Origin of the sequence: Fulvivirga sp. M361 (assembly GCF_007097395.1) — a bacterium.
In the GTDB taxonomy this organism is placed as follows: domain Bacteria; phylum Bacteroidota; class Bacteroidia; order Cytophagales; family Cyclobacteriaceae; genus Fulvivirga.
The window spans coordinates 1-57,671 of sequence record NZ_VKDC01000026.1 but is presented as its reverse complement, the minus strand read 5'-3'; the positions used below and the strand labels follow the sequence as shown (position 1 = coordinate 57,671).

Sequence of the window (57,671 nt, the reverse complement as noted above, 5' to 3'; positions counted from 1 at the left end):
TACACTGTAGGCCCTGGTCATTTCCAACAAGGAGATAGAAGGAGTACCTAACGCAACCGAAGGTACCTCCGGTATAGTTGATGTAATGCCTGACTCACGGGCCAGTGAAATGGTTTCACTGAGTCCTGTTTCTTCCATAATTTTGACTGTCACGGTATTGACAGATTGTGCCAGGGCGCCTTTGAATGAATATTTCAGTGTATTTTCTTTACGATCTGCATTGTCAGGTGTCCAGTCTTTCATATTGGTATACACCGTACGGGCTGCGGATACATGTTTGCAAGGGTCTGATCCGTTTTCCAGTGCCGCGGCATAGACAAAGGGTTTGAAGGTAGAACCTACCTGTCGTTTGGTCCTCTCATCAGCATGATCATACTGAAAATAGTCGAAATCGATACCTCCTACCCAGGCCAGAACATCACCATTTTTTGGGTCCATTGCTACTACACCTGCATGAAGCAAATTCAGGTAATGTTTGATAGAATCCAGCGAAGAGAGTTCCTTCTCAGTGATATTTTTCCATGAAAATAAAGACGTTGGATGCTTCTTGTCCAGCTCTTTCATGATCTCCTTTTGTGATAGTCCGGCCCCCTTCATTTTCTGATAGCCTGGATGTTTATTCAATGCACTTTGTAATATGGCCGGATCATCGTCCCACGGGTTTCGGTTTTTCCAATGGGTTTCAAAAGCCGATTGTAGTGACGTCATGTGTTCGCGTACTGCTTGCTCTGCATGGCTCTGCAGGCGTGAGTCCAGTGTAGTATGTACTTTAAGCCCGTCCGTATATATATTATAGCGACTGCCATCCGGTTTAGGGTTTACTTTTATCCATGCTTCCAGTTCCTTTCGTACCTTTTGTCTGAAATAAGCTGCCAACTGTCTTCTTGACTTTTTCTTTTGATAATCAATGATGAGCGGCCTTTGTTGGGTTTGTTGCAGTGCCTTATCGTCAATGAACAGGTATTTGTGCATCTGGGCCAGCACAACATTTCTTCTTGCCAACGATTTTTCCGGGAATAGTCTGGGATTGTAAGTATAATTGGCTTTGAGCATTCCGATTAAAACAGCTGCCTCTTCCAACGTTAATTTTTTCGCGGATTTATTGAAAAACCTCTTAGCGGCTGTTTCAATACCGTATATATTCTCACCAAAAGGCACTGTATTAAGGTAAAGTGTCAGGATATCTTTCTTGGCATATACGTTTTCCAGCCGGTGGGCGAGCAATGATTCTTTGACCTTGATCACCGGTATGGTCCAGATGCTGTTTTGCTCACGTGGGAAAATATTTTTTACCAATTGTTGGCTGATGGTGCTGCCACCGCCACCGCTACGGTCCTGAAGTATTACCGTTTTTATAAGTACACGTACCAGGCTTCTGTAGTCGATACCATGATGGCTATAGAAACGCGTGTCTTCCGTAGCTACAAGAGCATCGATGGCATGTTTTGATATGTCCTCAAAGTCAACACTGGTTCGTTCCTGAATGTGGAACTTGCCAATGATCTTACCGTCTGCGCTGTAAATTTCTGTAGATAAATTGTTTTGTATGTTTTTAAGTTGTTCTTCACTTGGCAGTTCACCAAACAATCCTCCGGCTACCAGAAGTATGAAAGCTACACCCATGGCTGCCAGTATTACTACAAGTTTGAGCAAAAGTTTAAATGCCTTTCCAAGTACGCCTTTCATCTGATTTACTTCACTTATTTTGAGTTCATTACTTGCTAAGTAACGTCAAAAAAAGCTGGAGAAAGATAAGCCTCATTAATTTTTTTGAGTGTTATGAACAGATTTTTCCGTTTGATTTTGTTCTATATTACAACGGGCTGGATTAAGGAAATAAAACGGGTTCAATACCATTGAATTGTACTTTTTTAGATAACATTGATCCAAAGAAAAAAGTAATTATCAGTATCCTTGTCCTATGAGTGTAAATGTAAGTTTATTAAAGAAAATATGTGAGGCCGCCGGAGTGCCTGGTTATGAATCTGAGGTCCGGAATCTTATTATACAGGAGGTGGAACCTTTGGTGGACAGCTTAGAGATAGACAACATGGGAAACGTGATCACCATGAAAAAAGGGCAGAGTAGCGAAAAGAAAGCCATGGTAGGTGCACATATGGATGAGATAGGGTTTATCGTTACACATGTGGACGATAAAGGCTTTGTACGTTTCACCACGTTGGGAGGTTTTGATCCTAAAACACTTACAGCGCAACGTGTGGTTATTCACGGTAAAAAAGATGTATTGGGGGTGATGGGTACCAAACCCATTCATGTGATGACCGCAGAAGAACGTACCAAAATGCCCAAAGTGAAAGATTTTTATATTGACCTGGGTATGTCCAAAGAGCAGGTAGATGACATAGTAAGTGTTGGTGATCCTATCACCCGGGACAGAGAATTGGTAGAAATGGGAGAGTGTGTGAATTGCAAGTCCATTGATAACCGTGTTTCTGTTTTTATTCTCATAGAAACATTGCGAGAGTTGCAAACAGTGCCCTATGATGTTTATGGTGTTTTTACCGTTCAGGAGGAAGTAGGTATCCGCGGGGCAAATGTTGCAGCTCATACCATCAACCCTGATTTCGGTTTTGGACTGGATACTACTATTGCCTATGACCTTCCGGGGGCTCAGCCGCATGAAAAAGTAACCTCACTGGGTGAAGGCACAGCTATTAAGATCATGGATGCTATGACAATATGTGATTATCGAATGGTCGATTACATGAAAAAGATAGCTGACGATAATACGATTAAGTGGCAACCCGAATTACTGGTAGCAGGAGGAACAGATACAGCCGGTATCCAGCGTATGGGTAAGAATGGATCTATTTCAGGAGCAGTTTCTATTCCTACCCGTCACTTACACCAGGTAATTGAAATGGCACATAAAGAGGATATTGAAAACAGTATCCGGTTATTGAAAATGTGTCTGGAAGGCCTGGACACGTATGATTGGTCACATAAATAATGCACTAATGGAAGCGTTGAGGTATTTGATATTAATGGTTCTGATAATGACATTCGCAGTAAATACCTTGCATGCTCAGCAACGTATTAATACTGTACGGATAACAGGTGCTGTGGTAGATTCTGATGATTTTAAAGAGATGCCTTATGTCAATATCCAAATTAAAAACAGCCGTCATGGCACGTCAAGTGATAACAATGGCTATTTCTCTCTATTCATAGCTCCCGGAGATACGTTAGTGTTTACCTCTATTGGATATCATGAAGGTGTTTTTATTATGCCTTATGATGTGAAAGGTACTGAATATTCGTTGGTTCAATTGATGGCAAAAGAGGCTATATGGTTAAAAGAGGTAGTGGTTTTCCCCTGGCCAACACTGGACAATTTTAAAAAGGCTTTCTTTGACATAGAGCCAAAACGCAACATGGACGACCTGATTTTTGAAGTACAGCGTGAAACGAAAAAAAGCGTGGATGATAATCGGATGAATGATTATTACTACGAACAAATGCGCTACAACCACCTGTATCAATTGAACCGGGAGGTGCCACCCAACAACTTTTTAAACCCGATGAGGTGGTCAAACTTTATTAAAGACCTTCGGTCAGGGACTTTTAAAGAGAAATAATTGACCGGGTCGTTTTCGGATTATTGGCCATTCATTAACTCAGCTCTCCTTCTTATGAAATAAGGGCGTAATAAAGCTCTATCCAATAGCAGCAAGGTAACGATCATTATAGAGAATAAACTTCCCTGTGTAATAAAGCTTAGTGGTATACTTTGGAAGTCATGAGATATGGTGCTAGATAAGTAGGTTTTGGATAGATCCAAAAACCAGTTAAAGTCAAGTTGTACCATGAAATCAGAATTATAATACGACCCAACGATTATGCCAATGGCAGCTAAAAGCACTAAAAAGATACGCTTGAAATTATAAGCGGGTACGTGTTCGGTATTGGCTTGCAACTTATTCCACACCTCATCTGTAAAAGATGCTGCCGTTTCTTCGATTGTTTCAAACACCAGACTATCGGCAATTTGCAAATCTTTAAGGCGCTTTTTTAATTCCGGGTCAGCCTTACAGGCTTTTTCTATTTGGACGGTCTGTTCAGGAGCTAGTTCTCCATCCAGATAGTCCATCAGCATTTCATCCGTAATATTATCTGCTTCCATCACTATAAAATTAAAGCTTCTTCTTGTAAAATCAGTTTCATATATTTTGCTAATTTCTTCCTGGCTCTGTGAAGTTTTACTTTTACCAGATTTCCCTTTATACCGGTTACTTCAGCAATTTCTTCCAGTGACAGTTCTTTCAGGTAAAACAGTGAGATTACAGACCGGTCCTGCTCATTTAACAAAGCCAATGCTCGTCTTATAAACTTTTTACGATCTGCCAACTCTAATTCGGATACAGGAACTTCCCCAATTCCTGCTATCCTGTCAATGTCTTCCTTTTTAACCTTTTGCTTCCGGCAGTAAGTAATAGCGGTATTTGTGACAATTTTATAAAGCCATGTGGAGAACTTTGCCTTCCGATTAAATTTGGGTAAATGTCGGAAGGCTTTTACAAAACTATCTTGTGCTGCTTCCTCAGCTTCCTCTCTATGATTTAAGATATTATAAGCGAGCGTGAAAGCGTAATCCTTATACTTATTAATAAGGATTTTGTATTGGCTATTGTCCCCCGCCAATATTTTATCAAGAATGATGTCATCATTGATGTGATCCACACGCCTTGGACGATGATAGTTTCACATAAGTTACACTGTTAAATAAGAAAGTTTGATATTGTTGTCAACAAAAAGAATTTTGCAATCTCACACAAAGCATAGCTGAAATTTTCTAACGGGACTGTAACCTGTTGTCAAAAGGAGAGGTCTAATCCGAAAATGATGTTCAAAAACTAAAATAAATACAAAGATGGAAGTAGAAATAATAGGAGTTTTTATTCCGATAGTAGCGATCATAGGTTTGATCATAATGGTGATCAACCTCAGAAAATATGAGAATGAAGAAAGAATGAACATGATAGATAAAGGGATGAATCCCATGGACTTGAAGAAGATACCCAATAATACGAATTGGTCATTACGATTCTCACTACTTCTAATAGGTTTGGGGTCAGGGTTGTTGGTAGGGTATTTTCTGGATTCATTCACTCGAATGGAAGAGGTGGCCTATTTCTCCATGATCCTCATATTTGGAGGGATAGGATTAGTAGTTTCATACCTGGTAGAAGAAAAGAAAGCAAAAAACGAAAGAAACCGGTCTTAAATAATCAGAACTTGTTTTAAGTGTTAGGAAGTAACTGAATTGATCAATCGAAGTATTTGACAGGGCATAAGCTTGATGTGTGTCAATTTGGCATTTTTTTACAGTGAAAATTTCAAAAAAAAGACATTATGTCTTCTTTTGAAGATAGAAAAGATGATGGAACGTCGTTTGTTATTCTATAGATAAATAAGAAAATTTTAAAGTTTCATCATTTAAACAGTAATTATCATGACGTTAGTAAGGACACATCGTAACGAATTTCCGTCATACAGCAGTTTGTTTGACGATTTCTTTAACACGGAATTAGGAGATTGGAGGCGAAATAATTTTTCCAGAAGTAATACGACATTGCCCAAAGTGAACATCCTGGAAGATAATGATAGGTTTATTGTGCAGATGGCAGCCCCGGGAATGAATAAAAAGGATTTCGATCTGAACCTGGACCAGAATATTTTGACTATCTCATCGGATAAGAATGAGGAGGCAAGAGATGAAAACCTAACATATTCTAAAAAAGAATTTGATTACCAGGCATTCCAGAGGTCATTTACTTTGCCCGATAGCGCAGATGGCGAAAAGATAAATGCGAAGTATGAAAATGGTATTTTGGCGATCTCTATTCCCAAAAAAGAGGAGGCAAAACCAAAGCCGCCTAAAACAATAAAAATTTCATAGGTAGAGCACAAGGGGTAATAAACAGGGCAGGTAATTCATTTTGCCTGCCTGTTGCTTTGAGTAATAGGTGACTTTCCCAAATATAAAGCGTGAGAGATCAGGCTTCTGGTGGATAATCGTAATGAGACTTTCAATATTTTGGGAGTCGGGCTTAAAGATATTGATGAAAAGACAGTAAAAGGCTGGAAATAACAGGTAGGTGTGAAGAATTGCAGACAGGCAGGCTAAACAGGTATAAAGAAGTACAGGAAGATTTCATATAACGAAAATAGATAATGACGATACTGGAAAAAGTTGACCCGCAAAGAACCGTAAAAAATAAGCAAGGTAATGTGCGTATCGAAGGAATCTATGAACATCTACCGGACACTAAATTTTATATGTTGGGTTTTTAATAACCCGATGTCAAAACTTCTTGAAAGGGCTTTATGCCCGCTTTTTTGTCATATTTTGAAATGTTAGAGGGTGACAGGCCTTAATTCTCTGTCATTTTTTCAGCCTTAAAACAGAAATATGGTATTTACTTGTATTGGCATAAGGATTGTTCTTAAGAAGTGAGTCGCGACTCACTCTGTTTATAAGAGTTAAGTTTTGATAGTCTCGATGCTTCATGCGTTGGGATTACAGTTTAGTCAAATTGTTTAACTGTTAAAATTTAGTAAAATGAACATTGTAAAAAGAAGTAATTTTTCTCCTTCAACATCATTCTTTGATGATTTTTTGACAAGAGACCTATTCGGTTGGTCCGGATGGACGAATGAAGGCACTATAATGCCAAGATCCAATATTTTAGAAACTAACAATGACTTTCGTGTGGAAGTAGCAGCACCTGGCTTGAGTAAAAAGGATTTTCAGGTGAGTCTTGACAATGATATGTTGACGGTGCAAACTCAAATCTCTGAAAACGCACAGCAGACAGAAGACCAAAATTATACACGGAAGGAATTTAGCTATCAATCTTTTAAAAGGTCTTTTTACCTTCCCAATACCGTAGAAGTTGAAAACATTGAAGCAACTTATAAGGACGGTATTCTTCGACTTGTCATTCCTAAGAAGGAGGAAGCAAGGAAAAAGCCTGTAAGGACCATTTCAATCTCTTAGTGAGTATTCCTCCATGGTTGAATTTTAGTTTAGAAAGTAGTGGGGCGTAGATATTCGCCCCATCTGCGTCTAATGATTTAGACCTGTCAATAGCAGGATATAGTGACACATTTTGAAATTGTAGACTAGGTTGAATTAAAACCGGTAACCCAAAGATGAAAGTTACCAGATATACATTAAGGTAAATTTTTAAGCAAAAGCATAATTAACTTAAGTGTGATATGTATTTGGCGTAACAGTCATCCGGATTCGCCCGCATCATAATGTTAACTTTAATTGAAATTGACCCTATGAACAAAACATCATTTCTGGATTACTATAAAACGATTTTAGAAAAGGTAAGCTTTGATGATTTATTGTTAGCCAAAGAATACCAAAAGGCGAAAAGTATCATTGATCAATCCCAACATTATCATCTCGATGATTGGATGTATAGGACCGGGCTAATCAATAAACTGAGAACATAAAAGAACTGGTAATTAAGTAGTGGTCATCAAAAGTGACCACTTTTTTTGAGTAACAAACTCAGAAGAAAATATTCAGATATTAAGGTTCTACAAGGAGCCTACATAATATGAACCTTAGTCATCAGAAAGTACGTGTAAGCTTCCCCTAGTTAAGAATATTAAAATTTCCTTCATTTTAAGATTGTGAATGGTACGAATAAAAATCACTTGATCTGTAATCTTACATTTCCATTTAATGGTCTTGCACCTTTGTGAGGTAATGAAGAAGGCTTATTAGAGATTTACTGGTAGATGATAAAAATATTAACCGCTGAAATCATCTGATTAATTATTGAAAGAGATGACGATTGGTCATTTCTATGTAAGAATTACCCTTTATGGGCTTACCGGCCATTTCTCCTTCTACCCGACACATCCCCTCCCAATAGCGTAATTTATGAATGGGAGTGAACTTAAGGGTCAGTTCCTGGTCCGGAACTACGGCCTCTATGTCTACCGAAAGGTCCAGTTTGGGGATATTTAATTGCCATTTAATCGGGTAGCGTATTTTTGACTTATTACTCACCCAGTAGTTTTTCTCTCTTAAAAAGATTTCTTCAGGTTCTATATGGATAATTTCACCATCGCTTTTTATATAAGACCCACCGTATATTGTATCTTTTTGAACTGTATTGTATAGTTTGTAGATCATTAATTCAGAAGAAGGGCCTTCGAACTGCACGGACACCCAGTCCCAAGCCAACTCTCTTTGCCATACATCAATACAGTTCCACTGGCGATCATACCATAACTTGCCACTGACATGTAATGTATCTTCATTAAGCATAATTTGACCCCGGGCATCCAGGTCTGGATAACTGTAGTAGCCTGCTTTAGCATATTTACCATAAACTTCATAACCGGAAGAATCATGAAAAACCGGTGCAGATGTTGTAGACGTGTTTAATGCAATAGCTACATCATGCTTTCGCATTTTTCCGGATAAGGTATAGTTACCTTTCATTCCTTCCAATGAATAACTTCCCTTACCTTTATTTAATTCAAATTTGAAAGGAAGTTCAGGCTCGAGTACTGTTTTCAAAGGTGTAATGTGGTAATCATAGTAAAATGCCTTGTTTCCCTCATCTGTCAGTGCAAAGTTGACCATCATATAGTCTTTTTTGTTTCTGGGGTTGAAGTGGAAAAAGACGTATTCCAATCCGTAGTTTTTACCTGTTTTTTCATCTCTTAAATGGCCGGTGTAGTACCACCATTCCAAAGAGTTTTTGTAGTGAACAGCTTCATCCCTGTCCAATGTAGCCTGCTTATTATATACGTCATTTCCACTGTAAGGTACAAACTTACATGCCGAGCAAAGACTGAAACTCAGCCAAAGGTAATATCTGCTTTTCATGCACTTAAAACGAATGAACGGACATTATGTTCACGAGAAAAACGGCAGTTAAAATGATAGTTAAACCATTGACTTCTTGCAATAATTCTTTTTCTCAAACTCCTGAATATTCATAGAAATAACAGGTACTAAAGGAAAAATTGATTTCAACTGTGATACTACTTTTGTAGACAGGTCTTTCTGTTGGACGTCAGTTCTACCCTCCATGATGTAGCCAAATACATGTATGAAGCTATCAGGTTTGCCCGCAACAATAAAATGCGCATATGGCCTGATCCTGACTTTTATATCGCCGGGCGAAAAAAGTCCTGTAGCCTCAGCTGTGGAATATACAGCTTGCATAAGGTCGTCGGGTGATTGTTTTTGTAATATGTCTTCAGAACAGTCTATAATGAAGTGTGGCATAGTTGAATGAGATAGTTGTAAAGTAACGTGGCCTTGTTTAAAAAAAGTTCTTGATAATATCATTCATAACGCAACGCTTTTACAGGGTTTTCCCTGGAAGCTTTAATCGTATGATAGCCTATGGTAACAAGTGCAATGACTAACGCTAGTATGGCGCCTAAAAGAAATGTTAATGGACTGATGCTTACCTTAAATGCGAAATTGGTCAGCCAGGATTCCAATATGAAATAGGTGACCGGGCTTACCAAAACAAAGGCCAGCATGATAAGAAGTGTGAAGTTTCTTGACAAAAGATAAGTGATCTGAAACCCGGATGCTCCAAGTACTTTTCTGATGCCGATTTCTTTTATTTTACGTTTCGTAGTTATGGAAGCCAGCCCAAACAGACCCATGCAGGCTATGATGATAGCCAGTACTGCCATGATAGTTACTACGGCACTCATCTGCTCGTCCGATTTATATAAATTGTCAAAGTGCTCGTCTAAAAAAGTATATTCAAAAGGCCAGGTATCAATTTGAGCCTCCCAGATGTTTTTTACTTCTGCAATTGCCGCAGGTATATCTTCTCCCTTTACCTTTACTGACATTTCATCATAGCCCCAGGCTGAATGTACTACCATAGCTAATGTATTTACCTTATGATGCAGCGAATTAAAATTAAAATCTTCTGTCACACCAATGATAGAACCAAGTGAGTCGTCAGGGTACCAGCTATGTGCGGCTGCCGTGCCTACAGGGTCTTTAAGCCCCAATTCTTCGGCCAATGATTCATTAATGATATAAGCCAGGCCATCATCTGTGCTATGTGCTTTTGAAAAGCTGCGCCCATCCTTTAACCTGATCCCGTAAACATCCAGGTAGTCAAAATCAACGGCCACATTAGAAGGCGACATTTCGTACAGCCCTGTATCTGTTTTGACTTTAAAACCCCATTGATGAAAATTATTTCCTATACGCTGGCCTGATGCGGTTACACCTTCTACATACTTACTTTTCAACAGCTCAGTTTTCAAGGTTTCAAATTTGTCGTTAGCTTCTCCACTCATTTCGATCAGCATCATTTGGTTTGTTACGAAACCGACATCTTTATTCCTCATGTAGCTTAGCTGTTTTACCACTACAAGTGTACTGACGATCATGCCCAATGCCAGCCCGAATTGAATAACCACCAAAGCACTTCTATAAATGGATTTTCCACTACTGCCTGCGCTACCCTTAAGTGCTTTTATAGACTTTACCGCAGTCATATAGAGTGAAGGATACAGGCCGGCAAGTACACCTAGTAGCAGAGAAGTTAATGCAATAACACCTATGGCTATTGGGTTCTCCAATAAAGAAAGTAATGATAATTGACGCCCTATCACTACGTTTAGCCAGGGTATGAATACAAGGTTAAGTACAATGGACAGAAATAACGCAAATATGGCCATTAGAATAGATTCGAGAATAAACTGATAGAATAACTGTTGTTTGAGGGCTCCAATAGCTTTTCGAACGCCTATTTCTTTCCATCGATGGGATGCCCTTGCTGTGGTCAGGTTCATAAAATTAACACTGGCAATGATGAGGATAAAGAGACCGACCAATGTAAAAATGTCCAGATAGTCACCATTGAACTTACGGTAGTTATTATAATCATGCTCTATATCCATTGACCCGAGGTGTACCTCCGATAACGGTTGAAGAAACAATGAATAGTAGTTAATAACTTCTTCACTTTCCATGTGCCGGATCATGAAATCATCAAACTTAGATTCCAGGTGTGCCAGATCTGATCCTGGCTCGATGATCAGGTAAGTATTCAGAAAGTTAGACCCCCATTGGTCATTGAATTCCGGTTCTTCCCTGGTAATGTCTGTCATGGATAAAAGTGCATTGTATTGCAAGTGCGAGGTTTCAGGTACATCTTCCAGCACGGCGGTAATTTTCAGTAGTTGATCGCCCATAGAAAGCGTATTACCCAGTGCTTCCTGTGGGGTATTAAAAAACTTAAGCGCTGTTTCTTTGGTAAGAAGCAGAGAGTTGGGCTCATCCAAAGCACTTTCACGGTTTCCGGCTGCTAACTTAAAGTCAAATATTTCAAGAAAAGTACTGTCCACCATTACCGTATGTTCTACAGTGAGTTGTGTCGTTTCTTTTGTGAATAGTCGTGTCCCTCTGTCCCAGTAGCGTGTGAAATTGGTTACTTCAGGAAAGTCGTTTAACATGGAAGGCCCCATTCCTGGCATGGATAAAGCTACTTTCTGCTCTTCGGTACCGGTGAAATTCTGTACTTCATCCAGTCGGTATATGTGCTCTTTCTTGGAATGGGTGCTGTCAAAATTTACTTCATCGTTAATAAAAAGATAGATAACAATACAGGCAGCTATGCCAATGGCCAGGCTGAAAACATTAATGAAAGAATACAGCGGACTTTTAGTAAGATTGCGAAAGGCGGTAAGCAGGTAATTTCTAAGCATAGCAATGGGTTTTGAACAGTTAGTAATTGTATTGACGTTCAATGAGCCTATAGGATGGACTTATCTCCGTGACTTGTAGTAAAGTATTTCTCACTAAACGAAGCAATACTAGTAGAGTTACTGAGTACCTTTAAAAAGGTTACTAAAATTGCAGATTAGTAGTCATTTTAGTGTTTAAGTATTAATGAATGAAATTTCAAGTACCAAAATATAACGGCCTGTACTTTCGATAATTTACCTGTATCAAAAACATATTATGTCGGAAACAAAAGAATTGGAACTCATCAAAAGAATTAAAGCATTGGCGGATATTGGACTTGTTTATACAGAAAATAACTATGACCGAGAGCGCTATGAGGAATTAGCTTCTATTAGCCTTCAGCTGTTGAGCACAGTTTCAGGGAAACCGCTTACTACACTGGAAAGTTTTTTTATGCCCGGTAAAGACTATCAGACACCGAAGGTGGATGTCCGGGGGTTGGTGATAAATGAAAAGAAGGAAGTGCTATTGGCCAAGGAGAAAGTAGATGGAAAGTGGTCCATTCCAGGTGGTTGGGGAGATATCGGTTATTCTCCTTCAGAGGTAGTGGTGAAAGAGATCGAAGAAGAAACCGGCTTAGTGTCAAAGGTATCCAGATTACTGGCTGTTTATGATAAAAAGTGTCACCCGCATCCTCCTGAACCGTTTTATGTTTATAAGCTGATTTTTTTGTGCGAGGTGATAGGAGGTGCAATTACACCAGGGTTTGATATAGAAGATGCACGTTACTTTAGCATAGAAGGATTACCTGAACTATCTGAAAACAGGATATTGAAATCTCAAATAGAACAACTATATAGCAGCGCTTTGAACGGTAATGGTAGCGTACATTTTGATTAACAATAAGTTGCATTTTTAACCGGTCTCGGCAAATCCCTGGTCTGTTACCCTGTCTTTCAAGATACACTTTTTGGACTCATTCAAATAATAAGAACAAAAAACTTCTTATTTTGAATAAATTAGTTCAATTAACTCACGGATCAGGTTTTGGGATTTAATAGATTTTCAGCGGTTTTTAACCACCTTTTCTCTGAAAAGCGACTATCATTTGAAGATAATCGCATCTATCTCATATTCAATATAGCCGTTTTAATGGCCATCTTAGTGGTGGCGGGAATAGCCATCTTTTTGTTGAGTATTGAGGCCATTTCATCTTTCTGGATTTGTGTGGGGGAAATCATCGTATTTTTCGTACTCCTCTTTATGCATATGAGGGGGCATTATACAGTTTCCAGGTATGTTTTCTTTGTTTTAGCCATTTTAATGCAGTGTTATGGGAGCTTGTATCATGGCGAGGATGGCGGGTTTGATTTCTTATTTTTGGCTACTGCTCTTTTACCGGTGTTGTTTTTTCAAAAGAAAGCGTATTACTTTTCACTATTCGTTTTTAGTATATCATGTTATATAGCTATAAAAACATTATATGATTCCATAGCACCGATAATGCCCCTTGAAAGGCAGGCAATACCCTATTATTCAAATATTTTCATAAGCAGTTTACTGGTTTACTTTGGCTACGGCCTTTTCAAATCCGCACATTTGAATTATGAACGTAAACTAAAAGCGCAAAAAAAGTCGATAAAGCAACAGAAACAAGCTTTATTGGGAGTAAAAGATCAACTGGAAGAACTATTGGAAGTTAAAGCCAGAACCATAAAAGAGCAAAATCAGAACATGATCAAGTATGCCTATTTAAACTCTCATAAAGTAAGAAGTCCTCTTGCACGTATCCTTGGACTAGTGAACCTTACTAAGTTTGAAGATCTCAATGATGAAGATAAACGCAAATATTATTTTGATGAATTAAAAGCCAATGCCAAGGACCTGGATAATGTCCTGGCAGAAATAAACCAGACGCTAAGCAGTAATATAGGCCAATAACTTTTCAACTTTTTCCTATTCCATAAATCTGTAAATTTTACCGGATTGTCTGACTATCTGGCCTAATTCAACAATGAAATCAGTACATGACATAATCACCTTAAGACAAGCAACCATACAAGACTTGGACCTTCTATCCTATTGGGATGAACAGCCCCACGTGATTGCCTCAGACCCTGATGATGACTGGGATTGGGATGTTGAACTGAGGCGTTACCCGAGTTGGCGTGAGCAGTTAGTGGCTGAATTAGAGAGGCGGCCAATAGGTTTTATACAGATCATTGATCCCGCCTTGGAAGACACTCACTATTGGGGTAAGGTGCCTCCAAATCTACGAGCCATAGACATCTGGATAGGGCTTGAACAAGATCTGGGCAAAGGCTATGGCACTCAAATGATGTGTTTGGCGCTGGATCGCTGTTTCGCGACTTTAGAAGTTACTTCAGTATGGATAGATCCACTTGCTACGAATATCAAAGCGATTAGATTTTATGAAAGGATTGGGTTTAAGTTTGTTGAGCCCAGGCGATTTGGTATGCAGGATTGCATGATTTATCGATTTGATCGTGAAGATTGGGAACAGAACAAGTAATACGCTAGCAGCCAATATCCTTTCCATCTTTCCAGTATTGTACTGCCCGTTCCAGGAATTCATCGATACGTGTTTTTTTTATGGATAGAGACTTTTTGAAACGGATACAGCCTTTGCCTGTGTCCAGGCCGTTGAGTAAACTTCTGTCAGGGTCAATTTTGTTTGCATCACCTACGTACAAGCTTACATAATTTTTTTGAGCGTTAAGGTGGAATGCAACCCCTTGTTCATTGCCATAACTTAGCATTTTGTAATTTATAGCTTCTGTGAAGTCAGGAGCTTTTAGCTTGATGAGTGACCTTAAAGTTTCAAGCTTTTCTTTTCTCCAATCAGGCTCTAGCATTGCCATGTACTCCCTGGGTGTTTTTGCTTCGTATTGCATGAGATTTAATGTATTAATATAAAACTACCTATTAATCTCTTGTCAAAAGACCAGCGGTACCAGTACCTTACCTATTATTACCAGTATGATGATGCCCAATACATTAAGGATCGCTCCCGCTCTTACCATATCTTTAATTTTGATATGACCGCTGGCAAAAACAATGGCATTGGGTGGAGTGGAAATGGGCATCATAAAGGCGCAACTTGAGGCAATCGTTGCAGGGATCACAAGGTAGAGCGGGTTTATGTCCAATCCGTTTGCCACGCCTATAATAACCGGTATAAAAATGGTGACTAATGCCACATTACTCATTAACTCAGTCATAAACAGTACCAGTGCAGTTACAATAGCGATAAGGCTTAACAAACCCAGGTCACTGTTATCAGCGACGTATTGTCCTATTAATTGTATTACACCCGACTTTTCCATGCCTTTTGCCAGACACATCCCACCTCCAAATAATATCAAAATACCCCACGGTAGTTTGATTGTATCTTCCCATTTCATGAGAAACTGGTTTTTCTTGAAATTTACCGGTGTAACAAACATCAATATTCCGCCCGCCATGGCAGTAGTAGCATCGGAGAGGACAGGTGCCCCAAACGCTGCATTGATGTTTTGTTTGAAGATCCAACATAAAGCCGTCAGTAGAAATACCATGGTCACTAACTTTTCTTCTTTCGAAAAGCTTCCTAATGAGGTCAGTTTTTCCCTGATTAACTGATCTGAACCTTCTATTTCTCTGATCCCATTGGCAAAAAGCACTTTAGTGATTAGAAAATAGGTACATGTCAGAATAATGGTTCCGGCAGGAATGCCAATAATAAGCCACTCTGCAAAAGCCATTTCAAAGTCTGCAAATTCTTTCAGGTAGCCGGTCATGACTACGTTAGGAGGTGTTCCGATGATGGTCATAGTTCCACCGATATTGGCTGAATAAGCTATGCTAAGCATAAGGCCCAATGCAAATCGCTTATTTGACTTATTCATCTCCTGATCGCCCAGGAGCAGTTGTATTACAGAGGTAGCAATAGGTAACATCATAACCGCTGTGGCAGTATTGCTGATCCACATGCTTAACAATGCCGTGGCCAGCATGAACCCTAAAATAATGCCATTGCCGGACGTGCCGGTAAAGCGTATGAGGTTCAACGCAATGCGTTGATGCAGATTGTGTTTTTCAAGTCCAAGAGCTATCATAAAACCACCCATAAACAGGAATATGATGGGGCTGGCATAGGGTGCGGTAGATTCACCTACAGAAAATATACCCAGGTAGGGGAGAAGGACAAGCGGGAGCAAAGCAGTAACCGGGATGGGGGCAGCATCTGTAACCCACCAGGTGACCATCCAAAGGGCTAAGGCCATTACTTTCCAGATGTTTTCATTAGGAGGCTCACCTATTAATAGTAGAAGGCCAAATAAAGCCGGACCCAAAAAGAAACCAATCACTTTAGTAGATGATATGCTTTTACTCATAGTATTAAGACGGTAATGCCAGGAAAAACCCTGCCAACGAAATATAACCGATAATAAGTAAAATATAATGGAGTAGCCGGGTATTGTTCCAGTAGGCCGCTGCCAGAGACAGTATTACTCCTGCCCCCCGGATCAGGTTTTGCATGAATACATTTCCTACATCGGTGTAAACAAAGGAACTGATGATAGTGGTTATGAAATAAGAGGCTAAAAGAGTAAAGAACCATCTTGCATTTTTATAAAAATGTTCTTTCATATCCACCTTCTGATGGCTTTTGAAGTCCGGGAAAAGTATGACGCTTAACAGGTGAAAAAGGAAAATAGGGATCAGTGAATAGAGAAAATAATAAATACTTTCGTTAAGCATAGCCGTACGCGGCCAGATGCCCCACCAGTTTTGCATAAATACCAGAAATGCAAAGATGGTCCAAAGCAAGTGTTGCCAATACCTTTTTATCATGGCCCTGTTCCTTAGCATTGATCCCCAGCCCATGAAATACTCCGCACCTACATATCCGAAAATAATAGCAATGAATACAATAAGATATTCTGTATGGGTGAACCCCTTGATTACATCAGGCATATCTCTTTATTAAAGAATTAAGTTCTTTGTTCAATATGTCAGTTCATCGCTTCCATCAGGTTCCTATCAACTCTCGTGCGTTGTCGTAAGCTATGGAAGAGGGGGCATCACCTCCAATCATTTTGGCAATTTCAGTGACACGTTCATCGGGAGAAAGCTCTCTGACCTTAGTGATGGAGCGTGTATTACTGTTGTCTTTAAATACGAAATAATGTCGATCTCCTTTGGCGGCCACCTGCGGAAGATGGCTGATAGTAATTAGCTGATGCTTTTTAGACATAGCTTTCATCATATCGCCAAGTTTCAATGCTATTTCACCTGATATACCTGTGTCAATCTCATCAAAAATGATGGTGGGCAGAGATACCTTATCTGCCAGAATATATTTTACGCAGAACATGAGCCGGGAGAACTCACCGCCAGAAGCTACCCGCGCCAATTCCTGAGGATGAACACCTTTGTTAGCGCTGAACAATATACTTATTCTGTCTATACCATGTGGCCCTGGTTCCGTCTTCTGGGTTTTGATGTTCATAGATGCCTCGGGAATACCAACTTTTATCAAAAGGCCAGTTAATTCTGTAGCCAATGCTTTAAAGCACGAAGTTCGTTGTTTACTTAGTTTTTTCCCTTTTTCACGTAGCTCCAGGTCACACTTTTTCATTGACTCAAGTGCTTCTTGAAGCTCCGTATCAATAGTTGAAAAACGATCCGTTTTTTGCTGTAATTCATCTCGTATCTCAATGAGTGCCTTGATATCCAAGACACTATGTTTCTGCTGAAGTTGATAAATGAGTCCCAGACGTTCTTGTGCCAATTGTGTTTGCTCCGGATCAAACTCTACCTTATCTTCTTCTTTCTCCAACTCATTAATTATGTCACGAATCTCGATGAGTGTACTGTCAAGTCGTTCATGCAGGTCTTCATAACTCTTGGAAAACCCGCTGAGTTGTTTGAGTAGTCCATTCGCCTCCTGCAGGCTGCTAAGAGATGAAAACTCGTTCAAAGAAAGTGAATCAATTGCTCCGTTCAGCTTTGTTTTTATTTCCTCAGCGTTTTCCATAAGTGCTACGCGATTTTCCAGGTCTTCCTGTTCATAAGCCTCTAAGTTGGCATTGACCAGCTCATCTAAAAGGAATGTGTCGTAGTCTGCTTCTTTTTTGATTTCCTGTAATTCACCCTGGAGTTTTTCAAACTTTTTCTCAGCTATTCTATACGCTTTGTAAGATGATTCATAAGCTTTCCTTAGGCCAATGGTCCCTGCGTAAGCATCAACAAAACTCAGTTGAAAGGTGTTTTTTCCAAGGTGTAATGTTTCATGTTGAGAATGAACATCCATCAGCCGAAGACCAATTTTTTTTAGAATATCCAGGGTTACCGGAGTATCGTTGATAAAGGCCCTGGACTTTCCTGAAATTGTGATCTCGCGCCGGATGATCGATAGACTTTCATAATCGAGGTCTTCTTGATCAAAAACAGGTTTAAGTTCGTATTCAGCTAATTCAAAATGACCTTCTACTATACATTTTTCCTCTTTATTGAACAGGGCTTTAGTGTCTGCCCGGTTACCCAACAATAATCCGATGGCCCCTAACATAATCGATTTACCGGCTCCTGTTTCTCCGGTGATCATATTTAGCCCATTGGCAGGGGATAGCTCCAGTTGCTCTATTAACGCGTAATTCTTAATGACCAGGTGAATAAGCATCTATGCTTCAAAGTCTATAATAATTTCTGAAATATCACTAACCTCCCATTGACTTTTGGTACGTCGCATATCTGAAATTGTGAGTATATCACCCGATACCTGTTCAATTCGGACGAAAAAAATAGCCCCGGAGGTCCTTACAATATTAACTTTTTTGCCCGAAAGTTCGGGTAATTTTTTACGTATGTCCGCGGCATTGTTTAACCGGATTTGTCTCTTTGCCAAGCCTAGTTGGATTTAATGATTTTCTCGTAATCACTGGCTTTGGAAGGGTCCATAGCGCTCAGGATATCGTATGCTTCCCTACGTACCTGTAGGTCTCCTTCTGAAAACAGGTTGACTAACTCATCAGATTTAGCATCCAGAAAAGCTATAACCAGAATAGAGTTGGGGTAGATATTCCATACTTTTCGAAACTCTCTTAAGACTTCAATGATCAGTTTTCGACTTTTAGCAGGGTCTTCTCCATAAGTATCAAGTGCCAGTCGATGATACTTATAAAGTCCTTTACGCAACTCTATCATTTGAGAATTGGTAAGATTTTCTACTAACCAATATCTGTTACGCGTACTGCCCAGTGCATCCCACCCCGGCCGATTAGACTGCTGTGCGTTGTTGACTACATCTAATGCTTTTTGGAAGTATTCTGTACCACCTAATTCACCGAAAGAATCGTAATCCAGCCCTAATATGATATAAGTGTAAAAAGCAAGAATGGAAGTGAGGTTGGCCTGAAAGGTATTGTCATTAAACTGCAATGGCTGAGATTGGACATACTCAAATTGCCAATCACGATCGGCAAAGTTCAATAAAATAGATTCGTAATTGGTATTATATACAGGCCTGGCGGATTGTACCTGGACATTGGCCTCGAAATTACCAATGCTGGCTTGTGTATTTTCAAGAGTGATGATGATATTACACTTGATCTGTTCAAAGTTTTCAAAATTATCGTCCGTCCATTGACGGTCGTTCAAAAACTGGTTGAACGCATTTTCCATATCAGTAAACAGGCTTCGGTCTGAGGACTGAACCTGTTCGGCATTCACCTTGACCCTACAGTTCAACTCTTGACTGAAAGTTGTCAGATGGCTAAAAACCAATGTGATAAAAAGTAACTTATTCATCTAGTGCATGAATGATAGTATCTATAATGTCTTGAGCAACTTCTTTTTTAGATTTTAACTCAAAATCCCGGACATTATTTTCTTTATCAATAATAGATATTTTATTGGTATCATAACCAAAGCCTGCCCCCTTATTATTTAGGGAGTTTAAAACGATCATGTCAAAATTTTTCGTTTCGATCTTTTTGATTGCATTGGCCTGTTCATTTTCCGTTTCTAAGGCAAAACCAACGATCATTTGTCCTTCCTTCTTCCTTTGGCCGAGTTGTGCGGCTATGTCCGTGGTTTTTATCAGGTCAAGGTTTATAGTATCGGATTTCTTCTTTATTTTTTGTTTTTCGGAGATGGAAGGTTTGTAATCTGCCACTGCTGCTGCGAGTATGCTGATATCGGTATTGTCAAACTGTCCAAGGCAAGCTTCATACATTTCTTCTGTGGAGGTGACATGTTCTATTTCAACATTATTGTTACTCAAAGAAAGCGGAGATGGACCGCTTACCAGATGAACCTTGGCACCACATTCTGCAGCAGCCTCGGCAATAGCGTAACCCATCTTTCCACTAGAGTGATTACCAATGAATCGCACCGGGTCAATAGCCTCGTATGTAGGTCCGGCTGTTATGAGTATTCTTTTATCCAGGAGTGCATTAACCGTATTAAAATGCCTGGATAAAACCGGTAGTATATGTTCCGGTTCAGCCATCCTTCCTTTCCCTACAAGCCCGCTTGCCAACTCTCCGTATTCTGCTTCTATGATTTGATTTCCAAAACCCTTTAGTTTGTCAAGGTTAGTCAAAGTTGCCGGATGCAGATACATATCCAGGTCCATTGCAGGTGCCAGCATAACAGGGCAGCGTGCTGAAAGGTACGTTGCCAGCAGTAAATTGTCACATATACCATTTGCCATTTTTGCCATGGTATTGGCACTTGCCGGTGCTATGACCATCACATCCGCCCAAAGCCCCAGTTCAACGTGGTTGTTCCACTCACCTGCCTTGTTTTTTACAAATGCTGTGAGTACCGGGTTTTTAGACAATGTTGCTAACGTGAGAGGGGTTATAAACTCAGAAGCCGAGGCAGTCATAATGACTTTGACCTCGGCACCAGCTTTCACAAGGAGTCTTACCAGGTGGGCTGCTTTATAAGCTGCAATACTTCCACATACTCCCAGTAATATTTTCTTGTTTTGGAGCATGTAACCTGTTTTTTAAAATTCCAGTTTGTCCTGCTCTTCTTCGCGTTCTCTGAACATTACTTTGCCTTCTATGAATTCTTCTATTGCCACGTTGGTAGCTTTAGGAAGTCTTTCATAAAATTTTGATATCTCAATCTGCTCGCGATTTTCGAAAATTTCTTCCAAATTATCTACAGTAGAGGCAAATTCCGCCAATTTAGCATTTAGCTCTTCTTTAACATTAACAGCTATTTGCCGGGATCTTTTTGATATAATGGCTACGGACGCATAAACATTTTCGGTCATTGCGGCCAGTTTGTCCATGTCTCTTGTTTCAATGGATGCTTGAGTAGTCATAATTGCTTCTCTTGGTTATTTTTTTGCTAATTCTGTTATTCTATTAAGGCTGTTACCATACTTTTTTTCCGCTTCATTCAAGAAACTGCTGGTAGGGTAACTATCAATAAATTCTATGTAATATTCTTGTGCCAGTTTATACCTTTCCAATTGCTTCGAAGTGATACTTTTTTCTGCCCATTCATATTGAGCCACAAATTTTAGAAACCCTACTTCTTCATTATAGTGGGAGTCTGGAAAATCACTACTAAAACTCTCGAAAGCGATAACGGCAGCATCATATCGTTGTAGTTTGTAATATTGCCGGGCGTTTTCAAATCCTTTGCGCTCAAGTTTTTGTTGTATATCATCAATCACTTCTGTTGCTTTTTCCCTGAATTCACTTTGTGAATGTCTGTTGATAAAGTTTTGCATCGCCACTACGGCTTCCAAACTACTGGTTTGATCCAGGTTGTAAGTTGGAGAATTGGAGTAAAGCGAATAAGCGTACATAAATTCGGATTCTATTGCAAAATCACTACGTGCATAGGTCTCATAAAACACTTTAAACTGATGTGAAGCCAGTAGATAAAATCCTTGGTAATACTGTGAATAAGCTGAATAAAATTGCACCTTTTCTCCTTCCGGCAATCCTCTTACTATTGGCAATATTTGATCAAATAATATGGTTGATCGGTAATAATCCTCATTCTCATAATAATTCAGCGCGGCTTCATATTTTATACGCCAGTCAGTACTTTTTTCTATTCTCCTGAATTTGCTACAGGAAACTAGTGAAAAGAATATGAAAACGAAGGGAAAAACTCTCAAAAACACACGAATCAACATAAGCCTGCAAATATAAGTCAGTCTATACTAATAAGCAATATGGCATATTGCCATTAATGACATTACGTAAACATCAAAAGAAAGGATTTATTGTCTGATGATGAGCTTTCTGGTGAAGGCGGCATCATTGTCAATATACAGCGTGTAGAAATAAACTCCGGGGTTAAAGTCTTCGGTATTTATTTTGAGCTTGGTTTTAAGGTATGGAAGGTCATATCCACCTACAACACTGCCTAATACATTATGTAACACTATTTTTGCTTTTAACTCCTGATCGTATACATTATAGTCAATGATGGCGTATTCCTTTACAGGATTGGGATATACTTCGTTTATTATAAGTTCCGGAGAGTTAAATAGTATGTTTGACTGGGTGCGTTCTTCAACGGTGTAATTCATTTTGTATTCTATGGCATCGGTGGGGTTGTCCCTGTTGTAAATAAGATATTTTACACTGCTTATACCAGAAACCAATCCTGTTTCCAGAATACTCTCAAATTTATCTGATGTCTCACCTGGGCTGATATATTTGGACAATGGAAGTTCGTCTATATTGGCGTCATAACACTCACCATCCCAACAGAAAAAATTAGTTTGACTTGTGCCAATAACTTTTTCAATACGCCTCACCATGATCTGAATTGGTTTATCAGTCAGGTTTTTGATTCTTATTGGAGCCTTTATTTGCTTTCCTATAGCTCCCTTGTATGTGGAATTATTATAATCAACCAATTCAAAGCTCTGCCCATAAATCCCGGTAGCCAGTAGCCAAAATATGAAGGTTGAAAAAACTATTTTCATACTAGTGAACAATAATGGAGCATTGGTTAGCGTTTTTTAATCAATTGAAGTACACAGCTTACTCTTTATACGTTAACTCGTACAAAAGTAAACCATTGAATATACGAAATTTTATCTTCAAAGGGTATTACTGTATGGCCGAATTTTGACGTTCTCACGTTGAAAAACGGACTACTGTACCTTTTTCTTTTTCTTTTCATTTTTTGAGGGTGCTATTGGGGCTTCCCGTAAAGTTTTGTTAAGTAACATTTCCGGGGTCAATTCAGGTTTTTCTTTGGCCTTATTTTCTTCTCTGTCTGCATCTGAAATTATTTGTATCTTTCCATCCAGCATTTGCTGAAGTTCAGGCTTTTGTTCTTCTCTCCACTGAAACCCTTTTAACTTGGTCATTTCTTTTGTCAATTCATGCGGAGGTATGAAGGAAGCGTCGGGTCTTACATAAAAGGAGATATTATCGGCAGTGTTCTCTTTAAAATTAATTATTATATTACTACAAATGATCTTATTCATTCCTACTACAAATTGGTCTGTTTCATCTAAAGCAAAAAACAAACTTTCTCCATTGCCATTCACATCTACCTTTTTTATAGCATCATCCTCAAAGTAGGCAACCATGTCCCGTCCCTTGATTTGGTTGTAATTTGCTATACTGTCTTTTGATACAACAAAAGAATTATCTGTCATGTTGAGCTTGTCAATTGTGTTGTTTACGATCTTTAAGTTAATGGAATCAGCCGTCATTTGATTGGTGCCCGTCCATAGTACCGGGTCATCATAGAAATAGATGATAGAATCTATGTTTACATATGCCAGAGAGTCAGCGATCCCTTGCAGGTCCTTTTTAAAGATTTTTACGTCTTTATAGGCAAGTAGTCTTTTTTTGGCTTCATCTTCACTTTCAATGGCCATTAAGGTGTCAGCAGTAATGTACAGAGTGTCCTCTTTCATTATCTTTTTCATCAGTGCATTACCGTATACCTTTGCGAATCCGTTTTTACGATTGTAAAAGCTGAAATCGCCGGTAATAATGATGTCCTGTTCCTTGGAAATCATTTCTACATTATTGGTTACCGTGTAGTATTTTCTTATGTCATCCAAGAATAGCTTATCGCCTGTCAGCACATATGATTCAGACTCAATTTCTCCCGAATACAGGTCTGACTTTTTGATAAGTGTATTGTACTGCCCTTCTTCGTAGTTAAAAACATTACCCTCTACATCGGTGAGTTCTGTAGGCGCTCTGAAAAACACTACTTTGGTTTTCGTATTATACTGCATGGTGTCGGATTTAAGCGTGTAATCCGGATTTGTACCTACTACATTCTTTTTGAAAGAGGCCAGGTTATAGTCAACGTGATAATATCCCTTTTCACTGGTTAAGACATTTGTGCTGTCTACCACTTTGCCTCCATTGAAGTAGCGTGCCTCCTGTTTTTGTCGGTAATAATCCAGGAAATCAGTATAAAGGGTCAGCTGTTCAAGTTTGGTAAATACTACATCATTACGTAGTTCAGCTTTCTTGGTGTTGCCATTATAAAATAGTGTTTTAGATGTGATGGTTACCGAATCTCCGTCAGTGATTTTTACATGCCCAAAAGCTTTTATAGTGTTAGTGCTTTCATAGAATATGGCCGAATCACAGTAGATGGTCGTTTCATTTTGAAGGAACACCACATTACCCACAGGACTATTGAAGTTCTCCCCATTTTCATCAATGCCTCCATAAAGGTTATCAGCGCTTTTTAACTCTACTTTTTTTTGAGCGATGAGCTGATGCCCTGCTATCAGACAGAATAAAAAGATTAGAACTATTTTTACTTTGATCTTAACCATGTTTAGTAAGTTGCAAAGCTAGGTAAAAAACTCTGTCTAAAGATGCTTGAGAAGTTTTTAAAAGTGATAGAGCGTGATGGGTTGGTATCCCATCGCAATACACTGCTTGTAGCTGTGAGTGGAGGGGTGGATTCCATGGTTCTTATACATTTGCTCAAAGAAGCAAAGCTACCGTTTGCCATAGCCCATTGTAATTTCCAACTGCGTGATAAGGCATCAGAGCAGGATGAAGCCTTTGTGCGTGCTACTGCGCATAAAATGGATGTGCCGTTTTTCATTGAAACTTTCAATATCAATAATTATGCCACTAAGAAAGGTATTTCTACTCAGATGGCTGCCCGTGAGTTGAGGTATGGCTGGTTTGAACAATTGATGGTAAAACATGATTTTGACTGGCTATTGACTGCACACCATCTGAATGATTCACTGGAAACTACTTTACTTAACCTGGCTAAAGGAACCGGACTATCCGGACTCAGAGGAATATCTTCAGGGAAAAACAATCTGGCCAGACCATTACTTTCCTTTACCAAAGAGCAGATCATAGACTATGCTAAAAGAGAGCATATCGAATGGCGGGAGGATACGAGCAATCATTCTACAAAATACAAGCGTAATCTCATACGTCATGACGTTATCCCTGTGCTTAAGGAAATAAACCCTGGCCTCCTGGCTACTTTCCGCCAAACACAACAGCGATTACAGGCAACCGAGGTATTTTTGGAAGGGGTATTACAGGAAAAGAGCAATAATTGGGTCAGGAAGATTGGAAAAGATATTATTATTGATTTCAAAGAGATCGATAACATCATTGTCCTGGATTATTTGCTGAAGCCTTATGGCTTTAAATTTGATCAGGTGAAAAATATTATGGAACGGATGGCTCAAAGTCCTCCTGGTAAGGTTTTTTATACCACGCGTTATAAACTAAATATTGACCGCGATAGTTTGATCCTTAGCCCTAAGCACAGTATCAATGAACCTTTTCATGAAGTGAGTATACACTGGGGCGATACGTACATTACAAATGGCTATATAGAATTGGAAATTGATGTGAAAGATAGGGACACGCCGGTTGCCAATGCTAGTTCCGTGGCGAGTATGGACCTGGGTAAGCTCAAATTTCCGCTTACCTTACGAAAATGGAGAGATGGAGACTCTTTTTATCCTTTGGGAATGAAGGGGAAAAAAAAGGTAAGTGACTTTATGATAGATAACAAAATTCCACTAAACTTGAAAGATAGGGTGTTTGTGCTTACCAGCTCCGATGATATTGCCTGGGTAGTAGGACACAGGCTTGACAATCGTTTTAAAGTCACTTCAAATACCCAAAAGATTTGTTTTATTCATATGCATCTACATGATCAATCCATTTAAGAAGGCATATACATTGCAGGAACAAAATACATTCGTATTCCTCGCTAATATTAAACTCTTTTCAGAGTTGAACCATAAACAGATGTCTCTATTTCTGCCACATATGCATATCCGCACGTATGAGAAAGACGAGATAGTCTTTTTCCGAGGAGATCCGAGCCATGCACTTTATCTCTTGAAAAAAGGTACTGTATCATTAGACATTGATATGGCAGGTAATTTTGAGAACCTCACTTCCATTAAATCGGGTACAGCACTGGGAGAGAGTTGTTTGCTGAAAGATGCTAATAGACTTTTAAATGCTTATGTCACTTCTGAGCAGGCAGAATTTTATGTGATCCCACAAGATAATATCTTTGATATTTTTGAAAGCAGCCCTAAGATAAAACTGAAAATGTTGGAGTCTTTAGCCGAGATGTACAATTCTTATAATATGAATTTGTTCAATGCCTACCAGGCTTCACGCGGCTTTTTTAACCTGCGTCAGGTATATCAAACAGAGGGTTAAATTATATAGTTTTCCATGTCCATAGTAACTCGCTTATGGTTAATTTAGTGGGCGAATAAATGTCAAATTTTAAACGCTCAATAATTATGAAAATAACTGTTGTAGGTGCCGGAGCAGTGGGAGCCACTTGTGCCGAAAATATCGCCAGAAAACAGCTAGTGGAAGAGGTTGTCCTGTTAGACATCAAAGAAGGTTTTGCCGAAGGTAAGGCTATGGACATGAACCAATGCGCCACACTAAATGGATATGATACCAAGATAATAGGATCTACGAATGATTATAATGCTACCGCTGACTCCAGTGTAGTAGTGATTACTTCAGGTATTCCCAGAAAACCCGGTATGACTCGTGAAGAGTTAATAGGAACAAATGCCGGTATAGTGAGTACTGTTACAGAAAATATCCTAAAACATTCGCCTGATGCCATCTTGATCGTTATCAGTAATCCGATGGATACGATGACCTATCTTTCTGTGAAATCAAGTGGTCTTCCTAAGGAGCGGGTAATAGGCATGGGAGGAATATTGGATAGCAGCAGGTTTAAATTCAGGCTTTCTGAAGCAATAGGATGTTCCCCCAATGATCTGCAAGGAGTAGTAATTGGTGGGCATGGAGACACTACAATGATTCCTCTTATTAATCATGCCACTTACAATAGTACACCGGTAACTAATTTCCTTACTCCTGAACAGCAGGAACATGTAGTGAAAGAAACAATGGTAGGAGGAGCTACCCTCACCAAACTTATTGGTACATCGGCATGGTATGCTCCCGGCGCAGCTGGCGCATTTCTGGCAGAAAGTATTGTCAGGGACCAAAAGAAACTGTTTCCATGTTGCGTGTATTTAGATGGAGAATATGGACAATCTGATATTTGTATTGGTGTTCCAGTGATAGTTGGAAAAAATGGATGGGAAAAGATCGTTGATTATAAGCTTTCAGACAGTCAACAGACTCAGTTTAACGAAAGTGCTGATGCCGTAAGAAAAATGAACAGCGTATTAAGTGAAATGAGTTTAGTTTAAAGCTATTTACCAGTAAGGTACCGTACTGCGATAAGAAGAGGTGCGGTACCTTTTTTATTACTTCATTTTCGAAAAGCTACGCTACCTTTTAAAATCTTATGCGATAGTTCAATTCTTTCGAAAATATCCTTCTTATCATTTCAAGAATTTACATGGCCTCTCTCTGATAAGATGGAGCATTGTATTTGTGCTTCATGGTTGTTACTTTATATTGTGTTACCCACTTTATGATAAGCCACAGTAATTATGAATAAATTTCCATTAAATCGTTTGATCCGGTATTTTTTAAGAGGATTAATATTCGTTGTACCACTTACGCTCACGGTTTATATTATCTATGAGATCATAGAATGGTTGGATGGACTCATTCCAATAAAAGTACCCGGCTTAGGACTATTGATCATTGTTTGTGCCATAACAATATTAGGTTATCTGGCATCATTCTTCATTACCCGCCCCATATTTGATCAGTTTGAAAAGTATTTTACTAAAATTCCGCTGGTAAGCATACTTTATAGTTCCATCAAAGACCTCATAGGAGCTTTTGTAGGTGATAAGAAAAGGTTTAACGTGCCCGTAACGGTGGCTTTAGATGATTCGGGGACGATTTTGAAAATTGGCTTTATCACTTGTGATGATTTAGAAGAAATAGGCTTACCCGGATACGTTTCCGTATACCTTCCACATTCTTATAACTTCAGTGGGAACCATTTTCTTGTTGAAAAAAGCAAGGTGAAAACCTGTAAGATGAGATCTACAGCAGCTATGAAATTTGTAGTAAGCGGCGGGGTCAGCGGACTGAAAGACAGCGAACAGGAGAAGTAGTCAGGTTTCAAAAATATATGTTTTTTTGATTGCGTACCGCCTGGATGAGTTTCCATCAATCACCTGACAAATGTCAGGTTAGTACCTGATGGGTGATATTCATTTCTCTACTGCTTTACGTCATCTTTAAGAACCATGAGACGGATTTGTGTTGATGGGATCATTCACATTTAAATCTTGAGAATCATGAAAGTATCTCGTTGTTTTCTTCTGATCTTTCTAGTTCTATTCTTAACAAGTGCGTGTAAAAAAGAGCATTCTACTGATACCAAACCAGAGGTGGAAGAACTCCGGTCCGTCTCACAAGGCATAGGCGCTTTTAAGGATATAGAGCTTACTGACCCATTGATAACGGATTTGGTAAGTACGGGTAGAAAAAGCTATGATACTAAATGTCTCGGCTGCCATCTGTTAAATGATAAGAGAAAAGTAGGGCCAGGTTGGGCGGGTATCACCAACCGGAGATCACCGGAGTGGATTATGAACATGATCACCAATGTGAATGTAATGCTGGAAGAAGATGAGGCAGCACAAAAACTATTAGAAGAATGTATGACGCATATGCCTGACCAACGTATAGGTACCTCTGAGGCCCGATCCATTTTAGAATATATGCGTAGAAATGATATGGATCAAGTAGGAAGTAGAGATAAGGCTGCCATGTAACTGTCGAATCCACTAACACCATAAGATTACTACAGTAACATTACAGGCATTAATCCAACTGGCCACTCATGAAAAATAGTTTTAGCTCAAAAAAAGTGTTTTTGACGTTTAAATGCACCTTTTTATGGGAGGTTCGGGTGTTTTGAACCTCAAAATCATTGGTATTATACCATTTTCGAGGTTTTTGTTTTCTATCACGGTCTGATTTGTAATAAGCGACTGAGCAATATCATTTTTCAAGTGTATTTGTAATATGATGATAATCAGTAAATTGTGCGCTGTATTGCCAGTGGCCCAGTGACCAGCACCCAGAAACAAACCTTGAAAATGGAATTTTCGAGAGAGCCCTATTTATTGGAGATAAGGAGTTAATTACATGAAAATTACCGAGAATAGTTCAATCCACTCGTTCTCTGCCAGCTTCCATTACCGCATAGTTTTTAACCTCTTCAAAATCTGAAGTAGCCATAGTGTCTTCGGCTTTTCCTACCTGATTAGGAACGAAAGAGCCTTCCTGTTCCCACCACTTATGAGCATCGGATCTTGCTTCTTCCTTGTTCACATCGAAAAGGTGAATGTAAGAGTCTGAAATGATCCACGGTTTTTCTACAGTACTGTGTTTTTCAAATATCATAGAACGTACCCTGGTTGCCATTTCATCACCACCTTTAAAATGTGAAATAGTGTACGACATGGTTTCCGGTTCTGTCATTATATTGTCCCAGAATTTTTTAGAGGAAACGATTTGTGAAGTGGTGAGAAGATATCCAAAACCCTTTTCCAAAGGTTCTTTGCTGATGTCACAAGATGCTTTGAACGCTTTTTTCTTCTTTCCGAATAGATTACTAATTAATGACATGTTGTTGTTTTTGAGTTTTGACCAGGCTTACTTCATGGACAAATCAGTGAGCCTACCTGAAATAGACGTTAATACCGGTTTAAAGTTACATCTAATTGGGCTTGTTTCTCTTTTGATAAGCTTCTACTTCTTCATAGCGTAGCAGAAATTCTTCCAAACGTTCTGCCGGGATTTTTTTTGCTATGATGTTTTTTTCTTCGTTAAGCACATAAATGGTTGGTGTGGTGGATGCGTCGTATTGTTTTTGATAAAGAACAGTATACGTTCTCGGGCCGTTTACGTTAACCCAGTTATCTATCTTCATTTTTTCTATGTAATCCCGCATTTTAGTCATAGAGGTGTCAGCTGAAACTGCAAATACTCCGATATCAAACTTACTTCCATCGTAAAATTCTTTAAGCCTGGGTGTTTCTTTTTTGCAATGCCCACAATCAGGATCATAGAAGTAAATGACGGTGTATTTATTGGTCAGATCATACAAAGCACGACGTTTCAGATCTTGGTTTTGCATAATGAGGTTGGGAGCTTTCATTCCAACCAGACTGTTACGCAATTGATCTGCCCGTTCTTTCAGGTTGTTTTTTAATTGCTCGTTAGCCCAATAGTCCATCTTGCCAGAAGCGAAATACGTGTCGTACAAATGCACAAATATCTTATCTAATCCCATTATTTCGGGGTGTTGATATTTTATGGTCATATTCCATATGAAGTACTTATAAGTCTCTTGATTTTTGCCGGCAATGACGGAGAGTTCATCAATAGCTTTTGTTATCGAATCGGCATTCGGCAGGATCAACCTGTCAAAATAGTCTTCCAGCTTATTACGATAAACAGGCCTGGAAAAACGCAACAAGGTCGGGTCACTCAGGTCGAAACCATCCCAATAATGCTTCCTATAATACTTATAGCGCCATGTACTGTCTACCTGACCATTTTCTAAAAGCGGAGGTTCGGGTATGTCTATGTCCTGGTTGGCACGCATGAGTTTACTTACTACAGCATCAGGATGGTTTTGGATGACCCGTTTTGATCGTTCAGCTACCTTTTCACCTACTTTATTTAGGTTCTCACGGGCTACTTTTTTATCTGCAGGTGTTGCAAGACTATCTTTTAATACCATCACAAAGGGCTGTGCTTCACTATTTCTCTCTGCATTGAATAGCATATCTTCCAGAAACAACTCATTATCCGTGTCCCCGTTTATCTTAAGGTTTTTTATATAGTCGGGATGCTTGGTTTCCATGGTAAAAGTCTGGTCCTTGCCAATGACAAAATCAAACAGGCGCACTTTATCAAGTACTATGAAATACATACCACTTTCCAGTGCTTTATTGCCTTCAAAAGAAAATTCACCTCGGTGGTTAGACCTGGCGGTGTCCTGTACGTAGGTACTTTCACCAAAGAAATTACCCAATAAAAAAGTGGTATCAGGCAGACCTTCAATTTTAAAATCCATCTTGTATCCCTGGGCGGACAACTTACAGGAGGTAATCAGTATAAGACCAAAAAAAATGTAGCTAAGTTTCCTCATTAGTTAAGCAATAGAATTTACTTCAAACATTGAAAAACCATCATTGGTTCAAATGCACTGTACATGCAGTTAACAATCAAAAGTAAAAAGCTCCCTGCAATGCACACAACAGATTAAGAAAAATCATGCGGATCTTGTTTACAATGTTATTTTTAAATGCATCAAGTCAGTTAGCTGTATAACCCGTAATCAATTTGACTAAATAAAATGATGCTAAAAAAAATGAAGCACTTAAATTGGCTATTTATCCTGACCATCACTTTAGCTGCGTGTGGCGACGATGATGACAGTGACCTTAATGTAGTTCCGGCATTAGGTACGTTCAGCCTTAAAATTACCGACGCTGGTCTTGAAGAGGTAGTAGAAGGTGAGGCGTTTTTTAAAGGACGCGATAGGTTCGTGAATAGTACACTTCGCTACAAGGTCGATCTTAATGCCTTTGGAAACGATCCTGATTTTATTATAAATGCCCTGATCAGTGACGATCAGGTTGAATGGGATATAGGCTCCTATCCATTAGCCAGAATATCACCAGTGAGTGGAATTGAACCTCCGGTGGCTGAAGCTTATTTTCTCGGTTCGGATACTTACAAATTTGTTGATAATACCGGGATCGTGAAAATAAACGAAATTACAACAGAAGGGGTGCAAGGGGAATTTGATGTTCAAATTATCAATGATGTCACTGGTAATTTTGCCAGTGTCACAGGTGCTTTTTACGCAAAGAACTAGTATCCGGCCAATCCTCAATTGATGTATAGGGTTAGATAATGAACCCTATTTGCAGTGTTGGAAAGTTCTCGGCCAGTCAGCAATCTGCAAAGGGCAGTAGGCAAAAAAGTGGAAGTTGTCCCGTATTTTTTTGCCTACTGCCCTTTGCCTACTGCCGACTTTAAGAATGAGACCTAAAAAATAGTGTAACCGCCATTTGAGGTGTGACATGACACTAGTACTACATATCACAATTCCAGTAGTATTATACTGGAATTGTCTTTTTTTAAATTTATTGGCATAGTTACACCATTGTAATAATTTTGTCGTTCATTTAGCGCTATGTCAATTCAGGTCAGTAATCTCACTAAAAAATTTGGACAGCAAAAGGCATTGGATAATGTGTCCTTTAATGTTGATGAAGGTGAGATATTAGGTTTTCTGGGCCCAAATGGTGCAGGCAAGTCCACTACAATGAAGATCATGACTTGCTTTCTTCCGCCTACGGAAGGGCAGGTTCGTATATGTGGTAAGGATGTTGTAACTGACCCACAACACGTTCGAAAAATGATTGGATATCTTCCGGAGCATAACCCACTGTATCTTGATATGTATGTTCGCGAGGCGCTGCGATTTGCGGGTAAGGCCCACAAGGTAAAAGGAAAGAAGTTGAATGACAGAGTGGAAGAGGTAATCACATTATGTGGATTACGAAGAGAACAAAACAAAAAAATAGAAGCCCTTTCCAAAGGCTATCGGCAACGCTTAGGGTTAGCGCAGGCATTAATACATGACCCTAAAGTGTTAATCCTTGATGAGCCTACTACAGGTTTGGACCCAAACCAGATCATAGAAATAAGGGCACTGATAAAAGAGACCAGTAAGAATAAGACGGTCATTTTCAGTTCACATGTAATGCAGGAGATACAAGCGCTATGTAACCGGGTTGTTGTTATTAATCACGGTCGTTTGGTAGCTGATGACCCAATTGAGCAACTTAAAATACAGCAGGTGAAACGAATGGTGATCAAATTGGAGTTTTCTGAACCGGTGGATGTTTCGTTGTTACAAGCAATAGAAGGAGTGGAGAAGGTCATTACACAGGAAGCAGGTAAGTATATTGTGGAGACCTCTTCCGAACGAGACATACGTCCGGCCATTTTTCAATGCGCCAAAGAATATCAATTAACGCTCCTGGGAATTCAGCAGGAGGAAACCACCATGGAAGCCGTATTTCAGGAATTGACACAATCGGATAATACACTATGATCCAGGTTTTAGTGAAAGAGCTCAATGGATTTTTGAATTCATTTATTGCCTACATTGTTATTAGTGTTTTTTTGACCGGTATAGGTTTGCTGATGTGGGTATTTCCGGATACCTCAGTATTGGAATACGGATATGCAGATATGGAGACCCTTTTTTCACTTGGGCCATATGTATTTATGTTTTTGATCCCGGCTATCACCATGCGCATGTTTGCTGAAGAGAAGAAGTCAGGTACCATTGAGCTTTTGTTGACAAAACCGTTGACCGACTGGCAGATCATCCTGGGTAAATATTTCTCAGGATGGTTATTAGTGTGTTTAGCCATTTTTCCGACACTCATTTATTATTGGTCGGTTTATCAGTTGGGAGATCCTGTAGGTAATATTGATACCGCCGGTGTAATCGGGTCATATATTGGGCTTATACTATTGGGAGGCCTTTTTACCGCCATTGGTATGCTCAGCTCATTGTTTACATCAAATCAGATCGTGTCTTTCATCATAGCTGTTTTTTTATCTTTTATCTTCTATTCCGGGTTTCAGTCCTTGGCGGCTATCAATGTTTGGGGTGACTGGTCTCCGATATTAGAAGAATTTGGTGTGCTTTATCATTACAACGCACTAAGTAAAGGGCTTATTGACACACGCGATGTAGTTTACTTTGGAAGTATAACGGCTTTCATGTTGGTATTGACTAAACTCATTTTGGGGAGCAGAAAATGGTAAAGTTGGAGAGTAAAAGGCTGGGAGATGTATTATCGGCGTTGATTAGTATCACCTTTCTGGTCTTATTGAATATCTTGGTCGCCAAGAACTTTCATCGAATAGATTTGACCGAGGAAGGGCGTTATTCTATCCAACCTGCTACTAAAAAACTGTTGAATGAATTAGATGATGTGGTTTATGTGGAGGTTTACCTTGATGGGGAACTTAATGCAGGTTTCAAGAGACTGAGAAATTCCATTCGAGAAACGTTGGAGGAGTTTAGGGTTTATTCAGGAAACAATATCCAGTACACTTTTAATGACCCTAATGCTGCGCTAAGTGAAAGTGCCAAAAATCAGTTCATGCAAAATCTGATGGCTAAGGGCATACAACCCACTAATGTGATAGACCAGGAAAATGGTCAGCGTATGGAAAGGTTGATCTTTCCAGGGGCTGTGGTGAGCTACGGAGGTGTTGAAAAAGGGGTGATGTTACTTCGCGGTAACCAAGCTGCGACACCGGAAGAGAAGCTGAATCAATCTATTGAAGGTGTTGAGTATGAACTGTCAATGGCTATATCAAATCTCACCAGTTTAGAAAGAAAGAAAGTAGGGTTGCTCAGAGGTCATGATGAAATGGCCGCTACTGAAATCGAAAGCTTTAACATAGCACTGGCCTCGCAATATGACGTGAAAGAAGTAAGATTAAACAAGTCTTTGCAGAATTATGATGTACTGATCATACCAGGACCGAAGGAACCATTTTCAGAAGCAGATAAATACTATTTGGATCAATATTTACTCAACGGGGGCAAAGTGATGCTATTATTAGATAAGCTTCAGGCAAATATGGATAGCGCATCACTGGAGCATAACTACGCCTTTCCTTATGAGATCAACCTGGACGATCAGCTTTTTCGTTATGGCATCAGGATCAATAATGATTTGATCCAGGATAATTCAGCCGCACTCTACCCTGTTAATGTAGGGAATGTGGGGGATCAACCTCAGATCAAAGCCTTAAAATGGTGGTTTTTCCCGGTTATCAATCGTTTTGGACAGCATCCCATCACCAATAATATGGATGGAATACTTATGCGCTTCGTAAGTACCATAGATACCGTTAAATCGGATGGTATTCGTAAAATCCCGCTATTATTTACCTCTGATTATTCAAGGTCTGTTACCGCACCGGTGAAAGTTTCTATCCCTGATCTTAGAAAAAATTTGACCCCTCAAATGCTGAACGAACGTAATCTGGCAGTGGCATATTTGTTAGAAGGAGCATTTGAATCTTTATATAAAAATCGTTTTAAGCCTGAAAGTATTGACGATACTGACTTTATAGATAAGGCTACAGCTGAGGGTAAACTATTAGTGGTCAGTGACAGCGATATTGCTCGTAATGAAGTTAACCCACGTACGGGTAAGCCCCAGGCACTCGGGTTCTATCCTTTCGCACCCTCAATATTTGCTAATGAGGATTTCTTAATGAATTCACTTTCATACTTAATGGATGATCAAGGTATTATCACGGCACGTAATAAAGAGGTAAAAATACGCCCATTAAATAAAGTAAAGGTAAATAAAGAGAAATGGAAGTGGCAATTGATCAATATGTTACTTCCCGTTCTTCTATTTACTGCTTATGGGATAATCAGATATTACATGCGTAAAAAGAGATATACAGGTTTCAGTACAGAATGACTCAAAAACAAAAAAACATAAGACTCCTTGCCACCTGGATTGTTTTATTAGTTGTAACGGTTAGTATTTATCTGTTGGATTCTTCTCAGGATCGACTGACAGTTTCGCGTGATCTTTTTGCTATGAACGATCCCTCGGGAATTAATAAAGTAGTGCTTAGTTCACCCAAAGAACGTAATGTCCTCGTATTTGGTGGCAACCAGTGGCAACTGAACGGACGTTATACTGCGGACCCGCAGCGTGTGACAGTTCTGTTTGCTATTCTCAAACAGAACAAAGTACGAAGAATGGTTGCACGAAACAAAGAAGATGAGATCGATAGCTTGATGCAAGCAGCAGGTGTAAATGTTAAATTTTTGCAAGGTGAGAACGTTTTAAAACAGTTCGATGTGGTAAGCAGTAAAGATGGGAGTCTGACTTATTTTTCGCAAGGTAAGGAGCGGTATGTTGTAGAGATCCCAGGGTATAGAGTTAATCTTGGCGGCATATTTTCACTTGATCAAAACGGATGGCGAAATCCTCTGGTGTTTGATGTTAGCTGGTCTAACTTGCAAGAGGTAAAAGTCATATACCCGCAGGAGGAGCAAAATTCATTTGACATCGTTTATGATAATCACTATTATGCCATACAGCAACTGAGCCGGACAGATTCTGTCAAGCTCACTGATTTTTTAGATGATGTTTCACTGTTACTGGTGGAGGATTACCTGCGTTCCGAAGAGCTTGAAGGCAACGTGTCAGGGCTTCCGTTAGCAACATTGCTGGTAAATACATTGGGTGATATAACTCACTCGGTGGAGTTTTTGAGAGGTGGGACAAATGATGATAAAATAATTGGAAGGATTGATTCTCTTGATTATGCCTTATTTGATTATGAGTCAGTGAGAAAACTATTACGACCCAAGCGATATTTCATGCCTGAGGAATAGAATCAGGCAACATCTTCCCATTCAGATTTAGCTAATTTATTATCGATAGAAGGTGTACTTTTAGCATAGTATGTACTGATATTGGAATTAAGAAAAAGTGCGTTTTCTAAAAATGATTTTATTCATAACTTTACGCGCTATTATTAATAGGTATTATTGTTCCAGTTGTATTAACAAACCCCAATATTAGATGAAGTTTATAGTGTCTTCTTCTGCTCTTTTGAAGCAGCTTTCAGGTATCAACGGAGTGATCACCACGAATCCGGTGGTGCCCATTTTGGAGAACTTCTTATTTGAAATAGAAGAAGGTACGCTGACTGTAACAGCTTCAGATCTTCAGACATCCATGATCACGGAATTAGAAGTAGAATCCAGGGAGAGTGGAAGTATAGCGGTACCGGCAAGAATACTATTGGAAACGTTGAAAAACTTGCCTGAGCAGCCTGTAACATTCTCCATTGATGAAGAGACTTACAGCGTAGAGATAAGTTCTGACAACGGGAGATATAAGTTGGCGGGAGAAAATGCAACAGACTTTCCTAAAGTGCCGGCCGTATCTAATGATTTTTCCGTTGACTTGAGCACTGATGTACTGGCCAGTGCCATTAATAATACCATTTTTGCCACCAGCAATGATGAGTTAAGGCCTGCAATGACAGGCGTATATATGAATCTCACAGATACTAATACAACATTTGTATCTACAGACGGACATCGTTTGATACGCTACCGAAGAGTGGATGTTGCTTCTGAAAATGGTAATGCCATTATAATTCCCAGGAAAGCTTTAAACCTACTTAAAAGCACACTGCCTGCAGAAAATACCAGTGTTTCTGTTGAATTTAATGTATCCAATGCCTTTTTTAAGTTTGATAACATAAAAATGATCTGTCGATTGATAGATGAGCGTTATCCTGACTATGAAAATGTGATCCCGTTGGATAACAACAATAAGATGACCATTGAAAGGGCCGATTTGTTGAGCTCTTTGAAGAGGATTGCGATATATGCTAATAAAACAACACACCAGGTACGATTGAAAATCACAGGTAGTGAACTTCAGGTGTCTGCTGAAGATCTTGATTTTTCAAATGAAGCCAATGAACGGCTTTCATGTGAGCATGACGGAGAAGATATAGAAATAGGTTTCAATGCACGCTTCCTTATTGAAATGCTCAACAATTTGGATAGTAGTAAAATAGAGCTTAATCTGAGTGAGCCTAATAAGGCCGGGTTAATTGTTCCTTTAGACAAAGATGAAAACGAAGATATTTTACTTCTGGTCATGCCGGTTATGTTGAATAACTACGTTTAGAAAAACTTTTTTAATCTCATCGTTGACCTGAGTATCTGAACAAGGAATTAGATCAGGAGAATTGATCTTTTACGGTTCTCTTGTCGTAATATATTCAAGATCTGAGCAAAATAGACTTTCTATTCTATTGCGTAATGATTATACCTATAGAGATCTCAAGTCCTGTGAAGTCCAGTTTGGCATCAGCATAATCTACTGCTTTTGTTTCTAATGGACCTGCAGAATTACCACCGGTATATGATCCGTTTAACGAGAAACCTGCATCACCGATGAAATAGTTTCCTTCCAATGATAGTCCCCATTGCCGTGTAACATAAAAGATGTATTCAGCGCCGAAAAAGTATCCAAAACCCAGGCCGCTATCAAAGTCGAAGTCGGCATTGGCCACATCCCAACCTTCAAACTCCCTGATGGCCTTATCCAGGTTCCCGTTATTAAGTTTGTTGTCAAAGGTGCCAAAACCAAATCCACCACCCTTAATACGAAATTCCTGTCGCTTGCCAACAAACTGCAATACCAGCTCAACCGGTATCATAACTGTGAAATTAGGACCTACCAACGCATCTTTACTTGAAAAATCGTCAATGTCTTTAATGTTTAACCCTGACATCCTGTAAAGTGAGAACCCCGTTTGAAGAGCAAAATAGCGATTTAGGTCCACTCCTACTCCTCTGAGTGAAAATGGACTGATAGGCACTGAGAAATAGCCGTTTTTCGGGAGGAAATAAGAAAAAGACAATCCTACTTCCTGACCATAGGTGGCTGAAAAAATGCCTGTGAAAAAGATTATAACTGTTAAGACAAGCCGCTGATGTAGTTTATTGGCCATGTTGTGGAATGGATTTAGCAATTTAAAGGGTAAGATAATTTTAGTTGATTTTATTAAAACTTAAAAGTATAGGAATGAATGCTCACATAAAAATTATAGTGTTATTACTGCCGTATATGTTTATGGTGGCATGTGGCAGTACAGAAGAAGTTGAAAAAGCAGATCTCATCATAAAAGGAGGTACGATCTATACCTTGAACGACCAGAAACCTATTGTAGAAGCCGTAGCAGTGACGGGTGATAAAATTGTATATGTTGGTAGTGTACAGGAAGTAGAAAAATATGTAGCTGAAGACACAAAAACCCTTGACCTTGAAGGGCGTACAATGACACCTGGTTTGATTGAAGGGCATGGTCATTTTATGGGATTAGGATATAACGAGCTTAATTTGAATCTATTACAAGTCAAAAGTTATGATGAATTGGTAAGTCTGGTAGCCAACGCAGTGGAGGAGGCGGAGCCCGGGCAATGGATTACCGGGCGTGGATGGCATCAAAGTAAATGGAATAACGACAACGAGGTGATGATACAAGGTTTTCAAACCCATGAAAAACTCAGTGCTGTTTCGCCAGATAATCCGGTGTATTTGAGGCATGCCAGCGGACATGCCGGATTTGCTAACGCTAAAGCTATGGAAATAGCAGGTGTGCAGCAGTTGTCCAAAGAGAATATGAGCCAACAGGAGGTAGAAGGAGGGGAGATCATACGTGACGAGCTCGGTAATCCTACAGGTATTTTCAATGAACGAGCTCAAACACTTATTACTCAAAATATACCTGAAACCACTCCTGAAAAAGATCGGCAGGCAATGAACCTGGCAATAAAAGCATGCTGGCGTAATGGTATCACTGGTTTTCATGATGCCGGAGTAGGTAGAGAACATATTCAGTTATACAAAGAATTTAAAAAAAGCGGTGATCTTGGAGTAAGGTTATATGTTATGCTTACAGGGTGGGATAAAGCACTTCTGGAAGAATGGTATCAGAGAGGACCTGAGATTGACACGGTACATAATTTGCTTACCATCCGTTCTGTAAAGCTTAATTGTGATGGCGCTTTAGGCTCCAGAGGAGCGTGGTTGTTAGAAGAGTACACCGATAGGCCGGGACATTACGGGCATGAAACGTTACCTATGGATTTTGTACTAGAGACCTCTCACAAGGCACTAAAAGGTGGTTTTCAAGTTTGTTCTCATGCCATAGGCGACCGTGCTAACCGTGAGATTCTGGATCGTTATGAAACGGCTTTTAAAAGCAATCCAGAGGCTCAGACAGATTCACGTTTTCGTATTGAGCATGCCCAGCACCTTCACCCTGATGATATTCCACGTTTTGCTGAGTTGGGGGTAATCCCTGCTATGCAAGCCATCCATATGTCATCAGATCGCCCTTGGGCTATTGACCGCCTCGGTGAACAACGTATTAAAGACGGTGCCTATATATGGCAGACGTTGTTGAAATCCGGTGTTAAGATCGTTAATGGTACTGATGTGCCTGTTGAACCTATTAACCCTATTGCCTCTTTCTATGCGAGCGTTTCCAGAAAAACTTTAGAAGGAGATCCTGAGGGTGGTTATGAGCCTGATCAAAAGATGACACGTGAACAGGCCTTGCGATCTTATACACTTGATGCGGCCTATGGGGCTTTTGAGGAGAGCATTAAAGGGTCTATTGAACCTAATAAACTTGCTGACTTTACCATTTTCTCACAGAATATTATGGAAGTTCCCGAGGGAGAGTTGCTCAATACGGAGATAGATGCAACGATTTTTGGAGGAAAGATCGTTTATGAACGTAAATGATTTGTAGAATCAAATGAAAATAAAGATATTCAGTGACCGTAACTGTTTTAACCTAAACATATTAATTATGATAAAAAAGATAGCTGTTTTCTGCACATGGTTATTGACTGCCATGGTCGTCTTACTTGCTTCCTGTAACTCTCGGAGTGGAGATGAAACACAAACTGAAAATAGAGAAGAAACGGCAGCAGAAGCTACCACAGAAAAGCCCAAGATCGCTAGTCCCAGAAAGCAGGCGGTTGGGAAAATCGCTGGTGCTGACGTGGTAGTTGATTATGGATCGCCAGCTGTAAAAGGTCGTGAAGTATGGGGAGGACTTGAGGCCTGGGGCAAAGTTTGGAGAGCAGGAGCCAATGAAACCACATCTATTGAATTTTCTTCCGATGTAGTAATAGGAGGACAAAAAGTGGCAGCCGGTAAATACGGCTTTTACGTGACTCCTAATGAAAATGCAGATTGGATAGTTATCATTAATACGGACTGGAACCGAGAGGAACATGGTGCTTGGGGAGCATATAATTACAATGAAAAGCACGATGTGGTTCGTTTGCCTGTTACCCCTGAATGGAAAGAAGAAGTACAGGAAAGACTAACGTATAGCATAGCCGAAAATAGTATTGGGTTAGCATGGGAAAAAGCCAGAATTACTGTTCCCGTTAATGTTGTAGAGTAAGAAATGAAAAAATAAAAAAAACAGGGTACGCATCATACCCTGTTTTTTTACAAAAGTTGTCCCGTCCCTACTTTAAATATTTTTGGGCTTTCTTTTTCAAATGTTCTCTATCCGATGTAATGGCCGGATCACTGAATATCTTTGATGATAACTCTCCTATAACAGCTTTTTTGTATCCCAGACGATCAGCCACTTCTTCACAAAATACGATCTCACTTTTAAACACCTGGCCATCTATTTTCATTAATTGAACGATGTGATATAAATGCTCGAACTTTTGATCATCCGTAAGTAAACTGAGGTCCCCAATGGGACGTGCCGGATTAGTCAGCATTTCACTTATTTCTTCCTTTGTCATCCCATTGGATTGACCAATCATTTGTATCAGTTTAGCCTCTTTATCTGCTACTTGACTATCGCTGGCCGCCAGCTGTATCAATACATTTAATCTTTCTTTGACCATTATTATAGATATTAAATTGGTTGCTCATTAATTGAGTTAGCCAATATAACTAAAAAAACAAAAAAACTGTAAGACCTGAAACAGGATGTCATTTTGATGTAAGATATACAGCGAATGTGTTTGATTGTCAGGGCGTAACTAATAGAAAACAATACTTGTTTTCCCTATTATTGCTTATTGATCGGGGATTAATCCGACATAAACTTTGCGATTGGATTTAATTTTAATGTGGTGCAACCGTCACAAAGTGTTTATGTCTTTAGAGTATATTCAGTTTAAAATAATTCAAACAGGCGGGTACTAACTGCCGTTGTTTAAATTACATGTTTGTGAATAATCGAATGAACATCTATTTAGAAATGAAAGCTTTGAGAATTGTACTTGTCTTTATAACATTAGTAGTTGCCGGTAATTTTGGAATCGCTCAACGTACAGAAGATCGGAATGTTGGTTCTTTTTATGCCATTTCTGCTGCAGAGGGTATAGATGTATATGTAAAGCCTGGCACAAAGGAAAAAGTAAGGGTGGAGGCTTCCGGAATCGATGTAAATGATGTGCTTACGGATGTGGGCGGCGGCAGACTCAAGATCCACTTGAGCGGTAACAGGCATAGAAATCACAGTGTGAAGGTGTTTGTTACGTTTGTTAAACTGGAAGAAATTTCAGCCAGTTCAGCTGCTAATGTTATTTCAGAAGGTATTATAGAGAGTAAGAGCCTGGACCTAAGTGTATCGAGTGCGGCGGATATAGAACTTGATATTAATGTGGGTAGCGTAGAGGCTGTCGCGTCATCAGCCGGAGATATTGAACTTTCCGGCAAGGCAGATAGGATAGATGCCAGTGCATCAAGCGCAGGTGGGGTAGATGCCTATGATCTTGAGGCAAAAAAAGTACGTGCCAGGGCCAGTAGTGGTGCTGACATTAAAGTACATGCCTCAGAAGAGATCGATGCCAAAGCCAGTAGTGGAGGAAGTGTAAGGTATCGAGGAAATCCACAAAGGTCACATACTGACTCTGGTAGCGGCGGATCTGTTAGAAAATCCCATTAATTATTGAACCTCTTCGAAAGCTTAAAATTGAAAGGAGCTTTCATCTGTTCTTCTTGTAAGTTTAATTCCAGGTTTACCAAAGCTTTATTAAAACTCTTGAGATATGAGGGGCCCACGGTTTTAAAGAGAGGCTTTTTTAATCTCCCGGCAGTATTTGTTATCGAAAAATTAATCATCACAGTAAAGGGTTGGTTAATATCTAATAGTTAAAAAAATCTGTGTTACTTATTAAAGACTGTCCGCAAATGCAAATGGTTGCCAAGAAAGCGCCGAAAGGACAAAAAAAAGGTTAAACCAAGCAATTTAGGAGATAGACCCTATCATGTTTTGATTGTTAATGTAATTTGAAACATGTTTATCTTCATTTGGTTAGAAGTAATAACAAAATATTATTCATCATTATAAAATGCCGACTTTCCAGTTCATACAGCAACTCAAACAACTGGAAAAAAGAAAAGGAGGCTATTTCTACCTTAAAATTGATTCAAGCATAGTAGATAAATATCCTAAAAAGCGCGCAGTAAGGCTAAAGTGTTCTATTGATCAGAAAATTACATATCCCTGTGGTTTGAATCATTTTGGCGATGGAAACTTTTTTATTATAGTAGCCAGCAAATATGTGAAAATTCTGGATAAAAAGGTGGGTGATAAAGTGTCATTTGAAATCACCGAGGACCCTAATCCATTGGGCGTGGAAATGCCGGAGGCATTAAGGGTATTACTGGACCAGGATGAGGACGCCAGGAAAACATTTGATGCAATGACGGATGGTAAAAAAAGAAGTTTAATTTATTCAATAATCAAAGTCAAAGACATTGACAAGTTGGTCGCAAAGAGTCTGTCATTTTTGAATGAACAACGAATGAGACAACATTGACCGGAGATGAATGTGACCGCATAGTATCACGTTAAGATCTCTTGGATCTCGTGCGGATGACTGACTAAAAAGTCAGGCTGCATCTGATTTAGTACACTGAAAGTTTGGAAACCCCAACTTACGCTTATTATACTTACTCCACATTTTCTTGCCGCTTCGATATCCCTGGTTTCATCGCCAATCATTACGACATGGTCGGGGTCAAGTTTTTCTCTGGCCAGGAATCGCTTCAGTCTTTTACTTTTGCCAAACAGTTTTATACTGGTAGAAAAATATTGAAATTCATCGGTCAGGTTATGCCTGTTTAAAAAAATATCAACGTTATGCCTGGAGTTAGATGTAATAATTCCTAAAGTGTACCTTTTGGCTAACACTTTTACAACAGGCACAATATTACCAATCGGCTCTACAAGATGGATTTTTTCTCCCATCCTCTTTCTAAGGTCACTAACAATAAATGGGAGCTTAATGAGTGATATCCCCATAGACTCGATTATTTTGAGTGTACTCATGCTTCGATACTGCTCCAACTGGTCCTGACTATTTACCTCCTTGTATCCATGTGTTTTGGCATAGTTGTTAAATACTTCTAGGCCAAGGGTAAGTGTGTTAGCCAAAGTGCCATCGAAATCGAATAGAACAGCTTTGATTTTACACGAATCAATTGTGTTTGAAGTAGCCACCTTTGCCAGGTACGGTGTTATTCGTTTTGTAAATTACCCTTTTATTTTTCTTACATAAAGTAGGTACTCAATAGAGCCAAACATGATGACAGAGTCTCCCAGCAGTTCTATGCTTTCTTCTGCCGCATTCTTAACAGATCTTAAATAATTCTCCTCCATTAGGGTTTGCCACATGAAAGGTTCACCGAAAAGCCTGGAATATACGAAAGTTACCATCATACCTGCCAGCATAAGCCCGAATGGAAAACTGTTTGCATAGTTGTAAATAGACTCAGTCATAGGGTGCCAATACTTGTAAGTACGGTAAGTAACAGCTACCAGTATGATAACAACAAGAGTCTGCCATGCACCATCATAGAGGTAGAAGTCCAAAAAAGCATCAAATTCCCGAACAAAGGCCATTAAAAAGAACCCTCCTAATACTACTGATATGGATCTGTTGGGACGATAAAGCTTTGCACATAAAAAATACATTATGACCGTGATGAAAAATGCACCTTCCTGAAAGTACTCTGTCAATGAGCTTTCGATGAATTTATCTCCATCAGTGATGGTGCTGGCATCATGTAAAAATACTAAACTTAAGCCTAGCAGATAGCCTGAGTAGATAAGGATCCTTAAGGCCTTACCCAATATATTCTTCAACATAAGAACAAAATTCTGGTTACTAATCGGTAATTATCGCACAACACTTAAAAAAATAGAGATCCATCTCATATTTCTTCTGTTTGTCTTCATGCGCATCATGAGTTGGCGACAAATATAGGACTAAATCCGAATCTGTTTATTCTTGGAAAAATAATTACATCGGCTATGTGTGATACAAGTAATTCATTTTCTTTATGGCCCTATGTCCAGGTATGTCTTTAAGAAGAAAAACCATTCAATGCTACTTCCTGCGTTTGAAAGGTTGTTTTTATCATTTTTGTTACGTGTTATTCGAGGAAAGCTGTATATAGATATCCTGTGGTTTGTGAGTTATGCAATGCTCTACGTTACCCTTTATCTGGTATTAGAGCCATCTGTTTTGGGAAAAAATAACAGGCTCATTATTCCTCTGTTTTTATCGGTTTACCTCATTGGCCGGGAATTGGATAATGCGCATAAAGAGAAATGGAAATCTGCGCTGGTAGAATTTTGGAAACATTTGATCCAGGCTATGGCAAGCGGTGTATTACTCTATATACTTTTCATTGTTTTTCAGATGAACAATGTGATCCTGTTTTCAGTAGCACTTTTGTTTACCTATTTATCCGATGTAGCAACATTTTATGAACAATATAAAACAGGCTGGTTTGTAGTAGATTCCATAGGTACACTGGAAAAAACCTTCGTAGCGGTCTTGCTGCTTGTTGTATCCTATTTCGATATTGTTTATGATTTTTTCCTCTTAGAACGGTTTTCAGGTCTTAGCCTGTTCGAATTATTTTTTGCGTTGTGGGCATTAACTTCTTTAATAACCTTTATAAAAACCATTACACGAATAGCTAACCTCACTTATGGGATATGGCTTTTTGTTATTTTGTTGTTCATAGTCACGTCTTTCAGTACATTACTTTACTCTGCGCTTGGATTAGCGCTTATCGTCACATTATATACCAGCCTTTATATAGGTAAGTTAAAAAGAGCTCATTTGGTGGATGGCATAGAGCGTAGTCCCGGTATATTTACTCCACTTTTTCTGATCATTGTTTATTTTACCGATGATTTCTTCGACATTAATACCGTGTATGTGATCACGATTTATCTAATGATCAGTATCTTGGTATTAGCTTATCGGATCTTTGGAGCATTGAAAAAGGGCTGATGCTGTAGAGAAATACTTAACCGAACACCTTCTATGTTCACTATCGTACATTTGAAAGCTCGTAATACGCCTGATTTCGATGGGAAGATTGATGGCATCAATATTGTCCACTCTCGAAATATCTTTTTTTCTTTATCGTTTTCCATGTATGAATAAGGTCAAAATATTTTTCTGGTATTGTTCAGGTGCTGATATTCAGTTGCTAAGGCAATGTCCCACTGATTCCAGTAAGTATGCAGGAATAGGAGCTACTATTTTTTTCACAGGCGTTTTTGCAGCCTTGTCAGGAGGATATGCCTTGTTCACAGTTTTCGACAACGTATGGATTGCCATTTCTCTTGGTATAGTTTGGGGACTTATGATCTTCAACCTGGACAGGTATATTGTTTCAAGTATGAGAAAGCGTGGTAAGTTCCTCTCTGAGTTAGCCATAGCTACACCGAGAATTGTTTTGGCATTATTGATCTCTGTGGTTATTGCCAGGCCATTGGAATTGAGAATATTTGAGAAGGAGATTTTAGCAGAACTTACTGTTATGGAACAGGAAATTTATTCACGTCAGGAACAGGAACTGCAAAATCGTTATACAGATCCTAGAACACGTTTGCGAAGCGAAATAGAGCATTTGCAGCGGGCAATAGAAGCAAAAACTGTTAAAAGGGATGAATTGGCTCGTATAGCACGTGAAGAGGCAGACGGTACGGGAGGAACAGGACAAAGAAATGCCGGCCCTATCTATCGCATAAAAAAGGCAGATGCTGACAGGGTGGCTTCAGAGCTTGGACAATTGAAGGAAAGAAATGAAGCCCTGATCGCTAATAAATTAGCGGCATTGAATGACTTGGAGGTTATGATGAATAATGAGCAGGGAGCCTTTGAAAGAGAGAAAATTGATGGACCGGCCGCCAGAATGGAGGCATTAAGCAGATTAACCAAAAGTAGTTCAGCTATTAATATGGCCAGTTTCTTTATCATTTTACTTTTTATTGCTATCGAAACAGCTCCCATTTTTGTGAAACTTATTTCAAGCCGTGGGCCATATGATTACCTGTTGGAAACAGCTGAATATCGTTTTGAAACGGATGCATTGAAAGACAGGTCCCATATTCATACGGAAATAAAAAAACGTAGTGAAAAACTGGGTGGGACTGAAAAAGACTATGTGACTGAAATGCTGGATATGAAGCTTAACGGAACATAAATGGAAACCATGTATTTTATTTATCCGGGGCAGGTCAAATAAAGTCATTTTACCACGATGCGGCCTGTTTGACGTTCTCCTGCTGAAATAATTTCATAAAAATACAGCCCTTGTTTGAGCTGTCTCATGGAGATGCTATCACTTTCTTTGGCTAGCTTATGTTCTCTCAGAAATTGTCCGCGTGTATTATAAAGTCTTAAAAAAGCTTCATTGTCATTAAAATCTTTCATAAGTACACTCAACTCGTCCGACTGAGCTACCGGGTTTGGAAATAGTACCGCTACTGTATTCTTGAGAAAAAAGACGGTATCATTTTTTGTATAAACTTCAGTACCTCCTGAGAAGCGTACCCTACCCCTGTAAACGTTTCGTTTTTCCACTGTCTCATCATCTGTGAACGATAATTGGACGCCCGTTGGTTGGGTAAATGTTGCGATGTCCTGAAAGCCTTCGTCGACTAAACGCTGAAAAGTTACTTCCTCTACCTGATACGTAGTACTCAGGGTAAGGCTTAAATCGGCACCTGTGCCTGGATTAAGGTTGGCCAGAAAATTTGAAATAAAACAACCAACACCTAAAGATATATAGTCGAAAGACAAGTTTCTCAAACCCGGTTTGTTATCAAAAAAAGGAGTGACCGTAAACAGAGTTTGTGAGAACATGGCTTTTTCCAATACTACCGAGGTATCTGCGGTTTGTATTATTTCTTCCAGGTAGAAATCACCTGGTGTACTGATCACATAATGTGTGGCTCTTTCAACTTTGGGCCAGGTAATGAGTAATGAATCCGGGCAGTTGAAGCCAATGTCTGCCTTTAATGCTCTGGAAATAACAAACTCTTCTGTTTCATACACCTGGTCGGCTATTGTCATTCTGGCTTTGGCCCTGGTGTCAACCTCAGGAGGAGACCAGGAGAAATATGACTTAGAGAGGTCAACGTTATTGTCTACAATACTCCAGGTGTTTCCATTGTCCATAGTGTATTCAAGCTGTCCTTTTGTTTCTTCTTTAGTACTTTCCCAACGGAAGAAGCTCTGAAATTCTCCGTCCTGAGGTAAATTATCGCTGGCAGTGGGATATGTCCATGTGAATTGATCAGCGTCATCCCATTGAAAAGCAATGAAAAACTGCTGGGAAGCTGTAGTAATATCAAACCCCTTGACTTCAATGGAATAGTTGCCGGGTAATGGGTCTTGCACGCTTACCTGTTCTACATTGTTCAAATGATCTTCCTTACGTACGGGTAGCTTTCGGAGTGAGTCTACGTGGGGAAATGAATTCAGTACCCATGGAAGATATTGTACGCCGGAGTCATTATGACGCACGCTTAGGTCCAGGTCATTGATAAGTGCTCTGGAGGAATTTACTGCTGCTGCCGGATCATTCCAAACTAATGATACTTTTAGGTTTAAGGCATTATCAGGTAGTGTTATAGGTAAACTTACACTTGACCCTTGAGTGACTTCGCCTTGAGAGAAAAGACCGTTATCTATGGCTTTTAAGGCATCAAAGGCATTTACATTGCCAAAACCGGCTGTATAATCAACATGTTTCCTGCCTATGTCATTGGCAGAATTTATCAGTATGGCCTTAATTAATGCTGATGAAGGTACATGATCCTTGATTTCAGTATAGCGCTGTTGTAGTAAGAGTGATACTCCGGAGACTACCGCTGCCGATGAAGATGAGCCTGTCTGGCTATAGGCTACTAATTCCGGCTTGACCCTACCGTCAAATGCCGGCCCCTTAGAAAGAGCTTCGATGGGATTGGTCAAAGTGTCAGACCCTCCTATTACTAAAATATTTTTCGCCATTTTGAAGTTCCCTGTTATGTTAGCGAATTTCTCCACGTCTTCGTAGGGTCCTTCTTCAGTAGTGATCTGACCGGCATTACCAGCAGAAAATATGTGTAGCAATTCAGGGTTATTGTTTGCATTTAGGTCATAAGCTCTGGCAAATGCTCCATAAAAATTTTCGGGTATAGTACCATAAGAATGGTTTTGTACTGTTACATTCAGTTGTGTGTACTCGGTATCATCATCCGGCAGGAGACTACTGAAGTCTGAAGAAGTAAGCCGGGCGCCCCATGCTATACCCAGGCCCTGGAAAGATGAATTGCCGCCACCAGCTATGATAGTGGCCATTTCAGTAGCGTGGTTAGAAATACCGGCAGCACTGATAGTATTGGGTAGATGTCTACCTTTAAAGTCAATATCTGATGCGTCATATTGCAGTTCTTTAATGGACACAGTCAGGTCTCCACCATTCAGGTTTGGTACCAGATCCCGAATACGATTGATATGGTTGACATTGTAATTAAAATCACGTAATGGAGATTCTTGCCGAGGTAAGTAGTGACTGTCTTCGATAGATTTTACGGATGAAAGTGTCATTAATTGATCTAAAAATACCGACTTTGGGAAGTCTACAACCAGAATTTTCTTATAGGTATTAACAATTAAGAAGGGTGTTTTGAGTTTTTCCAGGTCATTAATGAAGCCCTTCACGTCATTCACAACAATGTTTAACCGGCCTGAAAAGTCCTTTTTGATCTGATACTTCTGATACAACGCATCGCTCAGTTTCCAAAAAGGATTTGCTCGTTCCACTACCTCAATTTCAGGTATGTTTTTCAGGTTTTTTGGCTGTACGATATAATGAGTACTATTCAGCACACGCAATATGTTAAGTCCCTTTTGCACAAGTTCATTTGTGGAACCTTCAAATTCTATAATGTAGGTATGAGTAGCCAGGACATCCGGTTTTACAGGGGTGTTTTCAATATACCGGGACCATCGATGAAGCCCCTGCCCATTTACAAAAACAGTGGTGCCGATCAGACAAGTGACGAGTATAAATTGAGTAACAATGCGCATTGAGCCTGAGGGTTTTGGTCAGATGTTAACTAACAATAATTTCCATCTTTAAAGTTTCCCATTTACTTTTTTCTGACGAAGGGTTCCTTCGCAATAATCTCAGTTATGTAATAAAACTGAGGTTATTCAGTTTTTTATAAATCACACTAAGTATAACTTCGGAAGGTCATGTGGCAATGACTAAACCTAAACCCAACACAATGAAAAATGTAAACTTAAAGCTGGCGTCAGCGTCGGCAGCAATTGTCTTTTTTGGCTTGACGGCCTGTAATGATGCCGTAGATGTAGCTCCCCCTGATAACGTGATTAGTGATGAAGTAAAGGAACAATTTACTTCTCTCGGATTTGATGTGAGTGATATTACAACCACTGACGGTATGGAAAAGCTTGATCCACAAAATGAAGGTGGTAAGTATCTTTTGGAAGGAGATATAGTAGTTAGTCAGAAAGATTTGGATAATATGCTTTCGGGCGATTATGTAAATAATGGTGAACCTAAGCTAGAGCAGTACCGTACTACTAACCTGGTAAGTCAGAACCGTACGATTAACGTGATTGGTTTCACCGGTTCAGGTATCAACGGATTAGATTCAAAAATGCGTACTGCTCTGCAACAGGCAGTGGATAATTTCAATGCGCTGAACATTAACCTTACTTTCACACTTACTTTTGGTACTAATTTTAATCCATTTGACATCGTAGTATATCGTGTAAGCGGTGGAGGCGGTGGTTCTGCTGGTTTTCCTAGCGGGGGTGCACCATTCAAGTGGGTACAAATACAATCGGGTACCAGTAACTTCAGCACAGACGTTGTTGAGCATGTGATCACTCATGAGATCGGTCACTGTGTAGGATTACGTCATACCGACTACTTCAACCGTTCTATTTCTTGTGGTAGAGGTGGTAATGAGGGTCAGGCAGGAGTTGGTGCAATCCATATTCCGGGAACTCCAACCTCAGCTGACCTCAATTCTATTATGTTAGCATGTTTCAGTTCCAATGAGAATGGGGAGTTTGGTCAGTTCGACCGAATTGCTCTTGAAACTTTATACTAGTTCTTTACTAAATTAAATAACAGGTCATTGCTGATGATGAAAGCCGGATTAATCCGGCTTTTCTTATTATTTGCCAGATTGGAAATGGGTGTCTCATCCATTTTCATTGTTAAAATTGAGGATGTAGGAGGTAAGTGTATTTCAAAAATTGATAGCTTTGCCTCCCAATAATGTCAACCTTAATTTGCTATGACCAAACTGCGCTTTAGTGCCCTGGAAAAGGCTAATAACAGGCCTAAAATTCAAGTTGAATCACCCGGAAAGATCTCTGATTATTTTGCTGACGATGTGTTTGACCTACGCAAAATGCAATCGCACTTGTCTCCTGATATCTTTAAAAGAGTTAAAACTGCCATTGACGAAGGTATTAAGATCGATGCGGATACGGCGGATGCTATTGCCTCAGCTGTTAAGACCTGGGCCTTATCAAAAGGGGCCACACACTATACCCATTGGTTTCAACCACTGACAGGTGCAACCGCTGAAAAACACGATACCTTTTTTGATCACCTTACCGGGATGGAGAAATTTAAAGGCAACGAACTGGTACAACAGGAACCGGATGCCTCTTCATTTCCCAGCGGAGGGATAAGAAGCACATTCGAGGCACGGGGCTATACCGCCTGGGACCCAAGTTCACCCATCTTCATTTATGACGTGACACTTTGTATACCTACCATCTTTGTTTCTTATACCGGGGAAGCTTTAGATAACAAAGCGCCATTGCTAAAGGCCGTAGAAGCTGTGGATGTAGCAGCTACTCAGGTATGTCAGTTGTTTTATCGTAAGGTGACAAGGGTGAAACCTTCCCTGGGATGTGAGCAGGAATATTTTGTCATTGATAAAGCTTTATATAACAGCAGGCCTGACCTGATGATGGCAGGTCGTACAGTATTTGGGCATAACCCTGCACGGGGTCAACAGTTGGATGATCACTATTTCGGTAGTATTCCCACACGCATTTATGATTTCATGAAAGATTTTGAAATTGAAGCGCTAAGGCTTGGAATACCGGTAAGTACCCGGCACAATGAAGTAGCGCCAAGTCAGTTTGAGGTGGCTCCCACATTTGAAGAGATCAACATTGCAACGGACCATAATCAACTTTTGATGGACCTGATGAATAAGGTGGCTGAGCGCCATGATCTGAAGGTACTTTTCCATGAAAAACCGTTTGCTGAACTGAATGGTACCGGTAAGCATAATAACTGGTCATTGATCACCGATACAGGTGTTAATTTGTTGCAGCCAAGTTCAAGTGCCAGAGAGAACCTGATCTTTCTTACTTTTCTGGTAAACACCATTAAAGCTGTTCATGAACATGCTGATCTATTGCGGGCAAGTATAGGTTCAGCAGGTAACGATCACCGTTTAGGGGCTAATGAGGCACCGCCGGCTATCATGTCTGTCTTTATCGGTTCACAACTCACAGCAGTACTTAATGAGCTTGAAAAGAACGGCAATATCAAAGTGGAAAAGGGGGATAATATGTATATGAAACTGGGCATAGATAAGATCCCAGAAATTATCCTGGACAATACCGATCGGAACAGGACCTCGCCTTTTGCTTTTACCGGAAATAAGTTTGAGTTCAGAGCAGTTGGTGGAAACGCTAATACTGCCTTGCCAATGACGATTCTTAACCTTATTGTAGCTGATCAACTGGATAAGTTTTATAAAGAGGTGGAAAAAGCTATAGCAGAAGGCATTGATAAGCGGCTGGCCATAGCCAATGTGCTTAGAAAATACATCAAAGAGTCCAAGAAAATACGTTTTGAAGGAGATGGGTATTCTGATGAATGGGTGGAAGAGGCAGCCAAGAGAAAACTGACGAATGTAAGTGATACTCCCCGGGCGCTGGACGCTTACCTGACCGATAAATCACGTAAGCTATTTAAGCGACATAAAGTAATGAGCGAGATAGAACTTGAAGCCAGAAATGAGATCAGCTGGGATGCCTACAGCATGCAAATACAAATAGAGTCTCGTGTAATGGGTGACCTTGTTTTAAACCATATTATCCCAACGGCGATATCTTACCAAAACAGATTGATCGAAAATGCACATGGACTCCAAGACCTGGGTATAAGTAATAAAGCCGTGGTTGAGAACGTAAAGAAGATCACCGAGTATATTGAAACACTTAATAAGGGTATATACGATATGACGGAGGCACGTAAACGGGCCAACAAAATCGATAATGCCCGGGAAAAGGCTATAGCGTATTGTGATAATATCAAAGGTGAGTATTTTGAAAAAATACGTTATGCTGTTGATAAGCTGGAATTGTTAGTGGATGATGAAGACTGGCCATTGGTTAAGTATCGTGAGATGCTTTTTCTACGATAAGTAAGGTGAGGTGAGTAATCAGTGCTTAACGGGTTAAAGTATCAGAAAAAAATGGAGCCGCGAATTGAAATATTACCTGCAAAGAAGTTGATAGGCAAATCTTTGAAAATGTCATTGACTAAGAATAAGACGTTTGATTTATGGAAGAGTTTTATGCCCAGGCGAAAAGAAATCACCAATAACATCACAACTGATTTGATTTCAATGCAAGTGTATAGTCATTCATTTGACTTTGACCCTAACACAGAGTTTGAAAAGTGGGCGACTGTTGAGGTTTCAGATTTTAAGAATATTCCTGACGGTATGAGTACTTTTTTATTGAAAGGCGGACTTTACGCCGTTTTTCTTCACAAAGGCTCAAGTACGGATTTCAGTACTTTTCAATATATCTTTACCACATGGCTACCTAATTCAGACTATCATCTTGATGATCGGCCACATTTTGAAGTTTTAGGAGAGAAATACAAGAACAATGATCCTGACTCAGAAGAAGAAATATGGATACCTGTCAAGCCTATGCAATAACAATAGCTGTTTGATAAGAAAAGACTAATTTGTTGCCGTCTGAGATGGCCCAATCTATCTCGGGTATAATGTAAATGGCATATAACAGATGCGAGTGAGAAGAGCTTTAGCTCAGGACATATCAGAAATACAAGGTCTTATAGCGGGAACCATAGAAAGTACTTGCAAGGATGATTATGACCGGAAACAGCTTGACGTTTGGGTATCATCCATTAAGAATAAAAGACGCTGGAATAGTGTTCTGGAGAAACAATTTGCTTTGGTAGCTACTGCTGACGACAAAATTGTAGGGTTTGCTTCTTTAGAAAATGGTGAATACCTGGATTTTTTATATGTCCATAAAGACTATTTAAGGCAAGGCATTGCAAACAAACTTTATGAGGAATTAAAGACAGAATCAGAACGACTTGGACACAACACAATGACCTCAAATGTCAGTAAGACCGCCAGGTCATTTTTTGAGTGTAAAGGGTTTAAAGTAATCCATGAAAATAAACACGTGATAGATGCCGTTGAGATTAATAACTTTCATATGGTCCTGCGAATACCAGATGCAATTAAAACGGGGTGAAAACCTTTAATGCAGATGTGTGAAAGGAAAATAGTTGGTATGATGTGCTCAAAAGTAGTTAATATAAGGACATGTTGAAAACTATTGAAAGCAGAGAAGATATTGAATTGCTGGTAGATGAATTCTACAAGCGCGTTATTATGGATGAGTTAATTGGCTATTTCTTCACTCAGGTTGTCCGGCTTGATTGGAATACTCATATACCTGTTATGTATGATTTTTGGGAAACTACACTTTTGGGAAATATAAAGTATAAAGGAAACCCTATGTTGAAGCATATTGAATTAGATAAGAAAGAGCCGTTGACCACCGGTCATTTTGACAGATGGTTGTCTATTTGGGAAAGTACGATCAAAGAAAACTTTATGGGTGAAAAGGCAGATGAAGCTATTAAAAGAGCAACTCAGATCGGTGGGGTGATGAAACTTAAAATACAACAACATACCTCGCATGGAGAACATGGATGAAGAATTTATGTAAAATTGCTCTTAGCCATTGGAAATGAAAGTTTGTGTAGTTCAAATAAAACCTTTTAAAGGAGATATTGAAAAGAACATTAAAGTACATAAAGACTTTGTACAACTAGCTATATCTCATCATGTCGATGCTATCTTTTTTCCAGAGCTTTCTATAACGGGTTACGAACCCCTACTGGCTCAAGACCTCGCGACAAATCAGGAAGACAAAAGATTTGATGATTTTCAAAGACTGAGTGATAGTCATCAAATTACCATTGGTTTTGGAGTGCCCACTAAGATAAATACCGGAATTAAGATCAGTATGATTATTTTTCAGCCTGAGGCGGTGAGACAAACTTATTCCAAGCAGCATTTACATTCTGACGAATGTCCGTATTTTGTGCCGGGAGAATACCAGCTTATACTGACAATGAAAAATGAGAAAATTGCACCTGCCATTTGTTACGAATCTTTACTTCCTGCTCATTCAGAAAACGCCATAAAAAGTGGTGCTACAGTTTATATGGCAAGCGTAGCCAAATCCGAAAATGGGGTTGAAAAAGCATTTGATCATTTCTCTGATATGGCAAGTAGGCATTCCTTGTTCGTAGCAATGGCTAATTGTGTTGGGAACTGTGACGATTTTGAAAGCGCAGGAAAAACGTCTGTTTGGAATCAACAGGGGAAACTAATAGGGCAATTGAATAATTTGGAAGAAGGAGCCTTAATTTTTGATACTAACACTCATAGTATCATAATGGACAATATCTGAGAAGTCATTTATACAGTTCCGATCCCAGATTTATGCACCATGAATATTCCGGGGTCTTCGGGATAGAAAAGACATCAGTTTTGCAGTGAGTATGCCTTTTGCAGAGTATTTTACTACAGTGCTTTAGCCCCATTTGAGATATTTTGGTAGTCAGGCTTGTCAAATCAGACATGGTCCATGCTGTTCCATTATCTTTAAGTACTTGGAGGCTTGGACCAATGCTCATGTTCATATATCTGTTAGTCTGAAGAAAAAATAATGTCAATGCATCATATCGAAAACAGAACCTCAAAAACCTGGGAATTAGAACAGATCCGGATCTCTCATAATATCATTGAATATAATTCATTTGGAAAGGTTAGATCAATGAATGATTCGGAATATGTAAGACTCCACTTTGGAATTAAGGGAAGTTATCAATTCAGTTTTAGTCAGTTGAATGCTTCTTATGACCTGTCAGGACATCACAATAATATCATGTATTCAGACGGATTGGAAATTGAGGTTCAAAATAAAAGTGATCGAATAGAGACCTTTGGGATTAATTTTACCCCTGAATCGTACATTGCAATAGCACAAAATGGTAATGAAGCCATGAAACGATTTTCTGAGAAGGTCATGAACAAAGAGAATTCTATATTCTCACCTACCTGGAAAACAAACGACTTTAGGCTTCAACAAGTGATCGATGAGATGATCCATTGCCCATATGCCACTGAATTAAATGGATTATTCTTACTTTCAAAGAGTATAGAACTGCTTGTTATTCAGGCAGAATTATACGAGAAACAATCAAAGAAACCATTTATTAAATCAGCCATAGATAAGCGTAAATTGATTGAGGCAAAGGAACTACTGTCTTCTCGTATTGAAAACCCACCGACTATTGTAGAGCTTTCAAAATTGATTGGCATAAATGAATACAAATTAAAGAGAGGGTTTAAAGAACTTTTTGGTACCACTGTTTTTGGGTTGATCCACCGGAGTAGAATGAGCCTGGCTAAAAGACTGTTGCTTGATACGGAAAAAACGGTCAAAGAAGTGGCTTATGAAACCGGGTACAGTTCGCCCCAGCATTTTTCAAAAGCATTTAGAAAAGAGTTTAGTGTTTCTCCCAATAGTATTAGAATGAATCCCTATTCTGCCATTAAATAGATTTTTGACTCGTCAACTTTAAGCAATTACAAATTGTACAAAAGATGAGTGAATCAATGATTATCAATGAAAAAATAGCCTTCAAATCAAATAAAAAAGAGGTTTGGAACCTGTTAACTGATCCGGGAATGACCAAAAAATATATGTTTGGTTGTGCGGTTTTGTCAGACTGGAATTTAGGTAGTTCAATAACCTGGAAAGGTTTAACGGAAGGGGGTGATGAGATCATTTATGTGAAAGGACGAATTACTGAGATCATAGAAGGAGAAAGGGTCTCTTTTACCATGTTTGATCCAAATATGGGGATAGAAGATAAGCCGGAGAACTACATAAACCTGACCTATACATTAGAAGATTCAGAAACAGGAACAATACTCCAGCTTATCCAGGAAGGTTTCGAAGGGGTGGAAAATGCTGAAAAAAGGTATCCATCCGAAGAACCCATCTGTTGATTTTGGTGATGGCATCTTAACTTAGCGGGTATTTTTCCAGTTGTTGGGTAAAAGTTGATAGAGGTCCTTGCGTTTGTGGGACTGCACCCTGGTCATCACATCCTTTAGCCACTCGA

General features: G+C 39.4%; 58 protein-coding genes (1 of these 58 running past the window's edge). 34 read left to right on the top strand and 24 right to left on the bottom strand.

The window, feature by feature from the left end; genetic code table 11:
- Positions 1–1,686 carry the 5' portion of a penicillin-binding protein 1A gene (locus tag FNH22_RS22970; protein ID WP_143400799.1) on the bottom strand. Its footprint begins 621 nt before the window's first position, so 1,686 of the gene's 2,307 nt are visible here — the first part of the coding sequence; it begins with the start codon at positions 1,684–1,686; its stop codon lies off the left edge, out of view.
- Positions 1,687–1,921: 235 nt separating this feature from the next.
- On the opposite strand from FNH22_RS22970, the gene FNH22_RS22965 reads away from it, so the two are divergent.
- Both FNH22_RS22965 and FNH22_RS22960 read left to right on the top strand, forming a co-directional pair.
- Positions 1,922–2,971: a M42 family metallopeptidase gene (locus FNH22_RS22965; RefSeq protein ID WP_143400798.1), complete on the top strand. Its 1,050-nt coding sequence runs from the start codon at positions 1,922–1,924 to the stop codon at positions 2,969–2,971.
- A gap of 46 nt (positions 2,972–3,017) precedes the next feature.
- On the top strand, positions 3,018–3,599 hold the full coding sequence (locus tag FNH22_RS22960; RefSeq protein WP_185154368.1) for a carboxypeptidase-like regulatory domain-containing protein: 582 nt from the start codon (positions 3,018–3,020) through the stop codon (positions 3,597–3,599).
- 20 nt (positions 3,600–3,619) lie between these two features.
- Here FNH22_RS22960 and FNH22_RS22955 read toward each other — a convergent pair whose 3' ends face one another.
- A complete protein-coding gene (locus tag FNH22_RS22955; RefSeq protein ID WP_143400796.1) occupies positions 3,620–4,144 on the bottom strand; it encodes an anti-sigma factor in 525 nt (174 codons plus the stop codon).
- Between the two features lie 2 nt (positions 4,145–4,146).
- Positions 4,147–4,701, bottom strand: a complete 555-nt coding sequence (locus FNH22_RS22950; protein ID WP_143400795.1) for an RNA polymerase sigma factor — start codon at positions 4,699–4,701, stop codon at positions 4,147–4,149.
- Positions 4,702–4,891: 190 nt separating this feature from the next.
- Here FNH22_RS22950 and FNH22_RS22945 point away from each other — a divergent pair, with 190 nt between their 5' ends.
- The 4 genes from FNH22_RS22945 to FNH22_RS32115 all read left to right on the top strand — a co-directional run bounded on the left by FNH22_RS22945 (position 4,892) and on the right by FNH22_RS32115 (position 7,488).
- The gene (locus FNH22_RS22945) at positions 4,892–5,245 is read left to right on the top strand and encodes a DUF6249 domain-containing protein (protein ID WP_143400794.1); all 354 of its coding nucleotides are present in this window, start codon (positions 4,892–4,894) and stop codon (positions 5,243–5,245) included.
- A 228-nt stretch (positions 5,246–5,473) separates the two neighbouring features.
- Positions 5,474–5,920 (top strand): Hsp20/alpha crystallin family protein, encoded by a 447-nt coding sequence (locus FNH22_RS22940; protein WP_143400793.1) that lies wholly within the window; start codon positions 5,474–5,476, stop codon positions 5,918–5,920.
- 663 nt (positions 5,921–6,583) lie between these two features.
- Positions 6,584–7,021 carry an Hsp20/alpha crystallin family protein gene (locus FNH22_RS22935; protein WP_143400792.1) on the top strand — a complete coding sequence of 146 codons (438 nt, stop codon included), beginning with the start codon at positions 6,584–6,586 and terminating at the stop codon, positions 7,019–7,021.
- 290 nt (positions 7,022–7,311) lie between these two features.
- Complete coding sequence (locus FNH22_RS32115; RefSeq protein WP_185154367.1) at positions 7,312–7,488, top strand: hypothetical protein; 177 nt, start codon at positions 7,312–7,314, stop codon at positions 7,486–7,488.
- Between the two features lie 328 nt (positions 7,489–7,816).
- On the opposite strand, the gene FNH22_RS22930 is transcribed toward FNH22_RS32115, so the two are convergent.
- The 3 genes from FNH22_RS22930 to FNH22_RS22920 are packed head-to-tail and all read right to left on the bottom strand — an operon-like array spanning position 7,817 to position 11,745.
- Positions 7,817–8,881: a lipocalin family protein gene (locus FNH22_RS22930; protein WP_143400791.1), complete on the bottom strand. Its 1,065-nt coding sequence runs from the start codon at positions 8,879–8,881 to the stop codon at positions 7,817–7,819.
- 60 nt (positions 8,882–8,941) lie between these two features.
- Positions 8,942–9,286, bottom strand: coding sequence for a 5-carboxymethyl-2-hydroxymuconate Delta-isomerase (locus FNH22_RS22925; protein ID WP_143400790.1), 345 nt, complete (start codon positions 9,284–9,286; stop codon positions 8,942–8,944).
- 59 nt (positions 9,287–9,345) lie between these two features.
- Positions 9,346–11,745, bottom strand: a complete 2,400-nt coding sequence (locus FNH22_RS22920; protein ID WP_143400789.1) for an ABC transporter permease — start codon at positions 11,743–11,745, stop codon at positions 9,346–9,348.
- Between the two features lie 256 nt (positions 11,746–12,001).
- Here FNH22_RS22920 and FNH22_RS22915 point away from each other — a divergent pair, with 256 nt between their 5' ends.
- From FNH22_RS22915 to FNH22_RS22905, 3 genes are all read left to right on the top strand, one after another.
- On the top strand, positions 12,002–12,625 hold the full coding sequence (locus FNH22_RS22915) for an NUDIX hydrolase N-terminal domain-containing protein (RefSeq protein ID WP_143400788.1): 624 nt from the start codon (positions 12,002–12,004) through the stop codon (positions 12,623–12,625).
- Positions 12,626–12,772: 147 nt separating this feature from the next.
- Positions 12,773–13,666 (top strand): hypothetical protein, encoded by an 894-nt coding sequence (locus FNH22_RS22910; RefSeq protein ID WP_143400787.1) that lies wholly within the window; start codon positions 12,773–12,775, stop codon positions 13,664–13,666.
- Between the two features lie 73 nt (positions 13,667–13,739).
- A complete protein-coding gene (locus tag FNH22_RS22905; protein WP_143400786.1) occupies positions 13,740–14,258 on the top strand; it encodes a GNAT family N-acetyltransferase in 519 nt (172 codons plus the stop codon).
- Between the two features lie 4 nt (positions 14,259–14,262).
- Here FNH22_RS22905 and FNH22_RS22900 read toward each other — a convergent pair whose 3' ends face one another.
- The 11 genes from FNH22_RS22900 to FNH22_RS22850 all read right to left on the bottom strand — a co-directional run bounded on the left by FNH22_RS22900 (position 14,263) and on the right by FNH22_RS22850 (position 24,533).
- The gene (locus FNH22_RS22900) at positions 14,263–14,640 is read right to left on the bottom strand and encodes an iron chaperone (RefSeq protein WP_143400785.1); all 378 of its coding nucleotides are present in this window, start codon (positions 14,638–14,640) and stop codon (positions 14,263–14,265) included.
- Between the two features lie 42 nt (positions 14,641–14,682).
- Positions 14,683–16,122, bottom strand: a complete 1,440-nt coding sequence (locus FNH22_RS22895) for a DASS family sodium-coupled anion symporter (RefSeq protein WP_143400784.1) — start codon at positions 16,120–16,122, stop codon at positions 14,683–14,685.
- Between the two features lie 4 nt (positions 16,123–16,126).
- A complete protein-coding gene (locus FNH22_RS22890; protein ID WP_143400783.1) occupies positions 16,127–16,705 on the bottom strand; it encodes a hypothetical protein in 579 nt (192 codons plus the stop codon).
- Positions 16,706–16,760: 55 nt separating this feature from the next.
- Complete coding sequence (gene recN, locus FNH22_RS22885; RefSeq protein WP_143400782.1) at positions 16,761–18,413, bottom strand: DNA repair protein RecN; 1,653 nt, start codon at positions 18,411–18,413, stop codon at positions 16,761–16,763.
- On the bottom strand, positions 18,414–18,638 hold the full coding sequence (locus FNH22_RS22880) for a hypothetical protein (RefSeq protein WP_143400781.1): 225 nt from the start codon (positions 18,636–18,638) through the stop codon (positions 18,414–18,416).
- Between the two features lie 2 nt (positions 18,639–18,640).
- Positions 18,641–19,540, bottom strand: a complete 900-nt coding sequence (locus tag FNH22_RS22875; RefSeq protein WP_143400780.1) for a DUF4835 family protein — start codon at positions 19,538–19,540, stop codon at positions 18,641–18,643.
- Positions 19,533–20,735 (bottom strand): bifunctional phosphopantothenoylcysteine decarboxylase/phosphopantothenate--cysteine ligase CoaBC, encoded by a 1,203-nt coding sequence (gene coaBC, locus FNH22_RS22870; protein WP_143400779.1) that lies wholly within the window; start codon positions 20,733–20,735, stop codon positions 19,533–19,535. Before coaBC ends, FNH22_RS22875 begins: the two co-directional genes overlap by 8 nt.
- 12 nt (positions 20,736–20,747) lie before the next feature.
- Positions 20,748–21,071 (bottom strand): DNA-directed RNA polymerase subunit omega, encoded by a 324-nt coding sequence (locus tag FNH22_RS22865; protein WP_143400778.1) that lies wholly within the window; start codon positions 21,069–21,071, stop codon positions 20,748–20,750.
- A 15-nt stretch (positions 21,072–21,086) separates the two neighbouring features.
- Positions 21,087–21,887 carry an outer membrane protein assembly factor BamD gene (locus FNH22_RS22860; protein WP_370513193.1) on the bottom strand — a complete coding sequence of 267 codons (801 nt, stop codon included), beginning with the start codon at positions 21,885–21,887 and terminating at the stop codon, positions 21,087–21,089.
- Between the two features lie 99 nt (positions 21,888–21,986).
- The gene (locus FNH22_RS22855; protein WP_143400776.1) at positions 21,987–22,700 is read right to left on the bottom strand and encodes a T9SS type A sorting domain-containing protein; all 714 of its coding nucleotides are present in this window, start codon (positions 22,698–22,700) and stop codon (positions 21,987–21,989) included.
- A 171-nt stretch (positions 22,701–22,871) separates the two neighbouring features.
- Positions 22,872–24,533 (bottom strand): OstA-like protein, encoded by a 1,662-nt coding sequence (locus tag FNH22_RS22850; protein ID WP_143400775.1) that lies wholly within the window; start codon positions 24,531–24,533, stop codon positions 22,872–22,874.
- Positions 24,534–24,575: 42 nt separating this feature from the next.
- On the opposite strand from FNH22_RS22850, the gene tilS reads away from it, so the two are divergent.
- The 5 genes from tilS (at position 24,576) to FNH22_RS22825 (ending at position 28,934) form a co-directional block, all read left to right on the top strand.
- Entirely contained in the window at positions 24,576–25,910 is a 1,335-nt protein-coding gene (gene tilS / locus FNH22_RS22845; protein ID WP_143400774.1) for a tRNA lysidine(34) synthetase TilS, read from the top strand.
- Positions 25,894–26,418 carry a Crp/Fnr family transcriptional regulator gene (locus FNH22_RS22840; RefSeq protein ID WP_185154366.1) on the top strand — a complete coding sequence of 175 codons (525 nt, stop codon included), beginning with the start codon at positions 25,894–25,896 and terminating at the stop codon, positions 26,416–26,418. Before tilS ends, FNH22_RS22840 begins: the two co-directional genes overlap by 17 nt.
- An 86-nt stretch (positions 26,419–26,504) precedes the next feature.
- Complete coding sequence (gene mdh / locus FNH22_RS22835) at positions 26,505–27,443, top strand: malate dehydrogenase (RefSeq protein WP_143400773.1); 939 nt, start codon at positions 26,505–26,507, stop codon at positions 27,441–27,443.
- 246 nt (positions 27,444–27,689) lie between these two features.
- Positions 27,690–28,268, top strand: coding sequence for a DUF502 domain-containing protein (locus FNH22_RS22830; protein ID WP_143400772.1), 579 nt, complete (start codon positions 27,690–27,692; stop codon positions 28,266–28,268).
- A gap of 186 nt (positions 28,269–28,454) precedes the next feature.
- A complete protein-coding gene (locus FNH22_RS22825; RefSeq protein ID WP_143400771.1) occupies positions 28,455–28,934 on the top strand; it encodes a c-type cytochrome in 480 nt (159 codons plus the stop codon).
- 397 nt (positions 28,935–29,331) lie between these two features.
- On the opposite strand, the gene FNH22_RS22820 is transcribed toward FNH22_RS22825, so the two are convergent.
- Together FNH22_RS22820 and FNH22_RS22815 are read right to left on the bottom strand one after the other, a co-directional pair.
- A complete protein-coding gene (locus FNH22_RS22820; RefSeq protein ID WP_143400770.1) occupies positions 29,332–29,793 on the bottom strand; it encodes a hypothetical protein in 462 nt (153 codons plus the stop codon).
- 91 nt (positions 29,794–29,884) lie between these two features.
- A complete protein-coding gene (locus FNH22_RS22815; RefSeq protein ID WP_143400769.1) occupies positions 29,885–31,324 on the bottom strand; it encodes a thioredoxin-like domain-containing protein in 1,440 nt (479 codons plus the stop codon).
- Positions 31,325–31,546: 222 nt separating this feature from the next.
- Here FNH22_RS22815 and FNH22_RS22810 point away from each other — a divergent pair, with 222 nt between their 5' ends.
- From FNH22_RS22810 to dnaN, 6 genes are all read left to right on the top strand, one after another.
- Positions 31,547–32,056, top strand: a complete 510-nt coding sequence (locus FNH22_RS22810; RefSeq protein WP_143400768.1) for a hypothetical protein — start codon at positions 31,547–31,549, stop codon at positions 32,054–32,056.
- A 321-nt stretch (positions 32,057–32,377) separates the two neighbouring features.
- Complete coding sequence (gldA, locus tag FNH22_RS22805; RefSeq protein ID WP_143400767.1) at positions 32,378–33,304, top strand: gliding motility-associated ABC transporter ATP-binding subunit GldA; 927 nt, start codon at positions 32,378–32,380, stop codon at positions 33,302–33,304.
- A complete protein-coding gene (gene gldF, locus FNH22_RS22800) occupies positions 33,301–34,029 on the top strand; it encodes a gliding motility-associated ABC transporter permease subunit GldF (protein ID WP_143400766.1) in 729 nt (242 codons plus the stop codon). The genes gldA and gldF overlap by 4 nt, the downstream gene beginning before the upstream one ends.
- The gene (gene gldG / locus FNH22_RS22795) at positions 34,023–35,714 is read left to right on the top strand and encodes a gliding motility-associated ABC transporter substrate-binding protein GldG (protein WP_143400765.1); all 1,692 of its coding nucleotides are present in this window, start codon (positions 34,023–34,025) and stop codon (positions 35,712–35,714) included. The genes gldF and gldG overlap by 7 nt, the downstream gene beginning before the upstream one ends.
- Positions 35,711–36,643: a DUF4340 domain-containing protein gene (locus FNH22_RS22790; protein ID WP_143400764.1), complete on the top strand. Its 933-nt coding sequence runs from the start codon at positions 35,711–35,713 to the stop codon at positions 36,641–36,643. Before gldG ends, FNH22_RS22790 begins: the two co-directional genes overlap by 4 nt.
- 190 nt (positions 36,644–36,833) lie before the next feature.
- Entirely contained in the window at positions 36,834–37,958 is a 1,125-nt protein-coding gene (dnaN, locus tag FNH22_RS22785; RefSeq protein WP_143400763.1) for a DNA polymerase III subunit beta, read from the top strand.
- A gap of 124 nt (positions 37,959–38,082) precedes the next feature.
- On the opposite strand, the gene FNH22_RS22780 is transcribed toward dnaN, so the two are convergent.
- Positions 38,083–38,787, bottom strand: coding sequence for a hypothetical protein (locus FNH22_RS22780; protein ID WP_143400762.1), 705 nt, complete (start codon positions 38,785–38,787; stop codon positions 38,083–38,085).
- A gap of 74 nt (positions 38,788–38,861) precedes the next feature.
- Between FNH22_RS22780 and FNH22_RS22775 the strand changes: the two genes are divergently transcribed.
- Both FNH22_RS22775 and FNH22_RS22770 read left to right on the top strand, forming a co-directional pair.
- Positions 38,862–40,589 carry an amidohydrolase gene (locus FNH22_RS22775; protein ID WP_185154365.1) on the top strand — a complete coding sequence of 576 codons (1,728 nt, stop codon included), beginning with the start codon at positions 38,862–38,864 and terminating at the stop codon, positions 40,587–40,589.
- Between the two features lie 67 nt (positions 40,590–40,656).
- On the top strand, positions 40,657–41,262 hold the full coding sequence (locus FNH22_RS22770; protein ID WP_185154364.1) for a DUF2911 domain-containing protein: 606 nt from the start codon (positions 40,657–40,659) through the stop codon (positions 41,260–41,262).
- A gap of 67 nt (positions 41,263–41,329) precedes the next feature.
- Here the strand turns inward: FNH22_RS22770 and FNH22_RS22765 are convergent, their stop codons facing one another.
- Positions 41,330–41,725, bottom strand: a complete 396-nt coding sequence (locus FNH22_RS22765; RefSeq protein ID WP_143400760.1) for a TerB family tellurite resistance protein — start codon at positions 41,723–41,725, stop codon at positions 41,330–41,332.
- 329 nt (positions 41,726–42,054) lie between these two features.
- On the opposite strand from FNH22_RS22765, the gene FNH22_RS22760 reads away from it, so the two are divergent.
- Both FNH22_RS22760 and FNH22_RS22755 read left to right on the top strand, forming a co-directional pair.
- Entirely contained in the window at positions 42,055–42,774 is a 720-nt protein-coding gene (locus FNH22_RS22760; protein ID WP_185154363.1) for a head GIN domain-containing protein, read from the top strand.
- A 406-nt stretch (positions 42,775–43,180) separates the two neighbouring features.
- Positions 43,181–43,651, top strand: a complete 471-nt coding sequence (locus FNH22_RS22755) for a YdeI/OmpD-associated family protein (protein ID WP_143400758.1) — start codon at positions 43,181–43,183, stop codon at positions 43,649–43,651.
- A 26-nt stretch (positions 43,652–43,677) separates the two neighbouring features.
- On the opposite strand, the gene FNH22_RS22750 is transcribed toward FNH22_RS22755, so the two are convergent.
- Together FNH22_RS22750 and FNH22_RS22745 are read right to left on the bottom strand one after the other, a co-directional pair.
- A complete protein-coding gene (locus FNH22_RS22750; RefSeq protein ID WP_185154362.1) occupies positions 43,678–44,334 on the bottom strand; it encodes an HAD-IA family hydrolase in 657 nt (218 codons plus the stop codon).
- A 33-nt stretch (positions 44,335–44,367) separates the two neighbouring features.
- Complete coding sequence (locus FNH22_RS22745) at positions 44,368–44,982, bottom strand: hypothetical protein (RefSeq protein WP_143400756.1); 615 nt, start codon at positions 44,980–44,982, stop codon at positions 44,368–44,370.
- A 169-nt stretch (positions 44,983–45,151) separates the two neighbouring features.
- On the opposite strand from FNH22_RS22745, the gene FNH22_RS22740 reads away from it, so the two are divergent.
- Positions 45,152–46,141, top strand: a complete 990-nt coding sequence (locus FNH22_RS22740) for a hypothetical protein (RefSeq protein ID WP_143400755.1) — start codon at positions 45,152–45,154, stop codon at positions 46,139–46,141.
- A 148-nt stretch (positions 46,142–46,289) separates the two neighbouring features.
- Positions 46,290–47,342, top strand: coding sequence for a DUF4407 domain-containing protein (locus FNH22_RS22735; RefSeq protein WP_143400754.1), 1,053 nt, complete (start codon positions 46,290–46,292; stop codon positions 47,340–47,342).
- 44 nt (positions 47,343–47,386) lie between these two features.
- Here the strand turns inward: FNH22_RS22735 and FNH22_RS22730 are convergent, their stop codons facing one another.
- Complete coding sequence (locus tag FNH22_RS22730) at positions 47,387–50,218, bottom strand: S8 family serine peptidase (RefSeq protein ID WP_143400753.1); 2,832 nt, start codon at positions 50,216–50,218, stop codon at positions 47,387–47,389.
- A 200-nt stretch (positions 50,219–50,418) separates the two neighbouring features.
- Between FNH22_RS22730 and FNH22_RS22725 the strand changes: the two genes are divergently transcribed.
- The 8 genes from FNH22_RS22725 to FNH22_RS22690 all read left to right on the top strand — a co-directional run bounded on the left by FNH22_RS22725 (position 50,419) and on the right by FNH22_RS22690 (position 57,555).
- Positions 50,419–51,273, top strand: a complete 855-nt coding sequence (locus FNH22_RS22725) for a M57 family metalloprotease (RefSeq protein WP_185154361.1) — start codon at positions 50,419–50,421, stop codon at positions 51,271–51,273.
- A 189-nt stretch (positions 51,274–51,462) separates the two neighbouring features.
- Positions 51,463–53,622 (top strand): glutamine synthetase III, encoded by a 2,160-nt coding sequence (locus tag FNH22_RS22720; RefSeq protein ID WP_143400751.1) that lies wholly within the window; start codon positions 51,463–51,465, stop codon positions 53,620–53,622.
- 51 nt (positions 53,623–53,673) lie between these two features.
- Positions 53,674–54,147: a GyrI-like domain-containing protein gene (locus tag FNH22_RS22715; protein WP_143400750.1), complete on the top strand. Its 474-nt coding sequence runs from the start codon at positions 53,674–53,676 to the stop codon at positions 54,145–54,147.
- Positions 54,148–54,241: 94 nt separating this feature from the next.
- Positions 54,242–54,718: a GNAT family N-acetyltransferase gene (locus FNH22_RS22710; RefSeq protein WP_185154360.1), complete on the top strand. Its 477-nt coding sequence runs from the start codon at positions 54,242–54,244 to the stop codon at positions 54,716–54,718.
- 71 nt (positions 54,719–54,789) lie between these two features.
- Complete coding sequence (locus FNH22_RS22705; RefSeq protein ID WP_221420329.1) at positions 54,790–55,185, top strand: group III truncated hemoglobin; 396 nt, start codon at positions 54,790–54,792, stop codon at positions 55,183–55,185.
- Positions 55,186–55,219: 34 nt separating this feature from the next.
- Positions 55,220–55,948: a carbon-nitrogen hydrolase family protein gene (locus FNH22_RS22700; RefSeq protein ID WP_143400748.1), complete on the top strand. Its 729-nt coding sequence runs from the start codon at positions 55,220–55,222 to the stop codon at positions 55,946–55,948.
- Positions 55,949–56,212: 264 nt separating this feature from the next.
- Positions 56,213–57,103, top strand: a complete 891-nt coding sequence (locus FNH22_RS22695) for a helix-turn-helix transcriptional regulator (RefSeq protein WP_185154359.1) — start codon at positions 56,213–56,215, stop codon at positions 57,101–57,103.
- Positions 57,104–57,147: 44 nt separating this feature from the next.
- Complete coding sequence (locus FNH22_RS22690) at positions 57,148–57,555, top strand: SRPBCC domain-containing protein (RefSeq protein WP_143400746.1); 408 nt, start codon at positions 57,148–57,150, stop codon at positions 57,553–57,555.
- The last annotated feature ends 116 nt before the right edge of the window (positions 57,556–57,671 follow it).

Excerpts from the sequence above, each read along its gene's own strand:
- FNH22_RS22965 (WP_143400798.1), top strand. The coding sequence starts at position 1,922 with ATGAGTGTAAATGTAAGTTTATTAAAGAAAATATGTGAGGCCGCCGGA.
- FNH22_RS22960 (WP_185154368.1), top strand. The coding sequence starts at position 3,018 with ATGACATTCGCAGTAAATACCTTGCATGCTCAGCAACGTATTAATACT.
- FNH22_RS22955 (WP_143400796.1), bottom strand. The coding sequence starts at position 4,144 with ATGGAAGCAGATAATATTACGGATGAAATGCTGATGGACTATCTGGAT.
- FNH22_RS22945 (WP_143400794.1), top strand. The coding sequence starts at position 4,892 with ATGGAAGTAGAAATAATAGGAGTTTTTATTCCGATAGTAGCGATCATA.
- FNH22_RS22940 (WP_143400793.1), top strand. The coding sequence starts at position 5,474 with ATGACGTTAGTAAGGACACATCGTAACGAATTTCCGTCATACAGCAGT.
- FNH22_RS22935 (WP_143400792.1), top strand. The coding sequence starts at position 6,584 with ATGAACATTGTAAAAAGAAGTAATTTTTCTCCTTCAACATCATTCTTT.
- FNH22_RS32115 (WP_185154367.1), top strand. The coding sequence starts at position 7,312 with ATGAACAAAACATCATTTCTGGATTACTATAAAACGATTTTAGAAAAG.
- FNH22_RS22930 (WP_143400791.1), bottom strand. The coding sequence starts at position 8,881 with ATGAAAAGCAGATATTACCTTTGGCTGAGTTTCAGTCTTTGCTCGGCA.
- FNH22_RS22925 (WP_143400790.1), bottom strand. The coding sequence starts at position 9,286 with ATGCCACACTTCATTATAGACTGTTCTGAAGACATATTACAAAAACAA.
- FNH22_RS22920 (WP_143400789.1), bottom strand. The coding sequence starts at position 11,745 with ATGCTTAGAAATTACCTGCTTACCGCCTTTCGCAATCTTACTAAAAGT.
- FNH22_RS22915 (WP_143400788.1), top strand. The coding sequence starts at position 12,002 with ATGTCGGAAACAAAAGAATTGGAACTCATCAAAAGAATTAAAGCATTG.
- FNH22_RS22905 (WP_143400786.1), top strand. The coding sequence starts at position 13,740 with ATGAAATCAGTACATGACATAATCACCTTAAGACAAGCAACCATACAA.
- FNH22_RS22900 (WP_143400785.1), bottom strand. The coding sequence starts at position 14,640 with ATGCAATACGAAGCAAAAACACCCAGGGAGTACATGGCAATGCTAGAG.
- FNH22_RS22895 (WP_143400784.1), bottom strand. The coding sequence starts at position 16,122 with ATGAGTAAAAGCATATCATCTACTAAAGTGATTGGTTTCTTTTTGGGT.
- FNH22_RS22890 (WP_143400783.1), bottom strand. The coding sequence starts at position 16,705 with ATGCCTGATGTAATCAAGGGGTTCACCCATACAGAATATCTTATTGTA.
- recN (WP_143400782.1), bottom strand. The coding sequence starts at position 18,413 with ATGCTTATTCACCTGGTCATTAAGAATTACGCGTTAATAGAGCAACTG.
- FNH22_RS22875 (WP_143400780.1), bottom strand. The coding sequence starts at position 19,540 with ATGAATAAGTTACTTTTTATCACATTGGTTTTTAGCCATCTGACAACT.
- coaBC (WP_143400779.1), bottom strand. The coding sequence starts at position 20,735 with ATGCTCCAAAACAAGAAAATATTACTGGGAGTATGTGGAAGTATTGCA.
- FNH22_RS22865 (WP_143400778.1), bottom strand. The coding sequence starts at position 21,071 with ATGACTACTCAAGCATCCATTGAAACAAGAGACATGGACAAACTGGCC.
- FNH22_RS22855 (WP_143400776.1), bottom strand. The coding sequence starts at position 22,700 with ATGAAAATAGTTTTTTCAACCTTCATATTTTGGCTACTGGCTACCGGG.
- FNH22_RS22850 (WP_143400775.1), bottom strand. The coding sequence starts at position 24,533 with ATGGTTAAGATCAAAGTAAAAATAGTTCTAATCTTTTTATTCTGTCTG.
- tilS (WP_143400774.1), top strand. The coding sequence starts at position 24,576 with ATGCTTGAGAAGTTTTTAAAAGTGATAGAGCGTGATGGGTTGGTATCC.
- FNH22_RS22840 (WP_185154366.1), top strand. The coding sequence starts at position 25,894 with ATGATCAATCCATTTAAGAAGGCATATACATTGCAGGAACAAAATACA.
- mdh (WP_143400773.1), top strand. The coding sequence starts at position 26,505 with ATGAAAATAACTGTTGTAGGTGCCGGAGCAGTGGGAGCCACTTGTGCC.
- FNH22_RS22830 (WP_143400772.1), top strand. The coding sequence starts at position 27,690 with ATGAATAAATTTCCATTAAATCGTTTGATCCGGTATTTTTTAAGAGGA.
- FNH22_RS22825 (WP_143400771.1), top strand. The coding sequence starts at position 28,455 with ATGAAAGTATCTCGTTGTTTTCTTCTGATCTTTCTAGTTCTATTCTTA.
- FNH22_RS22820 (WP_143400770.1), bottom strand. The coding sequence starts at position 29,793 with ATGTCATTAATTAGTAATCTATTCGGAAAGAAGAAAAAAGCGTTCAAA.
- FNH22_RS22815 (WP_143400769.1), bottom strand. The coding sequence starts at position 31,324 with ATGAGGAAACTTAGCTACATTTTTTTTGGTCTTATACTGATTACCTCC.
- FNH22_RS22810 (WP_143400768.1), top strand. The coding sequence starts at position 31,547 with ATGAAGCACTTAAATTGGCTATTTATCCTGACCATCACTTTAGCTGCG.
- gldA (WP_143400767.1), top strand. The coding sequence starts at position 32,378 with ATGTCAATTCAGGTCAGTAATCTCACTAAAAAATTTGGACAGCAAAAG.
- gldF (WP_143400766.1), top strand. The coding sequence starts at position 33,301 with ATGATCCAGGTTTTAGTGAAAGAGCTCAATGGATTTTTGAATTCATTT.
- gldG (WP_143400765.1), top strand. The coding sequence starts at position 34,023 with ATGGTAAAGTTGGAGAGTAAAAGGCTGGGAGATGTATTATCGGCGTTG.
- FNH22_RS22790 (WP_143400764.1), top strand. The coding sequence starts at position 35,711 with ATGACTCAAAAACAAAAAAACATAAGACTCCTTGCCACCTGGATTGTT.
- dnaN (WP_143400763.1), top strand. The coding sequence starts at position 36,834 with ATGAAGTTTATAGTGTCTTCTTCTGCTCTTTTGAAGCAGCTTTCAGGT.
- FNH22_RS22780 (WP_143400762.1), bottom strand. The coding sequence starts at position 38,787 with ATGGCCAATAAACTACATCAGCGGCTTGTCTTAACAGTTATAATCTTT.
- FNH22_RS22775 (WP_185154365.1), top strand. The coding sequence starts at position 38,862 with ATGAATGCTCACATAAAAATTATAGTGTTATTACTGCCGTATATGTTT.
- FNH22_RS22770 (WP_185154364.1), top strand. The coding sequence starts at position 40,657 with ATGATAAAAAAGATAGCTGTTTTCTGCACATGGTTATTGACTGCCATG.
- FNH22_RS22765 (WP_143400760.1), bottom strand. The coding sequence starts at position 41,725 with ATGGTCAAAGAAAGATTAAATGTATTGATACAGCTGGCGGCCAGCGAT.
- FNH22_RS22755 (WP_143400758.1), top strand. The coding sequence starts at position 43,181 with ATGCCGACTTTCCAGTTCATACAGCAACTCAAACAACTGGAAAAAAGA.
- FNH22_RS22745 (WP_143400756.1), bottom strand. The coding sequence starts at position 44,982 with ATGTTGAAGAATATATTGGGTAAGGCCTTAAGGATCCTTATCTACTCA.
- FNH22_RS22735 (WP_143400754.1), top strand. The coding sequence starts at position 46,290 with ATGAATAAGGTCAAAATATTTTTCTGGTATTGTTCAGGTGCTGATATT.
- FNH22_RS22730 (WP_143400753.1), bottom strand. The coding sequence starts at position 50,218 with ATGCGCATTGTTACTCAATTTATACTCGTCACTTGTCTGATCGGCACC.
- FNH22_RS22725 (WP_185154361.1), top strand. The coding sequence starts at position 50,419 with ATGAAAAATGTAAACTTAAAGCTGGCGTCAGCGTCGGCAGCAATTGTC.
- FNH22_RS22720 (WP_143400751.1), top strand. The coding sequence starts at position 51,463 with ATGACCAAACTGCGCTTTAGTGCCCTGGAAAAGGCTAATAACAGGCCT.
- FNH22_RS22715 (WP_143400750.1), top strand. The coding sequence starts at position 53,674 with ATGGAGCCGCGAATTGAAATATTACCTGCAAAGAAGTTGATAGGCAAA.
- FNH22_RS22705 (WP_221420329.1), top strand. The coding sequence starts at position 54,790 with ATGTTGAAAACTATTGAAAGCAGAGAAGATATTGAATTGCTGGTAGAT.
- FNH22_RS22700 (WP_143400748.1), top strand. The coding sequence starts at position 55,220 with ATGAAAGTTTGTGTAGTTCAAATAAAACCTTTTAAAGGAGATATTGAA.
- FNH22_RS22695 (WP_185154359.1), top strand. The coding sequence starts at position 56,213 with ATGCATCATATCGAAAACAGAACCTCAAAAACCTGGGAATTAGAACAG.
- FNH22_RS22690 (WP_143400746.1), top strand. The coding sequence starts at position 57,148 with ATGAGTGAATCAATGATTATCAATGAAAAAATAGCCTTCAAATCAAAT.